This is a genomic window from Micromonospora sp. A3M-1-15 (assembly GCF_024213425.1).
In the GTDB taxonomy this organism is placed as follows: domain Bacteria; phylum Actinomycetota; class Actinomycetes; order Mycobacteriales; family Micromonosporaceae; genus Micromonospora; species Micromonospora chersina.
The window spans coordinates 1,315,865-1,373,535 of record NZ_JANAVK010000001.1; the positions used below are offsets into that span (position 1 = coordinate 1,315,865).

Annotated in this window: 38 protein-coding genes and 1 pseudogene (1 of these 39 cut by a window edge); 16 read left to right on the plus strand and 23 right to left on the minus strand. The window is 69.2% G+C overall.

Going from position 1 to position 57,671, the window contains the following annotated elements; all coding sequences use genetic code 11:
* Positions 1-36 precede the first annotated feature (36 nt).
* Positions 37-2,364 (minus strand): acylase, encoded by a 2,328-nt coding sequence (locus tag NLX85_RS06045; RefSeq protein ID WP_254332039.1) that lies wholly within the window; start codon positions 2,362-2,364, stop codon positions 37-39.
* Between the two features lie 173 nt (positions 2,365-2,537).
* The gene (locus NLX85_RS06050) at positions 2,538-2,702 is read right to left on the minus strand and encodes a hypothetical protein (protein ID WP_254332041.1); all 165 of its coding nucleotides are present in this window, start codon (positions 2,700-2,702) and stop codon (positions 2,538-2,540) included.
* Positions 2,703-2,816: 114 nt separating this feature from the next.
* Here NLX85_RS06050 and NLX85_RS06055 point away from each other — a divergent pair, with 114 nt between their 5' ends.
* The gene (locus NLX85_RS06055) at positions 2,817-3,434 is read left to right on the plus strand and encodes an IS607 family transposase (protein WP_254332043.1); all 618 of its coding nucleotides are present in this window, start codon (positions 2,817-2,819) and stop codon (positions 3,432-3,434) included.
* Positions 3,431-4,849 (plus strand): RNA-guided endonuclease TnpB family protein, encoded by a 1,419-nt coding sequence (locus NLX85_RS06060; RefSeq protein ID WP_254332045.1) that lies wholly within the window; start codon positions 3,431-3,433, stop codon positions 4,847-4,849. Before NLX85_RS06055 ends, NLX85_RS06060 begins: the two co-directional genes overlap by 4 nt.
* Here the strand turns inward: NLX85_RS06060 and NLX85_RS06065 are convergent.
* Both NLX85_RS06065 and NLX85_RS06070 read right to left on the minus strand, forming a co-directional pair.
* On the minus strand, positions 4,829-5,443 hold the full coding sequence (locus tag NLX85_RS06065) for a hypothetical protein (protein WP_254332047.1): 615 nt from the start codon (positions 5,441-5,443) through the stop codon (positions 4,829-4,831). The two genes, NLX85_RS06060 and NLX85_RS06065, sit on opposite strands and share 21 nt — an antisense overlap.
* A complete protein-coding gene (locus NLX85_RS06070) occupies positions 5,440-6,795 on the minus strand; it encodes a hypothetical protein (protein WP_254332049.1) in 1,356 nt (451 codons plus the stop codon). The genes NLX85_RS06065 and NLX85_RS06070 overlap by 4 nt, the downstream gene beginning before the upstream one ends.
* Positions 6,796-7,634: 839 nt before the next feature.
* Between NLX85_RS06070 and NLX85_RS06075 the strand changes: the two genes are divergently transcribed.
* Both NLX85_RS06075 and NLX85_RS06080 read left to right on the plus strand, forming a co-directional pair.
* Complete coding sequence (locus tag NLX85_RS06075) at positions 7,635-8,501, plus strand: DUF2637 domain-containing protein (protein WP_254332051.1); 867 nt, start codon at positions 7,635-7,637, stop codon at positions 8,499-8,501.
* Between the two features lie 453 nt (positions 8,502-8,954).
* Positions 8,955-9,893: a replication-relaxation family protein gene (locus NLX85_RS06080; RefSeq protein ID WP_254332053.1), complete on the plus strand. Its 939-nt coding sequence runs from the start codon at positions 8,955-8,957 to the stop codon at positions 9,891-9,893.
* 125 nt (positions 9,894-10,018) lie between these two features.
* Here NLX85_RS06080 and NLX85_RS06085 read toward each other — a convergent pair whose 3' ends face one another.
* The 3 genes from NLX85_RS06085 to NLX85_RS06095 are packed head-to-tail and all read right to left on the minus strand — an operon-like array spanning position 10,019 to position 11,645.
* Positions 10,019-10,279 carry a hypothetical protein gene (locus tag NLX85_RS06085; protein WP_254332055.1) on the minus strand — a complete coding sequence of 87 codons (261 nt, stop codon included), beginning with the start codon at positions 10,277-10,279 and terminating at the stop codon, positions 10,019-10,021.
* On the minus strand, positions 10,270-11,427 hold the full coding sequence (locus NLX85_RS06090; RefSeq protein ID WP_254332057.1) for an FAD-binding oxidoreductase: 1,158 nt from the start codon (positions 11,425-11,427) through the stop codon (positions 10,270-10,272). The genes NLX85_RS06085 and NLX85_RS06090 overlap by 10 nt, the downstream gene beginning before the upstream one ends.
* Positions 11,424-11,645, minus strand: coding sequence for a hypothetical protein (locus NLX85_RS06095; protein WP_254332059.1), 222 nt, complete (start codon positions 11,643-11,645; stop codon positions 11,424-11,426). Before NLX85_RS06095 ends, NLX85_RS06090 begins: the two co-directional genes overlap by 4 nt.
* Before the next feature lie 249 nt (positions 11,646-11,894).
* Between NLX85_RS06095 and NLX85_RS06100 the strand changes: the two genes are divergently transcribed.
* The 3 genes from NLX85_RS06100 (at position 11,895) to NLX85_RS06110 (ending at position 15,379) form a co-directional block, all read left to right on the plus strand.
* Positions 11,895-13,133 carry a helix-turn-helix domain-containing protein gene (locus NLX85_RS06100; protein ID WP_254332061.1) on the plus strand — a complete coding sequence of 413 codons (1,239 nt, stop codon included), beginning with the start codon at positions 11,895-11,897 and terminating at the stop codon, positions 13,131-13,133.
* The gene (locus NLX85_RS06105) at positions 13,130-13,642 is read left to right on the plus strand and encodes a flavoprotein (protein WP_254332063.1); all 513 of its coding nucleotides are present in this window, start codon (positions 13,130-13,132) and stop codon (positions 13,640-13,642) included. Before NLX85_RS06100 ends, NLX85_RS06105 begins: the two co-directional genes overlap by 4 nt.
* Positions 13,643-14,164: 522 nt before the next feature.
* A complete protein-coding gene (locus NLX85_RS06110; protein ID WP_254332065.1) occupies positions 14,165-15,379 on the plus strand; it encodes an IS110 family transposase in 1,215 nt (404 codons plus the stop codon).
* Positions 15,380-15,488: 109 nt separating this feature from the next.
* Here NLX85_RS06110 and NLX85_RS06115 read toward each other — a convergent pair whose 3' ends face one another.
* From NLX85_RS06115 to NLX85_RS06135, 5 genes are read right to left on the minus strand one after another with little or no spacing between them, the layout of a single operon-like run.
* Positions 15,489-16,013, minus strand: coding sequence for a very short patch repair endonuclease (locus tag NLX85_RS06115; RefSeq protein ID WP_254332067.1), 525 nt, complete (start codon positions 16,011-16,013; stop codon positions 15,489-15,491).
* A gap of 2 nt (positions 16,014-16,015) precedes the next feature.
* Entirely contained in the window at positions 16,016-20,896 is a 4,881-nt protein-coding gene (locus NLX85_RS06120) for a helicase HerA-like domain-containing protein (RefSeq protein ID WP_254332069.1), read from the minus strand.
* Positions 20,893-22,431, minus strand: a complete 1,539-nt coding sequence (locus NLX85_RS06125) for a hypothetical protein (RefSeq protein ID WP_254332071.1) — start codon at positions 22,429-22,431, stop codon at positions 20,893-20,895. The genes NLX85_RS06120 and NLX85_RS06125 overlap by 4 nt, the downstream gene beginning before the upstream one ends.
* Entirely contained in the window at positions 22,431-24,305 is a 1,875-nt protein-coding gene (locus NLX85_RS06130; RefSeq protein WP_254332073.1) for an ATP-binding protein, read from the minus strand. Before NLX85_RS06130 ends, NLX85_RS06125 begins: the two co-directional genes overlap by 1 nt.
* Positions 24,305-25,456 carry a DNA cytosine methyltransferase gene (locus tag NLX85_RS06135; protein WP_254332075.1) on the minus strand — a complete coding sequence of 384 codons (1,152 nt, stop codon included), beginning with the start codon at positions 25,454-25,456 and terminating at the stop codon, positions 24,305-24,307. The genes NLX85_RS06130 and NLX85_RS06135 overlap by 1 nt, the downstream gene beginning before the upstream one ends.
* Before the next feature lie 330 nt (positions 25,457-25,786).
* Here NLX85_RS06135 and NLX85_RS06140 point away from each other — a divergent pair, with 330 nt between their 5' ends.
* From NLX85_RS06140 to NLX85_RS06160, 5 genes are all read left to right on the plus strand, one after another.
* The gene (locus NLX85_RS06140; RefSeq protein ID WP_254332077.1) at positions 25,787-26,482 is read left to right on the plus strand and encodes a hypothetical protein; all 696 of its coding nucleotides are present in this window, start codon (positions 25,787-25,789) and stop codon (positions 26,480-26,482) included.
* Complete coding sequence (locus tag NLX85_RS06145; RefSeq protein WP_254332085.1) at positions 26,479-27,585, plus strand: ImmA/IrrE family metallo-endopeptidase; 1,107 nt, start codon at positions 26,479-26,481, stop codon at positions 27,583-27,585. Before NLX85_RS06140 ends, NLX85_RS06145 begins: the two co-directional genes overlap by 4 nt.
* An 876-nt stretch (positions 27,586-28,461) precedes the next feature.
* On the plus strand, positions 28,462-29,079 hold the full coding sequence (locus NLX85_RS06150) for a hypothetical protein (protein WP_254332087.1): 618 nt from the start codon (positions 28,462-28,464) through the stop codon (positions 29,077-29,079).
* Between the two features lie 137 nt (positions 29,080-29,216).
* On the plus strand, positions 29,217-30,449 hold the full coding sequence (locus NLX85_RS06155) for a hypothetical protein (RefSeq protein ID WP_254332089.1): 1,233 nt from the start codon (positions 29,217-29,219) through the stop codon (positions 30,447-30,449).
* Between the two features lie 195 nt (positions 30,450-30,644).
* The gene (locus NLX85_RS06160) at positions 30,645-31,826 is read left to right on the plus strand and encodes a toll/interleukin-1 receptor domain-containing protein (RefSeq protein WP_254332091.1); all 1,182 of its coding nucleotides are present in this window, start codon (positions 30,645-30,647) and stop codon (positions 31,824-31,826) included.
* Positions 31,827-31,855: 29 nt separating this feature from the next.
* On the opposite strand, the pseudogene NLX85_RS06165 reads toward NLX85_RS06160, so the two are convergent.
* Positions 31,856-32,045 (minus strand): annotated as a pseudogene (locus NLX85_RS06165) (kinase); the annotation flags it as partial.
* A 166-nt stretch (positions 32,046-32,211) separates the two neighbouring features.
* On the opposite strand from NLX85_RS06165, the gene NLX85_RS06170 reads away from it, so the two are divergent.
* Together NLX85_RS06170 and NLX85_RS06175 are read left to right on the plus strand one after the other, a co-directional pair.
* Positions 32,212-32,535: a hypothetical protein gene (locus tag NLX85_RS06170; RefSeq protein WP_254332092.1), complete on the plus strand. Its 324-nt coding sequence runs from the start codon at positions 32,212-32,214 to the stop codon at positions 32,533-32,535.
* Positions 32,532-34,202, plus strand: coding sequence for a protein kinase (locus tag NLX85_RS06175; RefSeq protein WP_254332099.1), 1,671 nt, complete (start codon positions 32,532-32,534; stop codon positions 34,200-34,202). The genes NLX85_RS06170 and NLX85_RS06175 overlap by 4 nt, the downstream gene beginning before the upstream one ends.
* Positions 34,203-34,476: 274 nt before the next feature.
* On the opposite strand, the gene NLX85_RS06180 is transcribed toward NLX85_RS06175, so the two are convergent.
* Positions 34,477-34,986 carry a hypothetical protein gene (locus NLX85_RS06180; RefSeq protein WP_254332101.1) on the minus strand — a complete coding sequence of 170 codons (510 nt, stop codon included), beginning with the start codon at positions 34,984-34,986 and terminating at the stop codon, positions 34,477-34,479.
* 720 nt (positions 34,987-35,706) lie between these two features.
* Here NLX85_RS06180 and NLX85_RS06185 point away from each other — a divergent pair.
* On the plus strand, positions 35,707-36,627 hold the full coding sequence (locus NLX85_RS06185) for an HNH endonuclease (protein WP_254332103.1): 921 nt from the start codon (positions 35,707-35,709) through the stop codon (positions 36,625-36,627).
* A 63-nt stretch (positions 36,628-36,690) separates the two neighbouring features.
* Here NLX85_RS06185 and NLX85_RS06190 read toward each other — a convergent pair whose 3' ends face one another.
* From NLX85_RS06190 to NLX85_RS06210, 5 genes are all read right to left on the minus strand, one after another.
* Complete coding sequence (locus tag NLX85_RS06190) at positions 36,691-39,132, minus strand: M14 family zinc carboxypeptidase (RefSeq protein ID WP_254332105.1); 2,442 nt, start codon at positions 39,130-39,132, stop codon at positions 36,691-36,693.
* Positions 39,133-39,365: 233 nt separating this feature from the next.
* Positions 39,366-40,256, minus strand: a complete 891-nt coding sequence (locus NLX85_RS06195; protein WP_254332107.1) for a hypothetical protein — start codon at positions 40,254-40,256, stop codon at positions 39,366-39,368.
* Positions 40,257-40,354: 98 nt separating this feature from the next.
* Positions 40,355-42,508 (minus strand): MMPL family transporter, encoded by a 2,154-nt coding sequence (locus NLX85_RS06200; protein WP_254332113.1) that lies wholly within the window; start codon positions 42,506-42,508, stop codon positions 40,355-40,357.
* 218 nt (positions 42,509-42,726) lie between these two features.
* Entirely contained in the window at positions 42,727-43,374 is a 648-nt protein-coding gene (locus NLX85_RS06205) for a hypothetical protein (RefSeq protein WP_254332115.1), read from the minus strand.
* Positions 43,375-43,418: 44 nt separating this feature from the next.
* Complete coding sequence (locus NLX85_RS06210; protein WP_254332117.1) at positions 43,419-44,600, minus strand: L-histidine N(alpha)-methyltransferase; 1,182 nt, start codon at positions 44,598-44,600, stop codon at positions 43,419-43,421.
* Positions 44,601-45,758: 1,158 nt separating this feature from the next.
* Between NLX85_RS06210 and NLX85_RS06215 the strand changes: the two genes are divergently transcribed.
* Positions 45,759-46,112 carry a nitroreductase/quinone reductase family protein gene (locus NLX85_RS06215; RefSeq protein ID WP_254332119.1) on the plus strand — a complete coding sequence of 118 codons (354 nt, stop codon included), beginning with the start codon at positions 45,759-45,761 and terminating at the stop codon, positions 46,110-46,112.
* Between the two features lie 134 nt (positions 46,113-46,246).
* Here the strand turns inward: NLX85_RS06215 and NLX85_RS06220 are convergent, their stop codons facing one another.
* The 4 genes from NLX85_RS06220 to NLX85_RS06235 form a co-directional block, all read right to left on the minus strand.
* The gene (locus NLX85_RS06220; protein WP_254332121.1) at positions 46,247-52,435 is read right to left on the minus strand and encodes a S8 family serine peptidase; all 6,189 of its coding nucleotides are present in this window, start codon (positions 52,433-52,435) and stop codon (positions 46,247-46,249) included.
* A 13-nt stretch (positions 52,436-52,448) separates the two neighbouring features.
* Positions 52,449-52,610, minus strand: a complete 162-nt coding sequence (locus NLX85_RS06225) for a hypothetical protein (protein WP_254332123.1) — start codon at positions 52,608-52,610, stop codon at positions 52,449-52,451.
* A gap of 80 nt (positions 52,611-52,690) precedes the next feature.
* Positions 52,691-55,645, minus strand: a complete 2,955-nt coding sequence (locus NLX85_RS06230) for a LuxR family transcriptional regulator (protein WP_254332129.1) — start codon at positions 55,643-55,645, stop codon at positions 52,691-52,693.
* Between the two features lie 111 nt (positions 55,646-55,756).
* Positions 55,757-57,671, minus strand: the 3' portion of a protein-coding gene (locus NLX85_RS06235; protein ID WP_254332131.1) for an FtsX-like permease family protein. It continues 332 nt past the right edge of the window; 1,915 of the gene's 2,247 nt are visible here — the last part of the coding sequence; the start codon falls outside the window, past its right edge; the stop codon is at positions 55,757-55,759.

Genomic DNA, 57,671 nt, shown 5'->3' on the forward strand with positions numbered 1-57,671 from the left:
CGCCGCGCCCTCGCGGGTGAAGCGGGTGCTGCCGGCCTACCGCTCCCCCACCCGGTACGTGACCAGGTTCGGGTCGGCCTTGAGCTGCCGCTCGGTGAACTTGATGGTGTCCCAGCCCTTGCCCGAGTAGAGGCGGGTCTGGTCGGCGTACCAGGGTGAGTTCGGGTTGGCCGACTGGGAGTAGGTGAGGATCTGCCGGCCCGACGGCCCGTTGCGGCCCAGTTCGACGGCCATCACGAACGACGAGCCGTGCTGCACCTTCGAGTAGCCGACGCCGGGCTGCAGCACCCCGATGATCATGTTGAAGACGCCGGCCTCCGCCCGCCCGCCGTGGATCGGGATGCGCTCGGCGCCGCGCGGCTCGGTCTGGATGTCGCCGAGGCGGGCGTCGAGCGGGATGCCGTTCAACTTGCGGATGGCATTGGCGAGGGCGGTGCGTACCCTCGGGTCGTCGACGGCGAGCCGGCTCGGCGTGGTGAGCGGGGCGGCCGGGTCGAACGGGTCGGCGAAGCGCAGGCCGCCGGCCAGGGCGAACTCGGTGAACAGGTGCGCGCCCCGGCTGTCGAGGTTGACCTTCAGGTCCCAGCCACGCAGGGCGGCGCAGGCCGCGGTCAGGTCGACGGTGGTGCCGTCGGAGGCGGTGGCCGTCGGCTGCGCCTCACAGACCCGGACCAGGTCGTCGCGGACCAACTCACCCCCGTACGCCCGGTCGCCGAACGTCACGTCCCAAAGCTTGCCGGTGGTGAAGCCCTTGCCGGGGAGCCCGTCGGTGCCGGCGATCCGCTGCTGCACCTGGTGCACGCCGAGCCGGGTCCGCAGGCTCCGCGGGGTCCGCTCGTCGCCGACGATGCGCGGGTAGCCCTCCAGCGGGCGGGCCGGATTGGCCAGCCAGTAGCTGTCGTTGGAGTTGGTCACGTAGTCGCTGCGGACCAGCGCGGGCAGGTTGCCCGGGCCGAGGATGCCGGGCACCGCGGCGTCCGGGTCCTGGCCCAGCTCGCAGGCGGAGCGGGATCCGTCGAGGACGGCCTGGCCGCTGCCGGCGTACAAGGGCTGGAAGGGCACCGGGATACAGGCGGCCGCGAGGGAGCCGGTGACCCGGGGCACGACGGAGTGGTCGGCGTAGAGGGCGTTGCCGTCGCGGTCGGCGGCGATGACGTTGACCCAGGGCAGGAACTGCCGCTGGTCCAGCACCGCCCGCAGCTCACCCACCGACCCGGCGCGTCCCATGGCGAGCCAGCCGTCGAGCGCGCGGTTGTTGGCTGCGTTGACGTCGGTGATCGCGTACGCGGCCTGCGCCGTCCAGTCGAAGGTGCCCGGCACCACGACGACGGGGCCGAAGTGGGTGTCGTAGAGGGTACGGCTGACCGGCCCGCCAGGGGTCTGGACGGTGACCGTGCGGGCGGTCATCTTCCGGGGCTGGCCGTCGTAGAGATAGCTGGTCGGGTCGCCGGGCACCAAAGCCAGCCGGTGCCAGACGAAGCGGCGGGCGGTGGAGACGGTGTGGCTCCAGGCGACCCGGCCGTTGTGGCCGATCTCAACGATCGGGTCGCCGACCAGGGCCGCGCCCTCCACGTCGTACCGGCCGGGCACCTTCAGGTGCATTCGGTAAAAGCGCTCGCCGCCGTCCCACGGGAAGTGCGGGTTGGCCAGCAGCATGCCGCCGCCGCTGGCGGTGGCGTCGCGGCCCAGACCGTACGCGTTGCTGCCCACCCCGGCCGGCGCGCCGTCACGGGCGTTGACGACCGCTTCGGCCTGCGGGGCGCTCGCGGTCCCGCCGGCACCGGGTGGCGCCGCGGCGACGATGCCGTCGGCGAGCGCTCCGGAACTGGCCCGGACCATCCGCGTCCAGTTCGCCCGCCACACGTCCAAGTCGGTGATCGGGCGTACCCAGTCCTTCCCCTTGCAGGCCGGGTCGGTGATCTTGCTCTTCGCGCTGCGGAGGTACGCGTTGTAGCCGGCGACGAAGCCGCGGATCTGGTCGCGTACCTCGTCGGAGGGTGCGTGGATGCCGTCGCGCGGGCCGGTGAGCCAGCGCTCGGCGGCGCGGGCGTCGATGGCCTTCTGCTGGAAGAGGTCGCTGGTGACGTTGCTGGTGGTCGCGCCGAACCAGCGGGATCGCTCGGCGCGGACGGTGACCATCTGCTCGGCGATCAGGCAGATGTTGTCCTCGGCCTGGGCGTAGCCGACGCCGTAGCCAAGGCTGGCGAAGTCGCGGGCGGTGACGTGCGGTACGCCGTACGAGGCGCGCTGGATCAGGGCGGAGTAGCCGTTGCCGTGGGCGGAGGCGGTGCCGCCGTTGATGGTGAGGCCGGCGGCGACCAGGACGGTGGCCGTCGCCGCGGCGGCAAGTGGGCGCGCCCTCATCGGGCGCTCCGGTGGTGGCGTGGACTGAACATTGGACGCCCTCCCCGAGTAGTGACTGTCCAGGTCCGATCGACGCTAGTAGTGAAAGTTGCTCAAGTCACCTGTCGATCACCGCTGACGATGCGGGGCGGTTGAATAAGCACCGTACGGGTCGCGGTCGTGGTACATCCGCGTCAGCGCGGTACGGACACCTGCTGCTCCGGGGTCGGCTTGCCGGCGCCCGGGAAGTGCACCTCGGTGTCGAAGGCGAGCACGCCGTAGTAACCGCCCGAGGTGTACCCGCTGAATCGGATCGTGTAGGCATCGCTGCCCGTCGTCGCGGTAACCGCGTGCGGCACCAGCCGACCGCAGGACGCGGTGTGCCCAGGCCCGTTCCCGCTCGGCGAGGTGGCGGTGAGGGAGCAGCTATTAGTGGTTGCTTTCCTTTCTAGAGCTATCCATAATCGACTGCCGTGGGTAGTGTTTATCGGATCGGCGAGTTCGCTAAGCGGGTGGGCCGCTCGGTGAGCACGGTGCGCCGGTGGGAGGCGGAGGGCCGGATCGGGGCCCGTCGTCTGCCGTCAGGGCAGCGGTATTTCGACGATTCGGATGTGCGCCGGGTGCTGCAGCCGGGCTTCGACGCCGACCGGCGGAAGGTCGTGGTGTACTGCCGGGTCTCGTCGCCGGAACAGAAAGTCGACTTGGCCTCGCAGGTGGCGGCGATGCAGCAGTTCTGCCTCGCTCGTGGTCTGGCGGTGGACGAGTGGATCAGCGAGGTCGGCGGCGGGATGGACCTTCGCCGTAAGAAGTTTCTGGCGTTGATGGATGCCGTCGATCGGGGTGAGGTTGGCACGCTGGTGGTGGCGCACAAGGACCGGTTGGCGCGGTTCGGGTTCGACTTGCTGGAGCATGTGGCGGCGCGTGGCGGCTGCGAGATCGTCGTGGCCAACCAGGAGTCCCTGTCCCCGCAGCAGGAGTTGGTCGAGGACCTCCTGGCCATCGTGCACACCTTCTCGGACCGGCTGGACGGTTTGCGCCGCTACGAGGAGGAGTTGAAGAGGGCGGACTTGACCATGGATGGTGACCGGTGAAGGTCACCCGGATCGCCTACTCGGCCCGACTGAACCCGGGCAAGTACGCCGCTTTGGTGGAGCAGGCCCGTCGGTTGGGTCGGGTGCGCAGCGAGGTGTGGCAGCGCTACGGCTCGATCAACGGTGTCGGGGCCGGGCTGCGGGACCGGCAGGTGCGTGACCGGTGGTTGGTTGACGGCACGCATGTGCAGTTCGCCGTGTTGGCGAATGCGTGGAAGGAAACCGTCCGCGACGCCATGGCCGACATCGCCGCGAACCTCGCGGCCGCCAAGGCCGACGTCCGGCGGGCGATCAACCGACGCACCAACGATCCGGCCGAGCGCAAGCGGATGTTCACCGCGCTGAAAGCCGACCAATGGGCCAGCGACCCGTTCCTGGCCCGGCAGATGCGCAAACATTGGAGGCGTGGCCGCAACCGCACGCACGATCAGATCGTGGTGCGCGCCGACAAGTACAACACCGCCGTCGATGGGCGGGGACGGTTGTGGCTGGCGGTTCCCGGTCTCGAGCCCCGCAAGATGGTCAAAATTCCGCTGTCCACGACGGTCGCCCCGACCGGGACGCTGCGCCTGATCCTGCGCGGCGGCCGAGCGGAGGTGCACTACCAGATCGACGCGGCGCAGATGCGCTCATCGCAGCGACCATGCGGCGAGGCGACGATCGGCGTGGACAAGGGCTACACCGAAGCCCTGACCGACTCCAACGGCCAGCCCCACGGTGAACAGCTCGGCGTGCTGCTCACCCGCGAGTCGGATCGGTTGAAGGAGCGTAACCGCCGTCGGGCGAAGCTGCGCTCAATCGCCAACAACGCCGCCCTGCGTGGGAACCACGCGAAAGCCCACCGGATCAAGGCCAACAACCTCGGCACGATCAAGCGGGACCGACAGGCCGCCCGACACCAGGCGCGGGTGCGCACGGAAATCTTCACCGCGGTGCACGAGGTCGTGGACAAGGCCGCCACCGTGATCGCCGAAGACCTGACCAAACGCTTCACCGGCCGCAAGAAGCTTCCTAAGAACATCAACCGGCGTCTCGCCGCGTGGACCAAAGGAGTCACCGCCGAGGCCCTCAAAAGTGTGTCGGAGCGCAGAGGTTCTGCGCTCGTACATGTCAACGCCGCCTACACCTCACAAACCTGTCACCGCTGCGGCCGGCTCGGCCGCCGCAGCGGGGACCGGTTTCACTGCACCTCGTGCGGGGTGGTGTGGCAGGCCGACGTGAACGCCGCGATCAACATCCTGCAGCGAGCCGGCGACCCCGACATCGCCCTGCACACCCCGTATCAGAAGGTGAAGCAGATCCTGCAGGACAGGACCGATCGCCACCGGACCAGACTGCCGGTCCAGGACTCCAGCCCAGCCACCGCCGGGCGGAGAGCGAATCATCCGAACCGCTCAACTATGAGCAACAAGTAGGAAGCAGTAGTCCTGTTCGCCGGCGTGGATGACCCGACAGGTGATGGTCAGGTTCAGCGGCTCGCGCGAGTCCGGGAGCCATCGGCCGCCGTCGAGGAAGAACGGCTCGACGAAGACGTACGGGTTGAGGAAGTTGCCGCCCGTGTCGTTCTTGCGCAGCCGTTGGGTGCAGAAGCGGAAATTTCCCTTCGTTTTGCCGCTGAGTGAGACGTACACCTGTTGGCCGGCCTGGAGTGTGCAGGTCTGCGACAGCAGGCTGTAGCCGCGGGGGAATTCCGGGGCGGGAGTGGCCTTGGCGGCCGGGGCCGGCGGCGGGGCGGCGGCCGAGCCGCCCTGCGCTGCCGCCGGTGTGCGCGGTTTCGGCGTGCGAGAGGCACTCGCGGCCAGGTTGCTCGGCGTTGGTGTCACCGCTGCACTTGTGGTCGCCGCAGCGGCACTCCCCGTCGCTGTGGCGGGGGGCGCCGGGGTGTCCCAGACCGCGCCGGCTTCGGCGGCACCGGGTCGGGTGCAGCCCGCAAGGCCGGTGGTGAGCAGCAGCAGCGCCAGTGCCCCGCGGCGGACGAGCGGACCGCGGCGCCGGATCGGTGCGCTCACCGCTGCAGCACAGCGGTTGCGTAGCCGTCGGGGTAGAACTGCCAGTAGTCGCGGTACCGGACCGTGAAGGTGGTGGTGCCGCGTGGCAGCGAGTAGGTGAGGGTGTACCTGCCGCTGGCGTCCAGCTTGCCGCGCCAGAACTCCCGCTCGGCCCCGCCGTTGGTCGAGGCGGTGATCCACCAGTAGTTGTCGTCGCCGATCGGCGAGCTCCAGGTCACGGTGAGCTGCGCAGTGCCCTTCTCCTTGCCTGTCCCGACCTGGGCGGTGACGGCCAGGTCGGTGACCGGCGGCCTCGGCGGGTGCGCCGGACCGAAGGAATGCAGCAGCTGAGTTTCCTGGTAGGGGTCGGTCGAGCTGACCGCCCAGGCCCGGGTGCCGTCCCGGTTGACCAGGAGCGTGCCCTCCCAGAGGCTGTCGCCGTTGCGGAAATCGACGGCGTACGTCGGGACCGTGCTGCCCCTGCCGTAGAGGTAGACGTCGGCGTCACCGGAAGCCGTCGAGGCGCGACCGATGGCGACGGTGGACCCATCCCCGGACCAGGCGGCGTCCTGCGGATAGACCCCGCTGGGATAGACGGTGGCGTCGGCGAGATCCGGCAGCCGGTACGAGTGGTGCTCGTACGGGTGGCCAACCGTCTCCACCACCTCGGTGCCGTCCGGGCTCACGGCGTAGTCGATCAGGTTGCTGCCGGTATTGTCCCGCCGGGCGACGATCGTCGGGCCGTCGCCGGAAACGTCGATGACGTACGTGGTGACGGGCGAATACCCGGTGTCGCCGGCGACGAGGAGACCGGGCGCGCCGGGGCTGGCGTCGATGATCGGGTGGTAGTTGGGGCCGGCGGTGTAGACCACCGGCGGGGTGCCGGGCGAGGACCAGATCAGCAGACCGCCGGAGCCGATGCCGGCGTCGATGAACCCGCCGACGACCTTCTCGCCGGCCGGTTCGACGGTGTACAGGTGGGCGCCGGGGGGCGCGGGGTAGCTGGCGATGATGGTGAGCGTGGCGGTGTCCAGCGCGATGATCCGGTTGAAGCCCTGGGCCGCGTACAGGATGCGCCCGTCGTCGCTGAGGACGAGGTCGGAGATGTCGGCGACGGCCGTGACCCGGTTCAGCAGCCGGCCGTCGAGGTCGGTCACCACCAGCGGCAGCGCGCCACCGACCCCCTGGGCGATGTAGAGGCGACCGCGCACCTCGTCGAGTTCGACCGCCCGCAGGTCGTCCACCGGCAGCTGGGTGCCCACGCTCTTCAGCACGGCCGTCTCGGCGGCGGCCGGCGCTGCCGTCAGTAGCTCCCCGGCGCTGAGCCCGATTGCCGTGAACATCCCGGACGCCAGCAGTTGACGACGCCGCATCACACCTCCCCGTGTCGGCCAGCCGCCGTAACGACGGCCAGACGAGACCCTAGTACCGGGCTCGCGGGGTTTGGAAGCAGCGGGATGACGTGATCTGGCGAAAGGACCAGGGCACCTGTCGCCGGTGTGCCGGCGGGTGCCCTGCCGGATTGCACTCCACCGGACTGGCCTCACGGCTCGTGACTGAGCTGCGCGGAAATCGGGGTTGACTCGGCGGGTGTTCCCGGGGCGTACTCGATATACGTTCCCGCACCGCCGGCTGGCGCGGTCGGCCAGAAAGAGGCCGCAGGCACTTTCAGGACGGCGTGCCGGCTGTTGCTGGCCATGGGGGACGTCGAGAGATGGGAGGTCCCACATGAAGGATCACTCGTCGGCAAGTTGAGCTGCACCACTGTGGCGCTTGCTGAGCGCTGCCGGTGGCGGAAGTTGCGAGCGCTTGTGGCTCAGCTTGGCCGCGCCGTGTCCGCTCGTTGATCTCAGCCTGCAGTACGGGTTGTGGCGGCACCTGCTGCTGGCTGCCTGCCCCTGCGCGGGGCCTGGATTGTTCGTTGGCTCGATCACAGTGAGGTATTGGCCGACCTCTGCACGCACAAGGGGTGCGCCTTGCCGGGCAACCCCCGGCAGGGGTCGCGCCCGCCCGCGAACTGGCCCTGTCTGAGTAGGCGCGACCTGGTCGCCATCCCCGTCGCCCTTGAATCCCTACAAACGAAGCTGGAGCACGAACATGATCTCGACCTTCATCAATGCAAATTGGCTGGCGGCTGCCTTCTCGGTTCGCCGGCCCAGGGTGACGCAATTCGAGGCTCTACCCGGACGACGTGTCGAAAGGTGGTGGGCCGTTGGCACCACTTGAGCAACGGCCGCCTGACCTGCCCAACGAGATGGGGTCGGGGCGGGAGCGGCTGGAGAACCGCATCCAGGTGCTGATCATGCTGTTGATCGGCGGTGCGGCCGGCGCAGCCTCGTTCCGTCACGTCCACGACGTCGCGGCGGCGCACGGCCAGCCGGGCTGGCTCGCCTGGGCCGACGCGGTGGTCCTGGAACTGGCCTCGATCGCCGCCGGTCTGGAACTGCGCCGCAACCGGCGCCTGGGAAAGAGCGTCGCGTTCCCGGCGACCGTGCTGACAGTGGCGGTGTTCCTGTCCCTGTCGGCCCAGGTCGTGGAGGCGGAAGCGTCGGTGATCGGCTGGGTCGCCGCCGCGTTGCCGGCGCTCGGCTTCCTGACGATGGTGAAGATCGCCCTCGGCCGCGCCGACCCCGCCCCACCCGACCAGACCGCCCGACCCACGCCGGGCGAGCCAGGACCGCCGCTGATCGTGGACGCCGCGGTCCCGGACACCCACGAGCCGGTCCCCGGACCGCCGCTGCCGGTCCCCACGCCCACTGTCCCGGTCCGGGACTGCACCACCGCGGTCCCGGCTACCGCGGACCAAGACCCGGCGATCCCGGACCGCCGCGACAGCGGCCCACCGGTCCGGCACCGCGGCCCGGAGATCAGCGCGCTGGTCCCGGCCGCCCGGACCGCCGCCCACACGCTCGCCACCCACGGGACACCCCTGTCCCGCAAGGAACTCGCCCGGCAACTGCGCGCTGACGGGCATCACCTGTCCAACGCCACCGCCTCAGCACTCGTGCGCGTCCTCCGCTCCGAGGCCACCCCACCGGCCCCGGCCACGCCGGACCTGTCACGTCAGGAGGCCGCGTGACAGAACCACAACCGGCGACATCTGACAGAGCACACCGCCCCGGTCAGACCAGCGCCTGTCAGGAAGCCCGCCTCCTGACAGAACCTGACCCGACCTGTCAGAGCGAACACCGCCCCGCCCGCCACGGCGCCCGCCGCCAGTGCACCTACTGCCCCTCCACCCGCACTCCGATCATTAAAGGAGCGACGAGCATTCTGACCCAGCTCAACGACCCCCAACAGCGCCACCAGCGCTGTCACCAACCCGCAACACCCGCCCTCTCACACCACGATTGCAGCGGTGTGATCGGCCATGCCGGTGTCGGTGTCGATCCCCGTTCCACCGTCCGCCTTGATACCGACCCCCAAACTGACCCCCGATACTCGCTGACAGCCCAGGTGAGGTCCGCTCTCACCGAGCCCGAGCGGTTCCAGACACACCCTCATGTGTGGGGTGTCCCCCCAGGGGCCGCCCATGCGTAAACCGCTACCCGCGCCGGATCCGCTGCTGCGCCTGCAGGCCAGCATCACCGCCCGCGACGACCGCCTCCTCGGCTGGCTCTACGACCACGGACTGCTGACCACCGACCAGATCGCCGCCGCCCTGTTCCCGTCCCTCGATTTCGCTCAACGCCGGCTGCGCCGCCTCACCGTCCTTCGCGCGGTGGACCGGTTCCGACCCAACAAACCCGACGGTGGCTCCTACCCGTACCACTACGTCCTGGACCAGCTCGGCTACAGCCACGTCCGCGCCCAACGCGGCCTCGGACCACCACGCCGGGACCAGGCCCGCCGCCGAAAACAATCCCTCACGTCCCGCCCGGACCTACCCCACCTGCTCGGCGGCAATCAGGTCTTCGTCGACCTGGCCGCCCACGCCCGCACCCACCCCGACAGCCGTCTGGACCGCTGGCAGCCCGCGTCCGCCTTCCACGAACCGGGCGTGTTCTACCGCAGAGGCGCGGACCCGCAGCTCATGGTCCACGGTCCGAGCGGCCTCCCCCGCCCGGACGGCGCCGGGGTGTGGACCGAGCAGGACCGCTCGGTGCCGTTCTTCCTCGAATACGACACCGGCCGCGAACGCCTCGACATCCTCACCGAGAAGATCGCCAAGTACGAACGCTTGTACGCGATGAGCACCTGGGCATGGCCGGTCCTGTTCCACCTACCGTCGGCGCGACGTGAGGCGAACCTGCACCACCGCCTCACCGGCACCACGCCACGAGCGTTCATCGCCACCACCACCGCCGACCTACGCGCCGCCACCGGCGCGAGCCCCGCCGAGCGGGTGTGGCACCTGGTTGGTCTCGGCGCCGGCCGTCGCTGCCTCGTCGACCTGCCCTACACCGACACCTGCCACGACCAGGAGTTCCCTACCCGCACAAAGGCCGGGCCGCACGGGCGAGCATCCTGATGGCCTTGACGGTGTGAGCAGCCCGGTTGAGCGGGCTGCTCACACCGTCTATTCCGTAGCGGCAGGTGCGGTAGGACCGGAAGCCGGGCTGGCACCTTCGACCAAGCGGCGAGCCAGCCGTGAGGTCACGGAGCTTGGTACGTCCGCTGCTCCGCCTGCCACGCCCGTAGCGCACACTTGATCCGCTGGTTCTCCGCCCGCACGTCGTCCCGCTCGCGAGTACGCCGCTGCAGCTCGAAGGCAAGGCGGTGCAGCAGGGCATCGACTTCGTCGACCTGGTAGCCGCGCCGCCCTCGTCGGGTCAACGGCAACGGCACCGTGGCGATCCGATCCGGGGTGAGCGGGCCGCGCAGGGCGTGCCGGCTGCGGTAGACGGTCACCGCCACGGGATCCGATCCGGCAGGTGGATCCGCTCGCCCGGCACCCCCGCCGCGAGCAGCCGCAACCGCGCGCCGGCCAGCATCAGCGGCGGACCGCACACGTAGACCTGCTGCTCACCGCGCAGATGGTCGACGGCGACGGTCAACGCGTCGCCCCGCTCCCCCGGCTCGGCCAGCGGATCATGAGAGAACGCCGGCACGACGGTCAGCCAATCGTGGGCCTGTTGAAGCTTGTCGAGGGTGATCGCGTCGTACAGGCCCGCCACGTCACGGCTTCCCGCGATCAGCGTCACCTGCCGGCCGTCCGGGGCGGCGGCGACCTGCTCGACGATCGCGCACAGCGGCGCCAGCCCGGTCCCGCCGGCGATCAGCAGCAGATTCCCGCCGTGCAGGCTCAGCCCCGTGTCCGCCGGCGGGCCGAGGTGAAGCAGCTCGCCGGGGCGGACCTGATGGACCAGGCTGGTGGAGACGGCGCCGCCGCGGACCACGCGGACGTGCAGCTCGACGGTGCCGTCCGGACGCGGCGCGTTCGCCGGGCACAGCCAGCGCCACCGGCCGGGCCGGCGCGGCGTGCAGACCGGCACCGCCTGGCCGGGCCGGTAGGGCAGCCGCCGCCACGGCCGTACGGTGAGGATCGCGACCCCGTCGCAGGCCAGGTCATGGTCGAGCACCTCGACCGGCCACCAGGCCGGGCCGTCCCCCGCTTGTGTGGCTGCCCGCTCGACTTCCTGCCAGGGCACGGTGGTCCGTAGCGCGTCGTCGATGACCGTCTGATGCTCTGATCGCAGGCCGAAGCGGCGGTACGCGCGGCCCAGGACGCTCAGCAGCGCCAGCTGCTCGGGTCGGGCCGGCCGGTCGGTGAGCCGGCGCAGGGCGGCCTCGATCAGCGGGGCGGCCCGCTCGGGCAGCAGGCCCGGGCAGAGGTCCTCGACCTCCTCCCAGAACGAGCGCCGCCGCAGGTAGCTCTCCGCGCGGCGGTGCTCGGCCTCCGACCAGCCGAGGTACGGCAGCTCGGTGTTGGTGGTCAACGCTCTTGCCACCTGCTCCGTCAGGCGGTCCCGGTCTACCCCGATCAGGTACGGGGACAGTTCCGCGTCTGCCGCGACGAGACTGAGCCAGCGGGCGACCGCCTCGGGTGTCTTCTGTTGCGTCACGCCGGCTCCCCGAGGTGCTCCTCCGTGAGGCGGGCGGCGTGGATCGTGACGTGCGCCCAGCGGGCCAGGCGGCACGGGTACGGGACGCGTTCGCTGTGGCGCAGCTGGCCCTGCGGCCACGGTTCGGGGGCGTGGACGCGGACCGCGTGGGCGGCGAGGGCCAGGTCCTCGTCGGTGACCGGGGTGAGCACGGGACTCTCGGCGAGTACGGCGGACATCGGTGGGCGCCTCCGGCGGTGGGGTGCGTGGAGTGGCGCCGGGGCGGGCGGGGACGGCCGCTGCCGTACGGGGGAACGACGCGGCCGGAGCCCAGCACCCGCCCCGGGCCTTGCGTCCAGCCTCAGGTTTCGCCTGAGCAGGAACTACAGCGCCAGAGAAGCCTCAGTGACGCAGAAATGAGGCGTCTGCCCACCCGCCCAATCGAAAGACGGTTACTACAGTGACAGCAGAATGGAGGGAGATCGGGCGTGGCCCTGAAGCGGCACCGGCTCTGCCAACGGCGCAAGGCACTCGGGTTCAGCCAGGAACGCCTGGCCGAACTTCTCGGCGTGGAACGGTCGACCGTGGTGCGCTGGGAGAACGCCGAGACGGATCCCCAGCCGTGGCATCGCGCCCGAATCGCCTCCGCGTTGGGGGTTACGCTCGAACAGCTCGACGACATGCTCGTAGACGTGTCGGTGGCGGCACACCGAGGGCAGGCCATGGGAGATGACGCTCGTAGGCGCGCTGCCGGTGCCGCTCGGCCCGAGTTGCTGAGCGGCCTCCGCTCCTTTCTCACCAGCTACCTGACGGCGTCTGATGTGCCGACGCCGCCGCTTGTCGAGGTACGGCGGGGCGTTGGCCGGGTACACAACCTCTACCAGAGGGCGAGCTACACGTCGGCCGCTCGTTTGCTGCCGGACGTGCTCAGCCAGGCCACAGCCCTGACTGGCCACGCCAGCGGGCTGCATCGCAGCAGCGCCTTTCGACTGCTCGCTGCCGCCTACATCGCGGCATCGAAGCTGGCAGCCAAGGTCGGTGACGGTGACACCGCCCTGCTGACCGCCGATCGGGCTTCCACCGCCGCCCGCTTGGCGGACGACCAGGCATTGACAGCCGTGGCCGCCTATCAGGCGGCATGCGGGCTCATGCGGCTGCCCGGGAGAGCCGGCGACGCCAAACGGATTGTGCTCACCAGCGTTAACCGCCTCGGTGCCGTTGATGACCCGGACCTGCTGTCCGCGCAGGGCGCATTGTTGCTGCTGGCTGCCGTGATGGCGGCTGGGCAGGGAAGCTCAAAGGAAGCGGGCCAGTTCCTCGCGCAGGCCGGAGACCTGGCGGCGCTGCTCGGCTCAGATCGCAACCGGCTGTGGACAGGGTTTGGTCCGACGAATGTCGTCATCCACGCGGTCTCCGCTGCGGTTCGAGCCGGCAATGCGGACCAGGCGCTGGAGATCGGGTCGCGGCTCGACACGTCGCGGTTGCCAGCGGTGCTGGTCGGTCGACGGGCCCAGGTACACGTCGACTTGGCGGCAGCGGCGTTCATCTCCTCCGGCGATCGATCAGCCTCCCTGCTGCACCTTCTTGAGGCAGAGCGGGTGGGCGCCGAGGTGGTTTACGCCAACGTGCAGGCGCGAGCGCTGCTGCTGGACCTGCTGGCCAAGGAACGGCGGGCGCCTACGCCAGGGCTGCGGCCCCTGGCGGAGCGGGCTGGACTGTTGGCATGACTCAACGGGGTGTGCTGGCTCTGGTGGCCTGTGCCGCTCCTCCGGTGCTGCGGATCGGTGAGCTGATTGAACTGCTGCTCGCAGACGGGTGGGCCGTCTGCGTGACCGCTACGCCGACAGCGGCCACCTGGATTGATCGGGAGGCCTTGGCGCGCCAGACGGGGTATCCGGTACGGGTGGAGTGGCGGATTCCGGGTGAGCCGGAGCCGCACCCGCCGGCGGATGTCATTGCTGTGGTGCCGGCGACGTTCAACGTGATCAATAAGTGGGCGCTGGGGATCAACGACACGCCCGCGCTCGGCATCCTCAACGAGGCACTCGGCACCGGCATCCCGGTGTACGCCTTTCCGAACGTCAAGGCTCAGCTAGCCGCTCATCCGGGCTACGACCGACACCTGAAACAACTTGAGAAGGCAGGCGTCCGGGCAATGTCAATGACGAGCGAGCCCAACTGGCAAATCGTCGGCGACCGACTCCACGCGTCCACTCGACTCGGGCCTTCAGTGTGATCAGAATCACGCCGGATCGTCGTCGAAATGACGAATGCTTCAGCCTGTCGGCGAGAGTGCCCACCGTGGGTGTATGGACTTCTAATTTAGGAAATCCTGTTGGCGCATCAACGACCAGGCACCTGAACCGCGGGGACGCCAGCCTTTAGGATACCGATGCTCTATCCCCTGAGCTACGAGGACGCGAGGCCCGGTCCAGCGACCTGGGGGTTCGCCTCAGGTGCAGGAAGTGGCCCTGTCAACGCCGCCTGAATCCTGACCATCGTGTTCCGCCCTGGCCCGGAACCACGTGGTCAGTTTTCCCTACCTTGTTGATCGTCCGGCCTGTCGTACTGTCCGGGCAGCCGGGAGCACCGGGGCATGGCTTTCAGTTTTCTGCCGTTGATGGCTTCGCTTGATTGGCCACCCCGGCGCTCCACGACGTCTTGACCGCTGATTGAGATCTGCGACATCGATCGCTGCGTAGGGAATGGACGGCGAGCGCGTCGACGGCATCCCGATCACGAGCAGGGAGAGGGCTGGATGCAGCAGGTCGAGCAAGCATGGGTTGGGATCGACGCCGGCAAGGGCCACCACCACCTGGTGGTCATCGACAGCGAAGGGCACCGGCTGCTGTCGCGCCGGGTGTCCAACGATGAACCCGAGATCGCCGCGGTGATCACCGCGGTCCTCGCCCGAGCGGAGGAGGTGACCTGGGCCATCGACCTGGCCGACGGCCCGGCCGCTCTTGCCATCACGCTCCTGCTCGAGCGCGGCCAGCGGGTCCTCTACCTGCCAGGCGTGGCGGTCAACCGTATCGCCGGTGCCTACCGCGGCGAGGGCAAGACCGACGCCAAGGACGCCGCAGTCATCGCTGACCAGGCCCGCATGCGCCGTGACCTGCGTGAGCTGCACCTTGACGACACAATGCTCGCTGAACTTCGCATGCTTACCGCGCACCGCGCCGACCTTGCGGCCGATCGCACCCGCACCATCAACCGGCTACGAGTACGGCTGCTCGGCATCTTCCCCGCCTTGGAGCGCGCACTCGACTTCACCAATCGCGGACCGCTCGTGCTCATCAGCCAGTTCCAGACTCCCGCCGCCCTGATGGCAACCGGGCGAGAGGAACTGGAGCGCTGGCTCCGCGAGCGCAAAGTCCGCCACGCCGACAAGCTCGCCACCGCAGCGATACACGCCGCTGAAGCTCAGCAGGTCAGCGTTCCCGGTGAGGCGATGGCCGGAGAACTCGTCGGCCGGCTTGCGGCCAACGTCATCGACCTCGACCGGCAGCTCACTGAGCTGGACAAGCTCATCGCTGACCGATTCCACCGCCACCACCACGCCAAGGTGATCACCAGCATGGTCGGCATCGGTGACCTCCTCGGCGCGGAGCTCCTCGCCACCACCGGCGGCAGCCTGGACGGATTCGCCTCCGCTGACCATCTCGCCGGCTACGCCGGACTGGCACCCACACCACGCGACTCCGGTCGACGCGTCGGCAACCTGCACCGTCCGAAGCGCTATAACCGCCAGCTTCAACGCGTCTTCTACACGTCAGCCCTCATCAGCATCCAGCGCAGCCCTGCCTCAAAAGCCTTCTACGAGCGCAAACGAGCTCATGGCAAACGCCACGGCCAAGCCGTCCTTGCCCTCGCCCGGCGCCGCGTGAACGTGCTCTGGGCGATGCTGCGCGACGACCGACCCTACGAAGAAGGACACCCCCGAACGCCCTCGCCGCTTGACAAACAGCATTGAGAATCAGGCGTAGCCGACAGGCCCACGTTCACCCACGTTCCCCGCACCCCCGTTCTCCCAACCAGACCGATGCAACGCACACATATGGCCCTTGCCGGTGGATGCCGAACTACGACGGGGTTGCGGCATCGTCGTGGGCTGCCGACCCGATTCCGTGGCTGCGTCGGTGCTGCACGATTCTGGCGATCCGTTCGGCGGCTTCGTGGGGGTCCTCGTGCTCCCAGACGCGGATGACGAGCCATCCGTCGCGTGTCAGCAGCTCGTCGGTGGAGGCGTCGCGGGCCTGGTTTCGTGCGATCTTGTCCGACCAGTACGTGGTGTTGGCCCTGGTCTCTCTGCTTCCGTGCTGGGGGCATCCGTGCCAGAAGCAGCCGTCGATGAAGACGGCGACACGGGCGGGGCCGAAAACTATGTCGGCTCGGCGACGGAGGGCCCTCGTAGGCGCGACGTCGACTCGGTAACGCAGTCCAGCAGCATGCAGCAGGCGTCGTACCGCGAGTTCGGGCTGGGTGTCGCGGGTCTGCTGCCGCTGCATACGGCCGCGCACACCGGGGCTGCTCGCCCAGGAGGTGGTGGTGGCGTCGCTCCTCGGTGTCCGGCGGGCGCTGGCGGGGCGCCCGTGGTGCTGCTTCATAGTCAGCCGGTGGTTTCCTCACTGGGCAGCCCGAGTTCCTGCCGGTCTCGGTACGCCTGGGCCATGCGCAGGAGGCGAGGCCGGGTTCCGCCGAAGCTGACCAGCGCCTCTCCCTTGCCCAGAGTGCGGATCTGCTCCGCGAGGCGGGAGTCCGCCGGGTTGAGCTTGCGGGCTGCTACGGCTGCCACTGTCGCATCCGGCAGGCGGAAGCACACCTTCGTCTGGGCGTTGGTTGCCACGACGTCGGGCAGGTCGCCCGGCTGCTGGGTGGCGAGGATGACCCCCAGACCCTTCGAACGGCCTTCCCGAATCATGGTGTCGACAGCCTTGAAGGCCGCGACCCGGTGGGCCTCGTCAACGACGACGACATAGCGCACCGAGTTCGGCACGGGCGGCAGGGACTGCACTCTGAGGAGCAGCGCGGAGAGGATGAACCCGGCCGCCAGAACTGTCGTCTGGCCGTTGCCAGGGATTCGGCTCAGGCCGAAGACGACGTTCTGGTCGATGACTTCCCCGAGTGGGGGGCCGTCCCGGAACAGCTCGTTGTGGGTCAGGTCCCCGATGACCCCGGCCAGGTCGGCGTCGAGTTCGTCGTCCAAGAGCTTGAGCGTGGGCCAGCGGCCTTCGGAGCGCCCGACCGCGTACGCGCTACGCAGCGCCTTCTCAAGCTTCGCGCGCTGCCGCACTCCGATGCGGGTGAACGTCTTCGTGGCGACTTCGACGGTGTCGCGCAGTTCGATGACGGCGGTGTTGACGGCACGGTCGGTGAAGTCGTCGAGCGCCAAGGGGTTGTACGGCGCCCCGTCGTTCCAGAGATCGAGGAACTTCGCACCTGCCAGCTGCGGGAAGTCTGTCTCGTCGCTGTAGTCGTTCTTGAAGTCGGCGATGCCGAACTTGCTGCCGCTGTGGCGGGCGAGCTGGGCCAGCAGGCTCATAGTGAACTGGGTCTTGCCCATGCCCGAGCTGCCCCAGACCTCCACATGGCCGTTCTGGAGGACGCCCTGTTCGGGGCCGGCCGGGTGCCAGCGCACTTCCTCGCCAGTGGAGGCGTCCCAGCCCAGGATAGGGGCTTGGAAAGGCCCCGCTCTCTCCGTTACCGCGCTTGCGCTGCCCGTCTGCTGTTGCGAATCGGTCGGGGCTGGCTGCATGGAAGCCTGCTCCTGCTCGTGCTTCGGCGTCGCGACATGGGCGGTAGCGACCCTTGGAGCGGAGGTTTCCTCCCGACGGGGCTCCTGAGTGCTTGGCGCCTCGCGGGCGGCGTCGGCTGCCTGTTCCGTGCGGAGGGCCGGCTTGGCTTCCGGGCGGCGACGGGTCCGGCCGCCCTTGAGCGGCGGCCTGTCGGCTTCTACTGTCCGCAGGTCCGTAATGCGCACTTCAGTGGCCCGCTGCAGCAGCGCCTCGGTGAGTTTGATGCTATGCAGGACCACGGGCACGATGTCGCCTGCTACCTGTTGCGGGTAGTACCTGTCGAACACGTCGACCTTGGGGCCGAACACCAGCCCTACGCCGGCCCACTCGAGGGTGCCGGTTCCGGTCCGGAATTCCTCTAGGGCTGCCAGCTCCCTGGCGTCGAGGCGGAAGCGGGATTCGCGGGCCACTGAGTATGCCGCTTCGGCGATGCGGTTGAGCCACAGCCTGCTGTGGATCGACTCCGGCACGGGGTAGGCGGCCCACTGTGTGGCAGCGAGGGTCTGATTGAGCTGGTCCAGGGCGCCGGCTGCCGCATCTGTCTCGTCGCTGCGCCTGGCTTTCACCTCGATGGCCGCCACGTGGACACCGCCTTCGGCGGGGTCGAGCGCGATCGCGAGTAGGTCCGCGCGGCGGCTCGGGAACCAGTGTCGGTACTCGTCGAGGCTGACGAGCAGGACACGGCACCCGGGCGGAAGCGGCCAAGGAGTGGTGGTCGTTGCCAGCAGCGAGAACGCCACGACGTGCCCGACAAGCTCGTTGATGCCGGTGCCGCTGGTGGCGGCCTCGAGCGCAAGGATGCCGTAGCCCTGGCTCGCGACCCGGCGGAGGTCGGCGCCCACGCTGAGCGCCACGTCGCGGTCAGAGACGATTTCTGCCGTCCGCAGACTCCGCCCGATGGCCCGGTCCGCAGGCCCTCCCGACTTCTGGCTCAACACTAGCGACAGGGGACTGTCGCCGCCGAGGCGGCGCTCCTGGTGGAGGATGGCGATCCGGTCGGCGCCAAGGGCCTGTTCCAGGCTGTCGCGGGTTGCGTACCGGTCGAGCGTCGCTACCCACAGCGCGAGTTCGTGCACCTGCCGGAGCTGCTCGGCGATGTCCATGGCCCCGGTGCGCACCTCCGGCACCGGGATCTTGTCGCCGTCCGCCGGCCAGGCGTCCTCCACCGCCGTCTGCAGCTTTAGCCAGGTGATGCCCGCGCTCGTCGCCGCCGGGGGCATTAGCAGCATCCGCCGGTCCTTCTGGGGCCGCTGGAAGGTTCTCGGCGCGAAGAGGACCTCAGAGTCCTGGCGTGGCGGCACCACCTCAGGGAACTCGATCTGGAGACGGTTGCCACCGTCGCTAATGCCGGTCACCAGGGCAAGGTGCACGGCCGGGCTTCCTGAGCCGGGCTGCTGCAGGACCTCGCGGGCGCGGTCGAGGCTGTCGAGGTAGCGCAGTTCGAGGACGTCCCGGCTGTCGCGCAGCTCCTCGTCGGCGCGGGCCAGCGTCCGCCAGTGCGGCTTGTCGCTCGCCTCCTGTCCGACACAGAACACCTCGATCTTGGCGATGGTGCCCCGGCCGGTGCGGCGGCCGATCAGCTTGACCGCCTGCGAGACGAGCAGGTCCGCCGCGCCGGGGCCGTATGCCAGGCACCGCAGGTGCCCAGCTGCCTCGGGCTGCAGAGTCAGCAGGCGCACGATGACAGAGGTCAGCGCCGCGCCGGCGTAGCCGCTCTCGTCACGCGTGTCCGCGCCACCGTAGAGGCTCCAGAGGCGCCCCTCGGAGGTGGGCAGCAGCGCTCTGTCCCGCAGGCGGACGCGGATGTGGGCGGGGTGGTGGGAGGCGGTGGTGCGGGCGATGCTCGCGGCCGTGGCGGTTACCGGCTTGTCGCCGGAGGCGTCAGGTGCTTCCTGCAGCAGCGACCACAGTGCCTCGAGGTACTGGCTGAGCCACTCGGCCTTCATGGGCGCGAAGCCGGTGAGGGCCACCGAGTGGTTCAAGCCGGTGATGGCGCCGGCGAGCGAGAGGGCTTCGGCGGCAGCCGGTCCGCCGTGCGTTGCTTCGGCGTTGCAGACCGCATTCCAGCTCGCTGCCCAGCGTCGCAGATGCTGCGGCGTGAGGCCTTCTCTCAGTGACAGGCGGGCGAGGTCATAGAGTTCCTGCGCGAGCGGCTTGAGCTGGCTCGGGGCTGGCACAGCGCTCGCTGGGGCGTCGCCGCAGAACGACGACAGGGTCGGCTCTTGTGGCGTGGCGAGGGCCAGCGTCGGGTGCTCGGCGAAGAGCAGGGCAGCTCTGAGCAGAGCGGCGTCGTCGAGGTCGGGTCGCCAGTCCACCTGGACGGTGCTGCCGTCCGCGCCGTGGAGCCGCAGCTGCATCAGCGCGAGTTCGCCAGACGGGAGGTCAGCGTCGTGGAACGATTCGACCGCTGTGTCGTTGTCGGCGGGCTGCAAGAGGAGTCCGTCAACGTCGACGCCCCTGCTCTCGAGTTGGTGCATCAGCGCGCCCAGCCGCAGCCGCGCGCAGCCCAGTGTGATGCGACGTACGGCGCCGCTGCGGTTGACCCGACCGGCGCCCGAGGGGGGCTTCGGGTTCAGGACCTGGATCCGCTTGAGAGGGCCACCGAGCTGCTGAACCGCCTTAATCAGCGCGTACTCGGGGCACGACGGGTTACTCCCGCTGACAGCCTTGTCGCGCAGCAGCTTCTCCAACTTGACCCGAGTCGTCTTGTCGAAGATTCCGCGGGCCTGCGCGTCGTCGAGGTCGAGGAGTTCCCGGGCTGCCTCCCGCTGCTGGGCGGCGTGGCGGAGATCCTCCGCTCGGGACTGGTACTGGGGCCACGGTAGGTCGGCGACCTGTCCTCCCCCGTGGGTGCGCTGGTAGTCCCGCAGAGCCCTCAGCGCGGTGTCAGCCAAGTCCTGGGTGCGCTGCTCGAGAATCTCGCGCGCCTCGTCGAACTGCAGCCGGTGCAGCAGCTGCTCGCTACCCGACTGCAGCAGAGTCATCACGCTCGAGGCGGCGGCCTTGGCGCCCGCCGGGTCGTCCCGCAGTCCGGGCCGGCGACCGAGGACAGACTCGGCCCGCCTACGGATCTCGGCGTAAGCGGTGGGCCGCAGGACGTCGTCGCTCGTGCGCCGGGCGGCCAGGGCAAGGTTGTCGCCGATGCGGTCGGCGTCGACTCGGTCGCCGGTGGCCGTGTCGGCGAAAGCTCCCAGGGCCGGAAGGCAGGCCAGGGGGTCGTCGCCGGCAGCGACCCGATCGAAGTACGCGGCGACCTGCGCTGCACTCGGCTTGTGGGCGATGCCGGCCCGCGTGATCGCATCACGCACCGCCCGCACCGGCCCGTCAAGGCTCGCTGCAGGCTGTTGGCGGGCGAGCCTGACCAGCCCCTCGGGAGAGTCCAGCAAGACTCCGGGGGCGACGTTCTCGAAGAGGTTAAGGCCGCTGCGGTCGGGAACCTGCAGGCCTTCGCACAGGACCAGCACGATCCCCTGCCGATACCGGTTGCGCAGCCCTGTCCCGGAGCCGTCCAGCGCGTGCGCGCCGAACCGGTGGGGAGTATCGGAAACCACGGCCAGTGGCGGGAGTTCGTCGGTCCACGCCGCCACCATGCCCAAGGCCAGACTCGACGGGACACCCTCCACCAGCACAAACTTGGAGCCGCCGCTCATGTTCTTGATGTGTTCGGCGAGTGCTCCGCCCAGCCGATGGCTCACTTGCCCCACCTCTGTGCGCGTTCGCCGACCACGGTGGTGCGGTCGGACAGGCTCAGGGCCAGTCCTGCCTCACTCATGAGCTGCTCAGCCCTGCGCGCGTTGCGTTCAAGGCCCGCGCCGTCGACCTGGCCTCGCAGGCTGGTCGACGCCGCCGACTCCTGGTTGATCACGAGTCCCCACTCCTGCCGGATGGCGGCAAAGAATTCGTTGCTTGGCATCGGCATCCGGCTCGACAGCGCTCCCACCAGGGCAGCCAGCAGGTCAGGCGTGGCCGTCAGGTAGCGGTAGCGCGTGCCGGCGATCAGGCCGACGGACTCCAGCAGGACGCGGAATCCGTCCTCTGCGCGGCCGTAGTTCGCGTTCTCCACCGACGTGCGCGCCAGTCTGAGGAACTCCTCGTCCGGGCTGTCCGCTGTCAGCTGCGTGAGCTGGTGCGAGACACTGTCCGCGCGATTCTCGACCAACCGGCTGCGCTTCTCGAACTCCTCGTCCCATGCAACGGTCTTCTCTCCTACCAGCTCCCGCATCCGCCGCGCCAGGGTCGAGATCGTTGCCTCGTTCAGGCGGATCCGCGCCCTGCGGTAGGACTCCTCCGACCGCTGCCTGACCCGGTCCTGTGCCCGCGGCCCCCGGCCAAAACTGAGGAGGAGGAACCGGTCCTCCTCTGGAGTTGAGGTCGTCTCCCAGGCCACCCTGAGGGCATGCACGGCGAGGTCGAGGGCGAGGATCGTCCGCAGCTGCCAGAGCTTGGCAGGACCGCTGGCACCTCCCTGGCACATCACCCCTTCGGCATGGCGGCAGATGCTCGCGGCGAGCGGTTGAAGGAGCTTGTCCCTGCCGCGCTCCCACGCCTCCTTCTCGTCTTCTTCGACATCAGGCGGACTGGTGTACGTCGCGTCCGTCGGGAGCGCTGACTCGAGCCGCTCGCTGATTTCAGCCAGCGGGCTCGGGCCGGTCAGCGCCTCCTTGATTGCCTCGACTGCCCGGGCGCCCAGCGCTGCGGACTCCGGGTCGCCGGGATCCAACAGCAGCCGCGCGAGAGTGATGCCGCTGCCGCGCATGTACACCTTCCGGACGGTCCAGTCGGCCCGGCTCGGGCTGGCCTTGCGGGCGTCGTACCACAGCAGCGACTCGTGGAAGGGCCGCAGCAGCCACGCCCCGGGCTGGCCCCGCTGCGTGTCGGGGTCGACGAGGCCCTGCAGGGCGTTCTGGGCGAGGGTCAGGTTGGCGCTGTTGCGCACCTCGGAGCCCTTGGCGAGCAGGTCGCCGTAGAGCTGAGGCGTCATATTGTCCTCGCCGGCCCGCCCCTCGCGTCCGCCGAGGAAATTGGTGGCTAGGGCGAGGCTGCGCAGCGCGAACCGCTGCCGCTTCGGGCTCTGGATCGGCGCGCCGGCTGCGGGAGCCCGGTACCCGTTCTGCGCCAGGGTGAGCAGCGTCTCCGCGCACAGCTGCGGAGCCCGCTCGTCGCGGTCTGGGTCCAAGCCGAACAGGACCTGCGCGACCTGGCCGGGGGCCAGACGCCGTTTGGGAGCCACTACACCCTCCGAGAAGTCGCGAAGTGCGGCAGGTTGACCTTGACGAGAGCCGGCGGGTTCGAGTCGGGGTCTGCCACCCGGATGCCGTCGCCCGCGGCCTCGGCCGACGCGAGCCGGCTGTAGAAGCCGCGCAGGTCGTTCATCTCGGCTACGCCCTGGCCGACCGGCCCCTGGAAGTCCGCAGCCTCCCGGATGGCCTCGTACATTCGCGGGCGGATGCGCAGCGACAGCTCGGCCCGGCCGTCCACGGCCAGTTCCACGTCCACGTGGTCCACGTCGAGCAGCTGTTCCACGAGGCCGCGGTCTGGCACACGCACGGAGAGCCGGTCCAGCGGCACGAGCCCGTAGACCAGGGATGGCCTGGCGGGCCGGAAGGATCCCGGGTCTCGGGCGAACAAGCAGGCCGGGTCCGGCACGACCAGTCCCTCCGTCGGGCTGGAAAAGCCGGTGACGAGGAAGTTCAGGCCCCTCACCAGCCCGGCGACCTCGATGACTACGTCCTCGCCACCGGCGGCCTTCTCCGCCAACTCCACGAGGTCTGCCACGTACCGGTAGCCCAGCAGGCGCCGCGATGCGACGTCCGGGCCGCCGAGTGCCGCGCTGGCCTCGAAGTACAGGCGCTGCCGCCATAGGACCTGGGCGGGGGCGTTGCTGTCGCCGTCGCCCGCGACCAGGGCGTCCAGCCCGTCGTCGACCTTCGTCGGGTCTTCGCTCGTGCTTACAATCTCACCCAGGTGCTGGAAGGTCATCGTGCCCTGCTTGGTGCGGACCCGGTCCAGCGGAGATCGGCTTCCGGCCAGCGCCAGGCTCCCGTCTGCGCCGTCCTCGGCGACCGCCGGGTCGCCCGCAAGCAGGCGCACCTCGTCAGGTGCCCCTGTCGTGTCCCTGAGCCAACCGTCGATCTCAAGGTCGCTGACGTGGCCCAGCAGGGCGGTTCGCATCCCCGCCATGAGCGGCGACCGCTCGATGGCGTCGGGCTGCAGCCCGCCGCCCACGACCCTGGTGAAGTAACCGCTGGTGGCAGTGAACGCAGATCTATCGAGGTCGCGCGTGGCCGCCTTGACCTTCGGGCACCCGTGTTCGCCGACGACCGCCCACGCCAGGACCGAAAGGACTTCGCGGATCGTCGGGACCGCTTCGCCCGCGCCGAGCCGCACGAGGGTTCGCAGCTGGCGGCGCACATCGGGGTCCCTGAGCGCCTCGGCGTTGCTACGCATCGGACAGCCGCCCAGGCTGAAGGGACAGCCCGCGCAGCCGGTCCACAGCTCTTCCCTGGTCAGAAAGTCCAGCAGGGCGTCCCATAGGCCAGGCGCGGTGGGCCGCTGGCGGTTGACGTTAACGACCACCAGTCCCCCGACCTGGGCGGCTCCGCTGCGCAGCGCCTCCTCCAGTGCGTCGGCGAAGTCGCTGTGGTTGAGGACGTCGAGTGCGTCCCGGAGCACGCCCTCGTTGGCGCAGACCAGGTACTGCCCGGACCCTGCGGCCACGCCGTCGAGAACCGCCTGGAGCGCAGACCGGCGCGCGTCGTCGTCCGAGAGGCCCGAAAGGTCCTTAACTACCCACCTATCGGGGGCGACCTCGCAGGGCTCATCGCTGGCCGGCAGCTCTCCGCCGACCCTTTGACAGTAGGACTCGGCCACCGCGGTCTTTCCCGTCCCGGCGTTGCCCGTGAGCACGATGGCCCCGGGCTCACCTCTGCCAGCCCACGCCGTGACGTGGCTCGCCAGCCTGGTGGGAACGTCCTCGCCGAGTGCGTCGCTGAGGGACTGAAAGTGTTCACGGTAGGCGCCGGCCTGGTCAGCGCTGAAGATGGACAACGACCTCAGGGCGGCGACGGCGGGCAGTTCGTCCGACAGGTCTTCTGGAGCAGTCACTAGCCGGCTGCCTTCCTCTCGGCTCGGCGCACAGTCTTCGCGGTCGTGCCGGCGTGCCGGCGTGCGGCGGTGAGCTCTGCTGCCTTCCGTGGCGGCACGCCAGCGGCGAGCAGCACCTGCGTCAGGGCGCCAACAATCTCTTTCGCGGCGGGCGGGGGGACCGCGTTGCCAATCTGCCGGCGCACGCGAGCGTACGCCGAAGCCCGGTTGCGCACTGTCCCGTACTCGAAGACGAAGTCGTCAGGGAAACCCTGCAGCCTGGCCTTCTCCCGGTTGCTCAGTCGCCGGGGCTCGACGTGGTGGTAGCCGTGCGTGCCGCCGCCACCACCGGCGATCATCGTGTAGGCCGGCTTGTTCGGATCCAACCTCCGGTACACGTGGCTGATCAGTCCCTTAACCGCCGAGGGGTGGCCCGCCGGGATGACCCCATAGTTGGCTCCCGGCGGGATGAGCTCAAGCCGCTTGACGACCTCGGGCCCGTCCAAGCCCCGCTCGTGGTTCGGGGCATCGTCGGGGATCGGGTCTTGATCCAGCGCATCCGCGACAGTGCGGTGGCGCCCCGCGAAAGGTTCCGGGATCATCGGTGGCCGCACCTTCAGGTCACGACGCACGCCGACGACGATCAGGCGCTCGCGGTTCTGCGGAACGCCGAGGTCAGCCATGTCGACGATCTGAGCCGACAGGTCGTAGCGGACTCCGCGGACCTCACGCGGGCCGCTGACGAAGCTGGACGGCGACCGCAGCGCGTGGCGGACGAGAGTCCACGCCGCCCCGTGGTTGGCAGACAGAAGACCTGGGACGTTCTCCAACACGAAGGCCGCCGGCCGCAGTGCGTCCAGGAAGCGCGCGACGTGCCGGAACAGGTTGCCCCGTGCGGTCTTCAGCCCGTCGTGGTTCCACAGCGTCGAGTAGTCCTGGCACGGCGGGCCCGCGAGCAGGATGTCGCACGGCACGTCCGGAACCTCGAGCTCGGCGATGTCCTGGGCGACGATGTGCCGCCCGATGTTGCGCCGGTACGTCTCGACAGCCCAGGGCTCGATGTCGTTGGCCCAGACGACGCCGACCCGCTTGGTCTGCTCCGCCCCCAAGTCCATCCCGCCGCAGCCAGAAAACATCGAAACTGCCGCGTAGCGGCCTGTCGGGAATGCCATCAGGACCCGCCCCCCGGCACCCGGGAACCTGCGCGACGAGCAGCCACAAGAAGATGATCAACTTCGCGCGGCGCTGCCGCGCGTCGCGGGGTGGTCCTGAGCATGGGTGCACGATATCGGCAGGCACCGACAAGTGACAGGGCGACCCGCGCACCGCGCTGAGAGCCGGCGGCCGATGCGATTGGAACGATCGCCGGCCGGAGTCCAGCGTCCGAAGACGCGAACGACAAGCACCCCAGATTGCGTGCAGCTTGAACTCCGACGACGGACCCGGCGCTCCCGCACTTGAATTCTTCAACATCAACAGGTGAAGCTGGTATGTTTTCGCGCGTGGATCATCTGGGCGAAGCCGTCGCGACCCTCGACCAGGGCGGCGTCCTCACACCCCTCGCCGACCTGGTCCGGCAGGTGTACCGGCGGGCAGCCGACCGGCACGAGCCGGAACTGGGCGACGACGCCATGAGCTTCGGAACCACGGTATGGCGCAACCTGACAAACCTGGGAGCTGCGCAGTTCGCCGGGCTGCCCGGCGTGGACGCCCGGATCGAGGACAACTCGTTGGAGATCCTCTGCGCGGGCTACATCGTGCGCCTCTACTCCCTCCAGGGCGGCACCGGCGCGAGCGTCGAGTCGATCCGCTGGGAAGGCAGCGAAGCGCGGCTCGGCGGTGCCGTGGAGAACAGCCGAAGTGGCCAACTTGCACTCGACGACGAAGAGCAGTTCCCCGAGGCGTTCACCGGTGTGGTTCCGCGACGGCGCCACGTCCGCGTCGCGCACGCGGGCGACCTCGACACCGGCGAAGCGGTCGCCTACCTCGGCCTGCCACGGGACAACCGCGATGGTGGGTCGCCCTGGTTCGAGGTGCAGCTCTGGATCGGTCAACCAGCTCACCCGGTGCTGACGGCGAGCGGCAGCCCTGCAGCCCCGGGTCCTGTCCTGCCCGGCGAGGTGCCGATCCCGGAGCTCGACGTCCTGGTCCGGTCGAAGCGACGCGGTGACGGCGTGCCACTGTCAGCGCTGGCGTGACGGCCACCCGCGGGAGGGCAGAAGCACCGGCGCTGGCAGCGGTAGCGTTCCAGCCGCATGCACTGACACTCGCGCGGCGGTGGCGACGCATCCGCAAGAAGGAACTGGCCCACCAAGTCGGTGTGACCGCCACCGCAGTAAGCCAGTACGAGCTGGGGCAGTCCCGGCCGTCGCCCGCCACGCTGGCCCGCCTAGCCCTCGCCCTCGCCGTCCCGGTTCAGTTCTTTGCCGCCGGCATACCTGCTCCAGCCACAGCCGGGCACCCGCACTTCCGCAGCCTGCGCATTACCACCCAGGCCGAACGGGACCAAGCCCTCGCCTTCGGCGAAATCGCTTGGCGCGTCGTTGTCGCCATCGAGCAGCACCTAGAGCTGCCGGCGCTGCGCCTGCCGTCAATCGATTTGCCAGAGGACGTCTCCAACAACGACATCGAGGCGGCAGCGGTTGTCGCGCGCCACGCCTTCGGCCTAGGCGACGAGCCCGTGCCTCACATGGTCCGCCTGCTCGAGGCCGCCGGCGTCGTCGTGCTCACCCTGCCGGACGTCTCGGAACGGGTAGATGCCTTCTCCCACTGGTACGGGACCAGGCCGTTCGTGTTCATCAGCCCGCGCAAGAACGACAAGGCGCGCTCTCGGATGGACGCCGCACACGAGCTGGCCCACCTGCTGCTGCACCACGACGCCGAACCCGGCAGCCAGATCCTCGAGCGGGAGGCTACCGCCTTCGGCTCGCATTTCCTCGCGCCGAGCACCCGGCTCCGCGACGAACTGCCCACCCGGCTCGACTTCGACCAGCTGCAGCAGGTCAAACGCCGCTGGGGCCTCTCGCTCAAAGCACTTGTCTACCGAGGCCACGCCATGGGCGTTTACAGCGACTACACATATCGGCGGGCCATGAACATGCTCGCCGAGTGGGGCTACCCGGAGCCAGCGGACCTGGGCCCTCGCGAACAGCCCTCCCTACTAGGCAAAGCAGCCGAACTCCTCGCTGAACACCAGCACACCGTTGCGTCCGTCGCACAGCAGGCCGGCATGTCGGCCGACCTGCTCGGCGTCGTAGTCGCCGCGGGCTCGCAGACTGCCCCGCGAGTCACTATCGAGTAATAGCCCAGTACGCAGCCGTCCGGACTGCCGCGGTAGCTCAAGCCTCAGCCGGAACCTGGCGGTGCACCAACTCGGGAGCCGACCTCGGTGCATGATGGAGAAGCCGTAGCCCAGCACCACTCATCGTCTTCCGTCCCGCCACCTGTTGCCGCACTTCCTGTCGGCGGTCCGGCGTAACGTGACCTTAGTCGCGGCCCCGGCCGGTTCCGGGGCGAGGAAGGAAGTGGTCGGATCATGGGTGCGGCTCCTGACCTGATTCCGTTGGCCAAGGGCGTGGTCATCTTTGGTGGCGAAAACGCGTACTCCTGGTACCGCAACCAAGCTCATCAAGGTGGGGCTGTACTCATGGGCAGCCAGCGAGTACCGGCGGTAAAGGTCTCCGGCCGGTGGATGATCTCCAGAGCAGACGTTGCACAGGCCGTTGGCGCCGTCCGACGCGCGAGCGCTGAGATCACCCAGCGGACCGCCGGCTACGAAGCCGGCATTTTGCACGAAGGGCTGGTCGAGCTAACTGGAGGTCGCCACTATACCGTCCGCGGATCGTTTCATCTGCTGACAGTCCCGCAGCCGATGGCTCCGGCGGACAGTTGGTGGATCTGCAACTACTGTCGCCGGCCGGCGACGACTGAGCATGATCTGGACAGGGAATGCCACCGTTGTCGGGACTGGAGCCCGTGCTCGAATGACTGCACCCTGGCGCGCGTCTCCTGCCCCTCGTGTGAGACATCTCTGACCTTCGGCCGGGATGACGGTCGCTGAGGGTGGGTGGCGGCCTCCACCAGCATCGCGTGGCGCCCGGGCTGTTGCTACCAGCAATAGCCTGTCGTACCTTCGCCGTACCTTCGCGCCATAAACTCCGGATTCCATGCGACGTGGGTGCCGTTCACGGCGGACCGCACGCTGGAGACGGCAGCGGCAATCGCCATGGAGTGGGCGGAAAGGGCTGCCGTCGCTCATCAGCGGCCTGCGGTGCTAGTGACTGACCGTATCGGGGAGTACCACGGCCATGACCTGTTCGAGCGGTACCGCAGGGGTCGGCATGTCTCGCCGAGGTCGAACCGCCTCAACTTCCGGCCAGGTGCGGTGGTCGCGCATGCGCCGTCGCCCACAGCGCTTCACCTTGTGATGCGTCTGGCTGACGGCGCGGCTGTCGCCGTCGTAGAGCATCCGGAGCCGTGGCGGCTGTCCGGGTGGGCCCGGGCGCTCGGTGCACGGGACCTGTTCACGGGAGAGAACGCGCCCGCTCTCCACCCGAAGCTGGTCAAGTTCCTGGACGCGCTGAACTTCTACGGCAACAACGGGTACAGCCGTGGGCACGGACGCGACGGCGCTCAGCGGGTCCTGGCCGACCTGCGCGCCGAAGGGCTGCTGGAAGATCCCGATCTGATCATTAGCGCCCTCGCCGCCCGAGGCGTGCCGGTCGAGCTCCTGAAGACGGTTGCCACGATGGCCGGCACGACGGCGACGCTACAGCCCGTTCGACACGTACGGTAGGAGCGGCTGACCTTGCCGATGGACACGAGAGCCGCGCAGCGGGCCTTCCACTAGATGGCGGGCCGTAGGCCCCCGCGGATCCAGCAGTCGTATCCGGCAGGCCACTGGATTAATTGGGAGCGGTCGGTGGAGGAAAGATGGCGCTCACGCATCACCCGCTGAGGGATCCGATCGGACGCAACGCCACGGACTACGCGGCGCGTCTGCAAGTCGCCCTCACCCGTGCCCGTGAGGTGTCCGATGAGATGCTCGCCCGGACACCGGTAGACGCCCTGGTCGAGGCCATCGTTGAGGAATGCGCCGCCTCCCCGGTCGTAGTCGATCATGCGGGACTGTGGATCGAGACACCTGAGCTATCGCGTGGCAATGGGGGTGAGGGCGAGGAGCCGTCAGTCCAGTTGAAGCTGTGCGTGGCGGTCGAGGGCGCGTCCAGCGCACTGGGATCCCGGAATGTCTTCTCTGGCGGGCAAATGCAGGGAGACGAGCCGGGCACGTGGTACCTAGTGGCGGGCGAAGGTACCAACGAGCAAATCGCTGACGCGATGGCCGACACCGAGAAACTCCGCGCGTACATCGATGATTTCCAGGCCAAGGTGCGTGACGCGGCAACCGTCGCCAACGCAGAGATTGAGCGGCACCGAGCTGAGATGCGTGCGCAGCTGATGGCCACCGTGGGCGCCCGTGCTCGCAGAGTGCAGGCCGTTCTCGCAGCGACAGACGCGCTGGGCATCCCGCTCGCACCTAGGTCGGCAGAACAACGTATTCCACTCCAGCCGCGCCGGCTCACCGTCGCACAACTTGACGCTGCTGTCGCCGCCGGGTTTCAGGAGTGGCACCTCGCCGAGCAGATCGCGGAGGACATCACCACCACAATCATGTCCTTCACCGCCGCGCTTGAGCGTCTTATCCGTTCTGCCAGCAAGCTGCTCGGCGAGGATGAGGAGACCATCCGTGACTTCCTTCTGTTCATCCTCAACGCGAACTATCAGGGGGCAGCCACCGGGGAGACCTTTCTCGGCCGAGGCAAGACCGACATTCTGCTGCGGTGGCGAGACCGAGACGCCTTCATCGGCGAGTGCAAGATCTGGCACGGCCCAGCCAAGTTCGTCGAAGCTGTCGATCAACTCCTCGGCTACACCATCTGGCGTGACACCCGAGTCGCGTTGGTGCTGTTCATCCGTAACCGAATGGACACCAGCGCCGTGATCGACAGCGCCGCAGCCTGCCTGGCCAAGCACTCCAAGCTTCTTCAGGCCATTACACCCGCGGAGCCAACCCGCCGTCGTGACTACCTCCTCCACGCGCACGGGGATCGCCAACGCGTGATCAGGCTCTCGCTGCTACCTGTCGTCCTCCCCCAACCGAGCTGACCCATCGAGGCGGAGAGCACTCGGGGCCGATGACGCCGGTGCCACTATGTCCCACGGCCGGGCATCGCCTTCGTCGCCGTCTGCCGAGTCCCCACCGCGCGGCTCAGAGCCGAGCAGCAGACTCTGGGAGCAGGAATGGCCCATCGCGGCGGTCCACGACGGGGCGATGTCGCCGCCTGTACCTATCCTGGCCAGGTGGACGTTGTAGCGAAAGACTTCTTCATCTCGTATACGGCCGCTGACAAGGCGTGGGCCAGCTGGATCGCCTACATCCTCGAGGCGGACGGCTTCGCCGTGACGATTCAGGAGTGGGACTTCAGGCCGGGCAGCAACTTCGCCGTTGAGATGGACAAGGCCCTGAAGCAGTGTCCCCGGATGATCGCTGTGCTCTCCCCGGCGTACCTGAAGGCGCCCTTCCCAGCATCGGAGTGGGCAGCCGTCTTCGCCAGCGACCCGGAGGGCGCGAAGAACGCCCTCGTGCCGATCATGGTGCAGGAGTGCCAGCCGACAGGGCTGCTCAGTCAGGTGGTGCAGATTCGCATTCACGGACTCGACGAGGCCGCTGCGCGGAAGCAGATTCTCGAAGGCGTCCGCCGCGAGCGGAACAAGCCCTCCACACCCCCGCCGTTCCCCGGTACCTCGGCGGCGTCCACTGATTCGCCCGCTCAGGCTGTGCCATATCCGACAGCCAGCGCCGCCGCGCCGGCCAGCCCATCGCGGCTGCGCTGGCAGAGCCCGGCCCCGCCGGTCAGCGTCTCCTGGCGCAGCGACCTCGACCAACGTGCGCAGGACCGCAGGTTAGGCGCCGCAGCCGTCGAGGTGCACCTGGTCTTCACCGCCGACGACGCGCGACTGCAGGTGAGCGAGCTGGCCGCCCTCGCCGACCTGCTGCCCGACCATGGCCGACAGCACGGCGTATTCACCCGGCTGGAAGCCCTGCACGCGCACGCCGACTCCACCGTCGCCCGGGCGACGAGCAGCGGTCGGGACAACGAGAAAGGGCTCGTGGTCACCCGATCCGGGCAACGGTCAGCATGGGCCCCGTTGCCCCGAGGTCAAATGGGCGCAGTGCTCGACCGGGCCGACCTGACCAAGCAACTCACTGGCATGCTCAACACGCTGACGGCGCTGAATCTACCTCACGGCGACCTCGTCGTACCCGCCATCGGGCTCGACCCCGCCACCATGATCTCCTATGGCAGGGTCAACGTGCCGAGCAACACCGCCACCTACGGGTTCGGGCAGGCAGACCACATCCACGTCTCCCCGGACGAAGCCATCGACTACGGCAGCGTCATCGCCCGCCCCGCCGACGTGGCCGCTGAACTCGTCGCACGGCTCATCGCCGACCACCGGGCCGCCACGGGCCTACGCTGACAATCGTCAGGACACGTCCAGATGGAGGACAGCGTCCTGCCGCGGTGGCCGTCGCGCAATGACATGAGCATCCGCCGGTACCGGGCGGCGTGCATGATCCCTTCGAGGATCACGTTGCCGTGGTCGAGGGCCATGCGGACCGTCTGTTCGATGAGGGCCGGGCGCGAGCCCACCGGGCTTGTCCCCGTCCCGCCGAAGAGATCCACGTAGATAGTCTCGGGGTTACCAACCATGACAGATCTCCGTGGCGGCTCGGCTCTGCACTTTCTCAATACGTCGGGACCGCCTTCTTGACGTCATCGTGCCTGACGGGCTGGCGCGCGGACGCCACTATGGTGCTGCTGACCGCAGAGGATGGGATGGTTCCGGGTTGACTATCTACCGGGTGACGCTCGACGGATCGACGCATGACCTTCGGCGACTTGCGCAGTGGCTGCGGGAGAAAGACGAGATCCGGACGACTGCGAAGATCGCGGTCGTGCCCGTGCAGCCGGCGCCGGGGACTATGGGCGCCACCGAGGTCATCGAACTGGTGGTCAACATCGGGTTCTCATCGGCGAATCTCGCGCTGGCAATCGCGGCCTGGCGGCGCAGCCGGGCACAGGCGCCGGTGGTGCGGATCGAGGTCGGCGAGCGGACCGTGGTCATCGACGTCACCGATCCGGCCGAGGTGACGCGGGCGATCAAGTCGGCTACAGCGGACGAGTGACCGCAGTGACCCTGCCGAGCCCGAGCGGATCGCGAGCGTGCCTGATCGGGACCGCCGGGTATGTGCATCTCGACCCGCTGCCAGCCGTTCGGAACAACGTCCAGGCGCTCGCCGATCACCTCGCCGCGTCGGACGGCTGGCAGCTTCCCCGGGAGAACATCCTGCCGGTGGTCGACCCCGGGCAGGTGGCCCACCTGGTCGAGCCGGTCCGCCGGGCAGCCGCCGAGGCTACTGATACCCTGCTCGTCTACTACAGCGGGCATGGCCATCTGGACGACCAGATGCAATTCTCGCTGTCGCTGACCGGGTCACGTCACAACGAGCCATGGACATGCGTGCCGTTCACCTGGATCAAGACGCTGCTGGCCGACACGCGGGCCACCCGCCGGGTAGTGATTCTGGACAGTTGCTTCAGCGGCAAGGCACACGGCCTGATGGCGGGCGCAGCTGACGCGGTCCGCCTGCAGGCGGCCACAGCGGGCGCGGTTGTCCTCAGTTCGGCGAGCGAGGACGGCCCGGCGCTTGCCCCACCGGGCGAGCGGTACACCGCCTTCACCGGAGAACTACTCGACTTGCTCACCAGCGGCGTCGCCGGCGGCCCCAAGGTGATCACCGTGGATCTCGCCCACGCCTACGTCAAGTCGGCGCTCGCCGCCAGAGGCCGCCCCCTGCCAGAACGCACCGGTACGGATACGTCCGGGGCGCTCGGCCTGGCTCGCAATCCGCTCCACCGGCCAGAAGCCTCGGTACAGGCCCGGCTTCCCCGCGGCGCCCGCCTGGTCGCGCTGGCGGAACGCCTGAACCTCCCGATGGAGCCGGGGACGCTCGCCCGGCCGAGCGTCGGCGCCCCTGACACCTCCCGGTCTCGTTACGAGATGCTCGACAAGAAGGTCGGGATGGGCGGTATGGGCACGGTATCTCTGGCCTGGGACCACTTCCTGAGGCGAACGGTCGCGTGCAAGACACCACACGACGGCTTACACCTGGAGACCGCGTTCTGGGCGGAGGTTCGTGCCGTAGCCGCACTCAACCACCCGAACATCGCCGCCATCTACGACGTAGTGGAACAGGGCGGAAGGCGGTTCTTCGTGATGGAGTACGTGCCAGGCCAGCCGCTGTCCGAGCTGACTGGGCACGGCGAGGTCGAGCCGGACGACGCCGCGGAGATCATGTGCGAGACGCTGGCGGCCCTAGAGCACGCGCACCGTGCCGGGGTGATCCACTGCGACGTCAAACCCGCCAACATCATGCTGACGCCCGAAGGCTCGATAAAGATTCTTGACTTCGGGATCTCGTTTTTGGTTAACGAAACCTCTGCGCACCCGCTCTGGGAAGAAGGGAAGATCATCGGCACACCCGCGTTTCTGGCCCCGGAGATGATCACCGGCTCGGTGCCCAGTGTGGCGGCCGACATCTACGCCGCCGGTGTCAGCTTCTTCCTGTTTCTCACCGGGGAGCATCCGTTCCCGCACACGAACATTCATAAGTTGTTCATCGCGGCCACGAAAGAGCCGGTACGGGTGCCGAGCTCGGTGCGGGCCGACGTTCCCGCAGCCTACGACAAGATCGTGGAGCGAGCCATGGCCAAGGACCCGGCCGGCCGCTTTCCGACGGCGGCCGACATGCGCGCGGCCATAGCAGAAGTCCTCTACGGCGCCCCTCCGTGACCACCCGTCCGGCAGAGCCGCAGGTCCGGCTCGGACCCTGCTGGTCCTCACCCCGGTGCAATGGTCTCCGGTCGACTCGAACAGCATCGACGATCTCGACGTGGCCCGCCACGGCGGGATGCGGTCGCTGTTCACCAGCGTGTATGCCCCGTCGACGCTGGGCTCGTTCCTGTGCGCATCTCCGGGCCCCGTCGCGTGGCAGCGACCAGGGCGCGGGACGAACTGGTGGTGGTGAGGCGCAGCTAATACTTTCGTCCAGCCAACTTTGGAAGCTCTACTTCTCCGACAGCTGCTTGGCCAGCCTGTTGGCGGACGCCGCGAACTGGCGAGCCTCCTGCCCCAACGTTGGGTCGACCTTCTGCACATGAGCCCACGATGGCGACTCGATGATGACGTACAGTTCTCGGTTGTCGATGTTCTTGGTCTTTGCGTTTCCTACGACAAATGCTCCAGCACCGAAGGTAAAGGCGCCGGCTACGGCTTTCGATGCGAGGTTGCGGCCCCGCACAGCCGTAATACTTCCGGCACTTTCGACCGAAACAACCGTGTCTGATGTCAGTGGCCTAAGGTCGAAACTGCCGTCGGCCTTCTGCACAGACACACGAGGAGGATCGGAAAACAAGACGGCCGACTGGCCAACGCGCGCCTCGATCGCCCCCACTCGCCGAAGCTCTTCCTCATTACCCTGCTTTTTCTTACCGTCTTGGATGCCTTTGTTGATTGCCGCCACGAAGAACAAGACAACGAGTGCAAGGCACATGAACGTCGTGAACGAGTCGCTCATTCGCATCCTTCTAACAGAGACACCAGGTGGAGTGTGGCTGCGGAGAGCTACGTCCGTAACCAGGAAGACGTTCGGCGTCTGAACGCCCGGTTACCGTGATCCCAGGAACGCAGACACTAGTCGATCAAGGCCGACGCTGACCTCCCCTGCACGTCTGACAGTTGAGGCAGTTTCGAAGAGCGCGGGCAGCAAGTAGCCGATCAAGGCGACCCTGACGTGCGGCGTCGGACAGACCTCCGCCTGCTTGGCACCCTCGCTCGTCGCTGCCCGCGTCATGCCTGGATAACGCATGCGTAGACGAGCTCGACGCCGTCGTATCTCACAGTGGCGCGGGGAGCCAAGAACAGCAGCGGTAGTAGCCCGATACGTCGGTGGAAGCCGGTACAGGGCCGGCACTGATGTCAAGAATCCGACAGTTGCAGCGGGGGTACGCCCGTCCAACCGACTGCGGCTTAACGCGAAGGCTCTTTACATATAGGGTGATGGCTCGAAGCCCACTTGGTCGACTCCTACTGATCCAGGTGAGGCTGATTGGTCACAAAGACTGGCCGACGAGCACGCCCGGGCAAGGGCTCTGTCGAGATGTGTGCAGGGGTTGAGGGGCTGATGCCGTCAGAGCGGGATTACTTGGACCTCACCAAAGCCCAGGCGATGAGTCAGTGGCAGGGCATCCTGGTTCGCGAGTCGAGACCTGGAGGCAGGCAGGTCCCCTTCACCCCGTTGGAGACGCTGCTCTGCCTCGCCGCGAGCCTCGTCTTTGATCGTCGGAAGTATGGCGGCTCCACGAGCCATCTCGCCGGGGAACCGGTTCCGACGCTTGCAAGGCTCTTCAAGCGTCCTAATGGCAGCATCATTGCCAAGATGTCCAACCTGGACGGCAGCCTCGCCCATGGCGCCAAGCATGAGGTCCACGTCGCCGCACAGTTACTCGGCTCCCCCGCCCAGCTCGATGCTAGCTACCGCCTGATTCTCGATAGCGCAAGGATGGCGGGAATCGGGCCGGACGAGCTGCCGGATTTCCTTGGCCTTGAGGATGACGACGAGCTCGTGCTCCTGGGCCAGGAGGAGCTACTGCAGTCGGACCTTGAGGTGGCTGTCCAAGCGCAGGTCGCCCGGTGGGCCGAGAAGTTTCCGGACATCGCCGAACCGGTGACGGAGCGCCTCCTTACCGCCGCCGCCCGGGTTGGGCAACACCGGTTCGCCCGGAACGTGCTGCAGAACAACGGCCACCGCTGCACATTCTGTGGGTTGGGAGTAAGGGCCGGCGGGCTCAGGGCCCAGCGAATGCTCGTCGCAAGCCACATCAAGCCTTGGCGCGTAAGCAATTCAGGCGAGCGGCTCGACCCGAGGAACGGGATTGCGGCCTGCCCCACCCACGATGTCGCCTTCGACACAGGTCTCTTGACCATCGACCATGACCTCCGCATCCACGTTCGCCCTGAGGTGCAGGAGGCTGCGGAGGACGACACAGCTGTGCGGTCGTCCTTTGGACGCCCGCCCCTGGCCCAGCACCTACTACTGCCGCAGAATGCGATCCCGCCTGGAGTCCGGTACCTGGACTGGCACTACGAGCACGTGTACCGGCGGGTGGGTGGTGCCCGTCCCCCCTCGTTTACCCCGGAATGCCCACTTGTGGCATGACCTTGCGCCCTGGTGGCCGCCGACTCGTGGTCGGCGGCCACCAGTGATCAAGCGGTGAATCGCCTACTGGGCGCTTACCCTCTGCTTGTTGTAGTTGCTGCCCTCACCGTCCGGCTTGTAGTTGCTCTCCACATTGCCGGCGATGTCGATCGAGAACCAGTTGACCGTGGTGTCGCTGTTCACCGTGATGTTCTGGACGCCCTCGCGCATGCCGGCCAGGGCCAGCTTGGCCGAGTCATACGTCGGCCGACTCCCGTCGAGCGTGTAGTAGACGTTCGCCGGCTCACTGGTGCTGAAGGTAAAGGCCGTGGCACCGGCCTCCTGCTTGACGATCTTCAGCTGAGTCTTCGGCTGGATCTTGTCCGTCGCGTACGCCCGGGCCACCTCAAGAATCGCGATGTTGCCGTTGGCGAACTCCATCGCCTCCTCATGCCCCTCGACGAACGGCGGCTGGAAGCCGACCGCGCTGAACCGCCCGGTCGCCGGGTTGTAGATGTCCGCGCCGACCTCGAAGTCCCAGCCGATGATGCCCCGGTTGTACCAGTGCTCGTCGGCGCTGTTGCCGGCCGCCGAGTAGAGCACGTCTGTCACCGGCCCGGTGCGGCCCGGCCAGATCGCGGTGCCCCGGTATTCCTGCACCCGGGAGAGGATGTAGTCGGATGAGGTCCAGAAGTACGCCTCGGTGCCCTGGTCCACCCGCGGCAGCACCTCCCGCCCCTCGGCCTTGTACGCCCCCGGCGGCCACATGAAGTACCCGCCGTAGGAGTGGGTGTTCATCGAGAGCTTGATGTTCGGGAAGGTGTCGACCAGCCAGACCTCGTTGCGCGCCTCCGGCTCGGACAGCTCGCTCGGCCCGGCGAACGTGTCGCTGACGCAGTTGGTCGCCGACGCGCCGACGTAGCCGTCGAAGACGGAACCGACCGAGAAGTTCCGGTTGACGTCCACGCCCCACGCGTTGCGGCGACCCGGGTCCGCGTTGGACGCCGGGCAGTAGTTGGTCATGTTCCGCCGCTGCATGTTGTAGTCGTACATGCTGTAGTGCGCGCCGTCGGGGTTGACGACCGGCAGGATGAAGATGTCCAGGTCGTCGACGATCTTGCGGGTGTCCGGGTCCTTGGCGTAGTTGCGTAGCAGCCGCTCGGCGGACTCCACGCAGACCAGTGGGGTCACCCACTCCCGGGCGTGCTCCTGGCAGTAGAGGAAGACGCCGACCTTCGAGCCGTCGCGGTGCTTGCCGATGCGCAGCACCTTCATCTGGAACGGCTCGCGGGACACGCTGGCCGGCGCCTTCAGGTTGTCGGTCAGCTGGGTCACCGGAGCGGCGGCCATCACGCCGGTGCCGGCGTTGCCCCGGTACGTGCTGGCGGTGACCAGCTTGGCCGCGTCGGCGTTGCCGTTGACGGCAGCGACGACCTGCGCCGCCGTGCTGGTGATCGCGCCGGAGCCGTCGGTGGCCAGGCGCACCGTGACGGCCTTGCCGGAGACGCTCACCGTCAGCGGGGCGTTCGCCGTGCCCGGATCGACCAGCGCCATGGTGATGTCGTTGCCACCCTCGGAGCCGTACGCCGTCGAGGTGACGTAGAGGGTGCTCGCGGCGGCGGTGCCGAACTGCGCCTGCGCCTGGCGCCGGTAGCCGTTCGTCTTGTACGGCAGGTCGATCAGCTCGGTCAGCTTCGGGAACTCCGCGGCCAGGCCGGTGAACCGGGCGGTGACCTCGGTCGGGTCCATGTAGTGGTCGACGAAGTCCGACACGTACGGGTGCTTGCCGGGGTCCTTGCGCGGGCTGCCCAGCCATTTCGCGATGTCGACCGTGGCCGAGCCGCCCTTGTTGCTGGTGATGGTGGCCTTCACCGGTGCGGCGGTGATGGGGACCGGGTTGCTGAACCGGTGGTACATGTACTGGCCGGCGTCGGTGAACCGCGACATGGTGGCGGTGCCGCCGGAGCTGATCTCCGTGCCGGGCCCGCTGTCCCAGCTCGCCGTCAGCACCGTCGTGGAGTCGGTGCCGGCGCTCGACTTCACCTCGATGTTGAGGAAGAGCTGGTTGTCGAGGCTGGTGAACCATTCGGCCCGCAGCACGGTCAGGGTGTCGGTGCTGGCCGTGGCCGCCGTCGCGGCGCGGATGGCGGCGGAGCGTTCGGCCATGTTCTGCGCGTAGTCGCTCTGGTCGGAGATGGCGTCCTGGACGTCGAAGCCCTTGTCGCGCAGTGCCTGGCTCTCCTGCGGGCTGAGGATGGCGTGCACCTCGATGCCGTTGTCGACGGGCTTGACGTACTCGGCGAGGTCGACGCCGAGTTGGTTGAGGCGGTCGATGCCCGACTTGTCGGCGACGACGATGCGCATCAGGCCGACGCCGTTCTGTTCGCCGGTCGACGAGCGGTCAGGGGCCACGGCGTTGTCCGTGGTCGGGCTGGCGAGGCCGGGTGCGCTGACGGCGAGCGCCAGCGGCAGGGCGAGCAGGGCGAGGAATCGGCGCGGTCCGTTGGATCTTTCTGTACTCCTCATGAGAGTCCTTCCGGCGAGCGATCCAGAAGGCCGCGCAGTCGAGGAGTCGGGGTAGGTCACCCCGGCTGCCGCAGCTACACACAGCGTCGTCGCCGTCTCACCATCAGTCAAGATCTATGGTGACCCGCGCCCGCCCGGATTTCGTCCACGCCGGGAGCGGTCCGTCGGCCAGCACGTGAACAAAGTTCACCGCTGGACGGGGCGTCCGGCGCCGAGCCGGGACAGCTTGACGGTCAGCCGGTGATGGTCACCTCCACCGGCAGGCCCTGCGTCACCTCCAGGACTGCCCGCTCCACCAGTGGTCGCGACAGCTTGAGGGTGGCGCTGCGCTGCGCTCCGATGGCCAGGCATACCTCGTCCTTGGCGTGCCGGTACTCGATGACGATCACGACGACCGCCAGGTCCGACTCGACCGCTTCGGCGCTGTAGTCGACCCCGCAGGGCTTGCTGCTGGGGGCGGGCGCGCCGGTGAAGGTGACGGTCAGTTCGTTGCTCGCGGTCGTGGTGGTCGCTGACTCGATCGCCAGCCCCTCGTGTGGGTGATCGGCGTCCCAGGGTGGTGGGGTCACCCGGACGATGGTCGAGGGATCCACCGCCACTCGCGCCAGCCGCACGGTCGTTCCATCGAGGGTGTATTCCCACGCAGGGGCGGTCGCCGGGCCGCGGGTGGTCGGGACCGTCATCGTGGTCAGGCGAGCCCCGGTGAGCTTGAGCGGCGCGCAGCCGGAGCACACACCCGTCCCCGAGTCGCGCAGCTGCGCCAACGCCCCGTCCGCCGAGATCAATGGCACATCCCAGCGAGTGCCGTTGGCCCAGACGATGGTGCCGGCCGGCTTCCGAGCCGCGGGCATCGTCGAGGCGGCCTCGACCCGGCCGGCCGACAGGGCCTCCTTGTAGGACCCGTTCGCCGGCTCCCAGTCGCCGAGTTGGCGGGTTAGTTCGCCCACCGGCACGAAGGGCGCACCTCCCGCGGCGCGAACCGCCTGGTCGTACCGGGTCAGGGCGCCGCCTGCCTGCTGGCGCAGCCCGTCGAGCGGGTCGACGGCTGGGCTGTTCCCGGCGGACCCACAACCGCCGACCAGGGCAGCGACCGTGATCCACGGCAGGACCCGATGCCGACGCATCCTCGCTGCCTCCATCTCCTTGAGACGCCCGCACGCCGGCCCGGGTTGCACCTCACCGGCGTACGGGCGCCGGCTCGATGGGAAACACCGGCCGGCCGCTAGGCGTTCGCCACGCTCGCGGGCTCCGGAGGGGCCTGCGGCCCACTGACCCGCCGCTCGTCCCCGTGCCCCGGCCACCACGCCTTGTGCCCGATCAGCGCCGTCAACGCCGGCACGAGGAACATCGACATGACGAACGCCGACAGCACGATCCCGATCGCCACCGCGAACCCCATCTGCTGCAGGAACGAGATCGGCGCCAGCATCAACACCCCGAAGGTCCCGGCCAGGATGAGGCCCGCTGCGGCAACAGTCGGCCCCGCATGCTCCACGCCGATGGCGGCAGCCTGGTGCGGCTCGTTCCCCTCCCGGGCCTCCTCCCGCAGCCGGGCGATCATCAGGATGTTGTAGTCCGTCCCGATCGCCACCACGAAGAGATAAAGGATGATCGGCAACTGGAAGGTCACCCCAGGCTTGCCCTGGAGCCCCTGGAACAGGTAGACCGTCGCTCCCAGCGTCGCGGCGAAGTTGAGCAGCACCGCGATCACCAGGTAGATCGGCGCGACGAGGCTGCGCAGGAGCAGCGCGAGGATGAGCGCGATCAGCGCCGCCGCCACCGGCAGGATCACCGACAGGTCGCGGTTGTTCGCCGAGTTGATGTCCGCGAAGATCGCCGTGGTCCCGCCGACCAGCGCCTTGGTGCCGGGCGGGGCCGCCTCGTGCACGGCGTCGCGCAGGTCGTCCCGGACAAGGGTGATCGCCTCGTTGGAGACGGGGTTCTCGTTGAGCAGCAGGTTCACCCGGGCCACGCTCAGGTCGCTGCTCCGCTCCGGTGGCTGCGCCTGGCCCACTCCCGGGGCCTTCGCCGCGGCCGCCGCGAAGTCGTTGATCTGCTGCTCGGTCAGCGGCGTCCCGTTGCCGGTGGTCAGGTAGACCTCGGTGGGGGCCAGGGCGCCGGCGGCGAACCCGCGCTGGAGGTCCTTGGCGGCCTTCGCCGACTCGGTGTCCTGGGGGAAGCCGGCGCTGAAGTCGTAGTCGGCCTTGTAGCCGAGCACGCCCGCGGCGAGCGCGACCAGCAGGGCGCCGGAGGCCGCCGCGGCGAGCGCCGGCCGGCGTCCGACGGCGGCGCCGAGGCGCCGCGACAGGGTGGCCTTGGGGGTACGCTGCCACGCCTTGGACGGCCAGAAGACGTACCGGCCGAGCAGGGAGACGACCGCCGGGATGAGGGTGAGCGAGGTGATCAGCATGACGGCGACGGCGATGGCGAGCGCCGGGCCGAGCGAGCCGAAGAAGCCCAGGGAGGCGAGGAGCAGCACGAGGAACGCGACGATGACGGCTCCGGCGGCCGAGGTGATGACCTCGCCGACCCGCTGGACGGAGACGATCATCGCGGTGCGCTTGTCGTCGCCGGCGCGCAGCCGTTCGCGGTAGCGGAAGAGCAGGAACAGGATGTAGTCGGTGCCGATGCCGAACAGCACGATCAGCATGATCGTCTGCAGGTCCTGGCTGACGTTCAGGTCGAACGCCTTGCCGGCGGCGGCGACGAGCCCGGTCGTGATGGTCAGGACGACGCTGACGACCACGACGGGCAGCAGCGCGGCGATGGGGCTGCGGAAGATGATCAGGATCAGTCCGATGATCAGGATGATCGTGGCGACGCCGACGACGGCGAAGGCCTTGTTGAAGGTGTCCTCGTTGTCGACGAAGCTCGCCACGTCGCCGGCCACGCCCGCGGTCAACCCGCTGCCGGCCAGGTCCGGGCCGATGGCCGACCGCAGATCGCGTACGGAGTCGAGCAGCGCCGGGTCGTCCGGGGTGGTGGCGTCGAGCCCGACGTTGACCACCTGCACCGACTTGTCCGGCGCGACGGCCTGCGGGCCGGTCTGGTAGCCGGACGTGGCCGGGATGTTCCTGGCCTTGAGCGCCTGGGCGAACTGCCCGACCCGCGCCTCGTCGGCCGGCGTGAGCGGCTTGCCGTCCGCGCGCTTGACCACGATGGTGGCCGTGGCGGTGGCCTGCTGGGGGAACGCCTTCTGCCCGAGTTCGGTGGCCTGCACCGACTCGTACGAGTGCGGCAGGAAGCTCTCCTGGTCGGCGGAGGTGATGTCGCTCAGCGACGGCGTGGTGAGGATGATGGCGAGGGCGGCGAGCACCCAGCCGCCGATCACCCACCACGCCTTGCCGACGACGAATCTGCCCAGCCGCTCGAACATGGTTGCCCCCGTGTGTCCGGCTCTTCTGACGTCCGGGCCGGAGCACTGTCGCGCGCCCGCCCGTCACCATGACGGCAGCCCTTCGCTACCCGCGGTGAATCGTACCGCCGGCCGCCAATCCTTTTCGGACGCCTCGCGGCTTGGTCGCGCGGGCGGACGCACCACGGCGTGGACCGGCGGACGGACGCCCCACGGCGTGGGCCCCGCGGGCGGACGCCTCAGGGCGTGGACCGGCGGACACGCGCCTGTCTCGGGCCGCCGGCCTCCGCGACGTCGCGCCGCTTGAGCCCGGCCGCCGCGAGTGGCGACGTGGCCAGCAGGGCGGTGAGGTGTTCCTGCATCCGTTCCAGTGGCCCGTCGGCGCTGTGCAGTCCCTGGTGAAGGTCGCGGAGCACCTCGTCGGATCCGTTGGTGAAGGCCAGGATCTCGGCGAGGGAGAGCTGGTGGTTGAAGATCTCCGCCTCGTTCCGCCAGTCGTGCAGCATGCCGACGAGCGTTTCGTCGCGCCGGGGGGAAAGCACGGCCGAGGACAGCGCGGCGTTCACCGCCGACAGGCTCAGGCGGGGGTAGACCTGTCGGCGAGCCGGCTGCGTGGTGTCCACGGCGAACGGCGGTGAGGCCAGGATCCTCCCGTTGTCCCGCAACTCCTCGCCGATGGCCTGGAGGGCCTCCGCGCGCCGCTCGCGGCCTGCCGCCCAGCGTTCGGCGACGATGCCGGTGATGCCGCCGAGCAGGCCCAGGACCTGCACCGTCGGCTCGAAACTCGACGTGCCGGATGACCGGGTCCACCAGACGGCACTGACGACGAAGGCCACCGTCAGGCTGCCGGCGGTGACCAGCATGATCCAGGTGCGTGGTGCCGTCACCCAGGACGGCAGGGTTGCCGGGCGTGGCCGCCGCGGTCCGTTTGTCATTTGCCGGGGCGGCGGAACACGTCCCGGGCGGCCGTGTCGGGACCGGCGCCGGCGTCGCTGCTGGACAGCAGCATGAGGTCCATGCCGAACCGCCGGACCCGCTCGTACGCCTGGAACTGCGTGAAGGCCTCGCTCTCCACGAAGAGGCCGGCCTTGGCCAGCGCGGCGGCCAGGGCCTTGAGCTGGTATTTCCGGGTGATGAGGAGGCGGATGGTGTCGCCGCTCGGGAAGTGGACCTCGCTGCGGTTCGGCAGCACGATCTTCAGGTCCTCGGCCGAGCGGTTGCAGTAGATCACCTTGATGACCAGCGACCGGCCCTCGTCGACGACCCCTTCGAAGCGGACGTAGTTCATGTTCACCGAGAGGTCGGTGTTCTGGCGCAGGGCGCTGATGACGAACTCGCGGAACACCCAGCTGGTCTCGTACTCTCGGGCCGCCTGCTGCGCCATTCTCTCGTCGAGGTGGGACGCGGTGGCCACCTCCACCAGGAGCCGGTCCTGGGGGCGCAGCATTTGCTTGCTGAGCCGCTCGACCAGGTCGACGTCCTCGTCGAAGTTGGCCATCGTGTTGCCGAGCAGAGAAAACAGCACGGGCTCGTCACCCATGAGCCGGTCACGCAGTTCGTTCAGCTCCGCCACGTTCTCTTCGACCGAGAAGTCGAGTTGCACCGGCAGCAGTTGATTCCGGAACTGTCGGAAGAACGGCAGGGACTTTATCGGCTTGAGCCCGAGGCGCAGCATCTCCGCGCTCATGTCGACGGGCACGTAATACATTTCCGGGTTCTGCGGCTGGAGATCGGCCAGCACCACAGCGTCCTTCTCCCCGGTGCCGGGGCCGAGGCTGATGTAGTGGTAGGGCCGGCCGTTGTGCCGGGAGTGCAGGCTCCGCCAGCGCCGGCTGAAGGTCTCGATCCCGTCTCTCATGACGGGATAGTTGGGGTCGGTGCAGGCCCGCTGCCAGTTGACCGCCGGCTCGATCCCCCAGTACGAGTAGCCGGAGACGATCCGCTTCTCGTCCCCTGTGGACGAGAAGGGCCGCTGCAGCTCGGCTGCCAGCTCGTTGAGCTTTCGGGACTGGTCCTCCCCCACGAGGCACAGCGACCAGGAGAACTCGGTTTCCGAAATGACTTTCTCGAGTCGGCGCAGCAGCTTCAACTGCTCCCTGGCCTGCTGCTCCATGTTGTGCCATCTCCCGGGGGTGAGGTCCGACCGTCCCCATGTTCCGCTCGCCAACCTTAACAGCGGCAAAGTCGTCGAAGGTACCCACGTCGATGTGGCCCAGGGCCGGCGACACCGGACCCTTTAGTGGCAATTGCGCTATGCGGAAGCCGACCACACCAGGGAGTACGCAGTCAGCCTGCGGCCGGCCGATAGGCGTACACGGGCGCTTTCCTGCCGGCGCGCTCCGGACATCTGCCGCCCGGGCCGCCCACCATGCCGACCCTGCCGTCCGGGCACACGGTCACGTAACCCCGGCCCGCCCAGAACCCGGGCACGCAGACGAACCAGCGGCAGACATCGGGAGCCGGCTCGTGGACCAGCACACCGCCGCAGTAGTTGTAGCCGTAGGGGTTCTCGGGCGCCCCACACCGCTCGGGGGCTGTCGGCGGCGGCACGCCGGGAGAGCCGCTAGGACCGGGTGCCGGGTCGACGGGTCCCGGCGTCGGGGCGGGCTGAGGAGCACCGGAGCCGACCGGACCGCGAGTCGGTCCGCCGCTGCCGGCATCGGGAGCCGCCCGCCGGGCAGCGGTCGGGCGGGGCGCCGGGCGACCCGAACGTTCGCCAGCGGCGTCGGGGGCCCTCGTGCGGGAAGCAGTCGTGCCGGGCGCCGAGGGAGCCGCGCCCTCGCCAGGGACATCGGGGTCCGCGGTGCGGGAAGCGGTCGGCCCGGGGCCCGAAGGAGCGGCGCTCGGCCCTGTCGCACCGGGCAGGAGGCCCGGGGTGACCGGTGCGCCGCCACCGAAGGTGCCCTCGGGGCCCGCCCGGTCGGCAGTCATGGCGTACGCGGACAGGGCGGTGAGCGCGACGGCGGCCGCCAGTATCGCGAGGCGGCGCGGTGCCGGCGTGGCGACCGCCGGCGCCGAGGGCCGCGACCGCCGGTCGGCGACCGTCACGGGAGCGGCATCCCGCGGTGTCGAGGCGGCATGGCGCGGGGTGTAATCCCGTCGCCCAGCCCCGGACATCGCCCACATCCTCCTCTTCGGACCTGCATCGCTCACTCCTCGCGTACCCAGGAAGGCGGTCTTGCACGCACCCGTACCGGTGACAAGCTCGCGGAATCGGCGGCGGCCCGGCGCGGGGGCCCCTAGCCTGACGGGGAGGCGTAAGGGGGGCATCGTGGCGAACGCGGTCTGGGACGCGCTGGACGGCGTCCGCGAGGTCGAGATCACCGTGACCGGCCGGAGGACCGGCCGGCAGATCACCCACCCCGTGTGGTTCGTCCTGGACGAGGACAGCGTGTTCCTGGTGCCGGTGACCGGCTCGGACAGCCAGTGGTACAAGAACGTCCGGCAGACCCCGATGATCGAGGTGTCGGCGAACGGGACCGCGTTGAGTTCGAGCGCCACCCCGATCACCGAGGCCGACCGGGTCGACCACGTGGTGGAGCTGTTCAAGGCCAAGTACGGCGCCGACACGGTGGAGCGCTCCTACCCGAAGCACGACGTGGCGGTCCAGGTCCCGCTGGGGTAGCCGGCCTCGTCAAAACACGTCCTGGGTGCGCGAGTACGGGCCACAGCGGCGAACCCGGTAGGCGCGGTCAGAGCCTCCCCGGCGATCCTTTCCGAGGAGGCTCTGACCACTGCTGGCGGACCGGTTCGGCTATCTCACAGGCGCGGGTCCTCCTGGACCTTCAGGGCGTTGAGGATCGGGTCCCGCTCGCCGGTCTCGCCGCGGAGCTCGATCTTCAGATCGCCACCGGCGTGCTCGACGGTGATCGTGTTCATGTCCGCGGTCAGCGCACCCATCTTCGCCTGCACGTCGTGGTCGTGGAGCACGGCCTTGCCGTCGACCAGAACATCGAAGGTACGCATGCCGGCCTTGACCTTCTCGATCTCCGCGAAGTCGAGGCCGATCCGGTACGTCCCGGCGGGCGCGTTCTTGAACACGTAGGTGAACGTCTCGCCGGTCCGCTGGGTGCGGAACAGGTTGTCGTCCTCCGTGCCGCCGATGTCGGCCTTGGTGGCACGCGTCGTGCCGCCGACGTAGCCCCACGGCCGCGAGCTGAGCTCCTGGTCGGGCGACCAGACGAAGCCGTCGGTGCCGACGTGCCCGGATCCGCCCGCGTCGACGCCTTGCCAGTAGGCCGAGGTCGCCAGGCGGACCGGCTTGAGCTGGGCCTCGCCCTTGCCGGCGTTCGACGCCACGAGCACGTCCCCGACGAGCACGCCGGGCTCGACGCCGGCGTTGTCGGCCGTCGCCGTGACCGTGGTGGACTCGCCGACCGCGAGCTTCACCGTGCCGGTTGCGGCCGCGCCCGTGAGGGTCAGCCACGGAAGGTCGGCGGCCTCGTGCCCGCCGTCGCTGGTGCGCTTCTGCTCGCTGAGCCGCACCTCGAGCGGGGCGGAGCCGGTGTTCGTTACGGTCACGTCGGCCGTCGCCTTCTGGCCCTTGTCGAGGAGCCAGTCGAGGTCACCTCCGGTGACGGTGGCGATGCCCGTGGTCAACGCCGTGTCGACCACCTCGGCCTGATCCTTCCTGGCGATGGTCACGGGGTGGCTGGCGGTGACGTAGTTCGGCGCCGACACCTCCACGGTGTTCTCGCCGACCAGCGCCTGAGCCTTCCACCGGCCCTTCGCGTCGGCCGTGATGACCCGCTCACCGTTCGGCCCCTTGAGCGTGACGATCGCGCCCTCGATCGGCTTGCCGTCGTTCTTGTCGGTGACGGTGCCCTCGATCGTGCCCGCGGCCGGGAGGGTGTACTCCAGCCCCAGGCCGGCCTTCAGGATGGGCTGGTTGAAGGAGTACTGGCCCGCGGGGTTGCGCGTCAGGCTCTCCAGGCCGACCGTCGCCGACGACCCCCGGGTGAGGGGGTTGTCGCCGCCGACGCCGTCGCCGTACCCGATCTGGATGCGGCCGTCCGCGATCAGTGTGACCGAGAAGCTCACGCGAGCCGTCTGGTCGTTGTAGAAGGTGACGTTGCGCCACTCGATGACCTCAGCGGCCAGGCCGTCCACCTCGGTTCTGCCGAAGTAGATGCCCGCCTCGTCGTCGACGACCAGGTCGTCCCAGAGCGGATAGATCGCGTCGAACGCGTATGGCGACGGCAGCTCCGTGTTGTTCCCCACGGCGCTGGCCTGGTCGAAGATCAGCTGGCCGTTCGTCGTCACGCACACGCCGTCCCAGGCCGTGTCGTAGAACGGGAACAGGAAGCTGGAGTCGAACCACAGCACGCCGCAGACGTCGTCGCCGTGCCACCCGGACTCCTCCGTACCCTGGCGGTAGAGCCCGTCGGTCACCTTCATCGAGTACGAGCGACCGGCGGGGGCCACCGGCACGGGGCCCGGCTCCGGCTGTTCGGGCTGGGGCTCCGGCTCCGCGGTGTCTGCGCGCGGGTCGAGCGTCACACGCAGCGCGGCGATGGTCGGGGCCCGTAGGCCCTTCGAGCCCCGCAGCTCCACGGTCAGCGGACCGCCTTCGTGCTTCACGACGGCGGTGCGCCAGTCGGCGGCGTTCGGCCCCACGACCGCGGCCGCGTCGTACGCGTAGTCCGTCAGCGTTCCGTTCACGAGGACGTCGAACACCCGCTTGCCCTTGGCCACGTTTTCGATCTCGGCGAACCCGAGGTCGATCGCGTAGGTGCCCTTGGGCGCGTCGGGGAAGCGGTAGAACAGCTGCTTGTCCGGCGTGGTGCGCTGCGACTGGAACAGGGCGTCGTCCGTCGTGCCTTCGATCCCGGCCCGCGTGGAGGCGACCTTCGTCTTCCCCTCGTAGCCCCACGCTTCCTTGCTGGCGGCCTGGTCGCCGGACCAGGTGTAGCCGGAGCCGTCGGTGAACTTCGAGCCGCCGGCGTTGACGCCGACCTGGTACTTCGTGGTCGTGAGCGTCACCGGGACGTAGGTCTTGGACTGGCGTCCGGTGTCGGACCTCACCACGATGTTCGCGCCGAGGACTCCGGGCTTGGCGTCCTTCGAGGAGAGTGAGACCGTGACGGTCGTCGACTGACCCGGGGCGAGGGTGCCGCCGGTCGAGGACAGCGACAGCCACGGCAGGTCGGTGAGCAGGTCGTCCTCGACGTCGACCAGCACGACGTCATCGGCGACCTGGTCGGCCGCCCACAGCGCGCCGGTCGAGTCGGTTTCGAGGCCACCGCCCTGCGTCGCCTTCTGGCCCGGGAACCACCACGCGTTGACCAGCGAGCAGTCGTCGGGGTCGACCTGCAGCAGGCGGGTGGGCCTGTTGAAGGTGAGGTCGGTGTACCAGATGGTGTCGGACGCCTGGTTGTAGGCCAGGCCCATCACCTCGGGCAGCGGCGGCGCGCAGAACGACAGCAGCGCACCGGCGTTGTCGTGTGACGTGCCGGCGACGGTGCCGATCATGCCGTTCGCCCGGCCGCCGACGTAGAACACGTCCTCCGCCGGGTTGTAGGCGAGTCCGGTCAGCTGCAGCGTGGACCAGTCACCCTTGATCTGCCGGGTCTCCTTGCCGGTCTCCCGGTCGAAGCAGTGGATGTAGCTGGCCGGGCTGTCCTCCATCTGGCACATGTCACCGGTCCTGGTGTCGAGCGCCATGTCGAACGCCCGGTACGCGGGGTTCCACGACGCGTCGAAGACCTTGCCGGTCGGCTTACCGGTCACCGTGTAGGCGGTGTTGGTCCGCTCGATGTAGTCGTGGACCCAGACGTCACCGTCGTAGCCGATGCCGGAGGGCTCCTTCTCCGCGATGGTGCCCGGGATCTCGATGCGGGTGATGACGTCGCCGCCGGAGGTCGTACCAACCTTGGCGGCCGCCTGTGCTTCCGCGGCGCTGGACGTCGCCGCCTTGCCGTCGGCGTTCGACGGCTTCATGCCGCTCGCACCGGCCTTCCAGGCGGTGAGGTCGATCGTGCTGGCCGCACCCGTCCCGGTACGCGCGGTGGCGCCGGTGGCGTCAAGCTCGGGGTGGCGCGCGGCCTCGCCCAGGTCGTACGTGAGCGGGGCGGAGCCGGTGTTGGTCAGCGTCAGCGAGCCCACACCGTTCTGGTCGGTGCCCATCACGGCGTCGAGGCCGCTCGCCTTCAGACCGGCGACGCCCGTGGTGAGGCGCGCGTCGACAGTCGCCTTCGCGTAGAGCTTGTCGAGGGTGAAGTCGTACGACCCCGTCACGTAGTTCGGCGCCTCGACCGTCATCGTGTAGTCGGCGACCGGCAGCTGCCGGTGCACGATGCCCGTCGCGTTGGTCGTGACGCTCTCGACGAGGCCGTCCTTGTCGGTGAACGAGACCTTGGCCCCGGACACCGGCAGTCCGTCGTTCTTGTCGACGACGGTGGCGTCGAGGTAGCCCCAGTCCGGAAGGTCGTAGGTGACGATCATCCCGTCGTGGAGCACCGGGACGTTGTCGGAGAACCGGATGCCGTCCACGCCGGCCCAGCCCTGGATGCCGGTGACGGCGCGGGCGCCGCCGGTCACCGGGTCGTCGGTCCCGATGCCGTCGCCGTACCCGAAGATCACCTTGCCCGAGCGGGTGAGCGCGGCCGAGAAGCTGACCGGCTCCGTGTACTCGGACCGGATCGGATAGGCCCAGATCTTGGCGTTGCGGAACTCGACGACGAACGCGTCCTCGCCGTCGACCTTGGTGGCCGACGTGAAGACTCCCCCGCCCGGGGCGAACTCGACGGGGGACGTGACCCAGAACGGGAAGACGCCCGCACCGCCGCTGCCGGGTCCGGTGGAGGTGTCCGGGGAGATCACGCCGCGCAGGCTGATGCCGAGGGTGTCGTGGCTGCCGTTGTAGAGCGCGACCGGGAACGGCAGCTTCACCGTCGCCCACACGCCGCTGGTGAACGCGACCGGGTCGGTGCCGCGCAGGTACTCGCCTTCGGAGACCGCGCAGCTGTAGCCGCCCTTGTCGACGACGCGCCCGACCGGGATCTCCAGCGACGTGTTCTCGGTGCCGACGGTCAGCGGGAGGGACGTCGGCGAGAGGCAGGCGTTGGGCGTGACGGCGAGCCCGTACTGGCCCTCCGGCACACCGGCGATCGTGAACGCGCCGTTGGCGTCCGTACGTACCGGCTTCAGCGGCGTGTCCTTGACGGAGACGTCGGCGTTCGGTACCGGCTGCTTCTTGTCGTCGACGACCTTGCCGCTGATGTCGTGGCGCGCGGCGGCCGTGAGCGGCAGCTTGACGGAGGTGTCCTGGCCGAGGGAGATCGTGACGTTGGCGGTCGCGGTCAGGTAGCCGAAGACCTTGGTGCTGATCTGGTAGTCACCGGCCGGGAGGTTGATCTTGAACTGGCCGTCCTTGTCGGTGCCGATGGACCGGCTGAACGGTCCGCTGATCGTCACGTCGGCGGCGGGTACCGGGGCGCCGTCGGCGGTGACGACACCCGTGAGGGTGCCGCCCTGCCGGGGCGCGAGCTCGAGCAGGCGGACGAGGTCGAGCCGGCCTTCGCCGTACTTGTTGTTGACGTCGGCGGTGCCGCCGCACTCGGTGTCGTCGACGTCGACGGCCGAGTCGGCGAGCAGGCGGCGGGTCTGCTCAACCTGCCCGATGAGGGTCGGGTCGTAGCTCCACAGGTCGGCGACGGCGCCGGCGACGTGGGGAGCCGCCATCGACGTACCGGCCATCTCGACGTAACTGTTGTTCGGGTAGGACGAACGGACGGCGACGCCCGGAGCGGAGATCTCGGGCTTGATCCGGCCACCCTCACCCTCACCCTTGCGGGAAAACGACGCGAGCGTGCCGTCCGAGTCGTACGCGCCTACGGAGTAGGCACTCTCGGCGGAGCCGGGCGAGGAGACGGTGTCGCAGGCCGCGTACGGGCTGGTGTTGCCCGATGACCAGACGCTGAAGATGCCCGTGGCGCTCCAGGCCTCGTCGATGGCCTGGAAGAAGTCGTCGAAGTTGTGTTCGAGGGTCTGACCCCACGAGTTGTTGATGACGTGGGGGCGCTTGGACGGGTCAGGGTTGTTCCCGTTGACGTCGGTCGGGGCGAGCAGCCACCAGCCGGACTTGAGCAGCGACTCGACGCCGCTGCTGTCGCAGCAGCCGTTTGTCGCGATCCACTGCGCGTCCGGGGCGACGCCGATGTGCTCGGTGCCGTCGTCGCCGACCATGGTGCCCATCGTGTGGGTACCGTGTCCGTTGTCGTCGCACGGCGCGCCCGTGCACGTGCCCCGGGTGGCCATCCAGTTGTAGTTGTGGTCGACGGTGCCGTCGGGCTTCGCGCCGCGGTACTGGTGCATCAGGGCGGGGTGGTCGAATTGGACGCCCGAGTCGAGGTTGGACACGGTGATGCCCGCACCGGTGGCGCCCATGGCCCACGCCTGGGGGGCGTGGATGGCGTCCAGACCCCACGTGACGGTGCCTGCCTCAGCGGCGGCCTTCGGGGCGGCGGGGCGGGCGGCCTTGTCGGCCGGCGTCTTCTCGTCCACGGGCTCAACCAGCGCGACCTGCGGCGCCGCGTGGATCTCGGCGACCTGCCCGACCGAGGCGACATCGAGCGCGAGCTTCTGCGTGCCGCCCTTGACGAGCACGGCGTTGACGAGCGGGTAGGACGTGTACTTCACGCCCGCCGCGTCGAGCTCGGCGGCGACGGACGCCGCGGAGCTCTTCGCTGCCGCTTTCAGCGCGTCGTAGACGAACTGACCGCGGGCGGTCCAGTTCGCGATCTTCTTGGCGGGGGCGAGATCGGCCTTGGTGTCGAACGTGATCCAGAAGTCGGAAGCCGGCTGCGTGCGGAAGCGATCCTTCAGGTTCGACGCGATCTTGTTGGCGGCCGCGCCGGGATCAGGCTCGGCGGCGGACGCCGGTGTTGGCTGGATCATGCTCAGGCCGACCGCTACGGCCAGCGAAGCCGCGAGGGCTTTGAGTCTCATGTGGGGTCCTTCCCTACAGGGGCTGGTAGGGGTCGTGGCTCTCGTGGTCGTCGGCACCGTCGGCGTCCTGGGCGTCGGAGGCGCCGCGGGCGCTGACGCGCGGCTCGCGCGACAGCTCGAGAGGTGGCTGGTGCTCGCTGGCGGAGTCGTCACGCGCGACAGGTCGCTCAGCCATGCATTGGCCTACGGCTATGGATCATGCAGTCATGCTCGACGGACGAGTGACCGCTCGCTATCCAGCAGATACGTCAATTTTCACGACGCGTCGCCGAGGGAGTCCTCTTCTGCGAACACTCCGGCCTCCACCGCCTTGACCGCGAGCGCGGTCCGGGAGGTCACCTTCAACTTGCGCATCGCCGCACGTAGCTGTTGATCCACCGTCGCCGGCGACTTGGCCAGGATCCGGCTGATCTCCCGGTTCGTCTTGCCGCCGACAACGAGTTGGACCACGTCGAGCTCGCGAGGTGAGAGCTGATCGCCGTACCCTCGTCGGCCGCCGCGCCACAGTCGCGGGACCTCGGCGCCGTGTTCGCGAAGCCGCTGTGCGACACGGTCCGCATCGCCGCGGGCACCGAGCCTGAACAGTTGCTCGTACTGCGCGGCGAGCAGCTCTCGGCCTTGCTCGATCTGGCCGTGCGCGATGAGCGCCTCGGCTTGACGCTCGCGGGCGAGCATGGCGTCGTAGGGGCGCGGCAACGTGCTCCAGGCACGCGCCGCCCGACCGTAGGCCGTCGCCGCGCGGGCATGGTCTCCGGCTGCCGCGAGCAGCAGGGCGCGGCATACGGTGAGCGCGGCGCGAGGCGCAGGCGCCGTGCGGCCCCGCAGTCCTCTGGCGAACTGGCCGCCCAGGCGGGTTGCGGCCGTCAGGTCGCCCGCCGCGAGGTGCGCCTCGATCCGGGCGGGGACGAGGTCCGTCGCCCAGACCCAGATGTCTTTCTTCCGGACGGTGTCGATCGGCTCGTCCGTGATCTGCAGCGCCCGGCCGCTGCTTCCGTCCGTCAGCCACAGTCTGGCCAGCGCAGCGGCGGCCTCCATCGTGTCGTCGGCTGCGCCGAGACGGGCAGACTCCTCGAGGACCAGCCGGAACTGCTCCTCCGCGGCGCGCCGCCGTCCGGCTGCGGCTGCCAACCGGGCCGCGAGGCGAATGCTGCCGAGGTAGTGCGCCGGTCGGTCTCGATCGGCATCGGCGAGTGCGGCGCTTCGCTCCGCGAGACCCTCCCACCCGCCGGTGAACCACGCCAGGTTGGCCTGTTCGAGTCGGACGTTGTGCTGCAACCGGGACGCCTGCTCGGCCTCGGCAAGGCGCATGGCCACGGCGAGGTGATTTTCCGCGTCGGCGTACCGACCCCAGATCAGCGCGCCGGTCCCGACATTCGCGTGGATGCGGGCCACATCGAGACGCTCCGCCGAGGTCGCGCCGTCGACGGGCAGGTCAGCGACGACGTCCCAGGCCTCCTCTTCGCCGAGCATGAGCAACGCGGCGGCTCGGTTGCCGGCCAGGTTCAACCGCTCCGCCGGCGAATCGAATTCGGCGGCGAGCTCGGCGGCGCGATCCAGCCAACGCCGGTGGGTCGACGCCGGCCACGGCCCCGCATAGGCCCATCCCAGATAGGTCATCGCCCGAGCCGCCTCGACCGGGTCATGGTCGAGGTTGGCCACCGCCTGCTCCAGCTCGCCGAGTGCGGCCTGCGCCTCACCCCCGGTGATCAGGAGTCGACCCAGGGGGTTGCGGATCTCGGCCTGCTGGCGGGCGGACAGATCGGGGGTATCCAGGACCGAGCGCAAGGTGCGGATCACGCGGTGGTGGACCTCGTCGACCGGTTCACGACGGCCCAGTGCGGCAACTCCGGCGATGCGCGCGACTCGTGCCCGATCCGCCGGCGGCAACACAGCCCACGACAACAGATCGACCAGCAGGTCGACTGCCTTGGTGTGGTCACCCGAGGCCATGGCCAGCTCGGCACCCTGCTCGGCGTACCGCGCCCAGGACCGCGTCTCGCCCGCCTCACGGAAGTGGTGGGCAAGGCGTGCGACAGGCGGCGGATGGATGTCCTCCAAGGCGCGGCCGGCCAGCAGATGGAAGTGTCTGCGGTCGGTCAACGGGATCGCTTCGTAGACAGCCGTGGCGGCCAGCACGTGGCGGAATCGCCACCGGCCGCGGTCGTCTCCGTCCAGGACGCCGGCGTCGGCAGCCTCCGCGACAGCGTCCCGACACGCAGTTGGTGACAGACCGGCGGTCATCGCGATCGTGGCCAGCGACGACCGTTCAGCCAACGTGGCCGCGGCTCGCAGCACCTGCTGTGCCGTCGGCGACAGACGGCCCACCCGCTCCCGGGTGGAGTCGCGCACCGTTGGCGGCACCTGCAGCTCGCGCAGCTTCAGCCGGACCCACTGCCCGTCGCGAAAGACGAGATCGGCACGGTCGCACATGAGGCGAACCGACTCCTCCAGCGCCAGCGGAACGCCGCCGGTCCGCTCGTGCATGAACGTCGCGAACTCCTGCGATACCGGGTTGCCGTCCAGCATCGACGACACCAGCGCTGCCGTGTCGTCGGGTCGCATCGGCCCCAGGGCGATCCTCAGCTGGGTCACGCCAGCCGGCAACCGGGACGTCAGCCGCAGCAACAGCGATCCGACGTCCACCTCCTCCGGCCGATAGGAGATCACCAGGCTTGGCCCGTCCGACTGCTGGCGGGAGGTGACGAACAGCAGGAACTCCAAGGTCACCTCGTCGGCCCAGTGCGCGTCCTCCAGCACGAGAACGTCGACACGCAGAGCCCGCAGCAGCTCGTCCAGGGCGCGGAACAGGCGATGCCGTGCCGCCTTCGCATCGCCCAGGGGCGGCAGTGCGGGCGGCAGGTCCGAGGACCATTCAGGGAACAGGGGCCGTAACGCACCCGCGAGCTCGGTGAGCGGCGGTCGCGACGCCGGGCGGTCGATCCCACGGAACGCGTCGACGATCGGCCCCAACGTCAGCGACTCGCGAAGCGGCGGGCACACCGAGACCAAAGCCCTGCGCTGGTCCGGCCCGGCCAACCACTCCCGCAGCAGTCGGCTCTTCCCGATCCCCGCCTCGCCCTCCACCAGCACGATCGCCGGTGGCCGGGCCAGGGCGCTCCGAAGCGCCGTCATCTCCCGATCACGACCCACGAAGTGCGGCGTGGAAACCGTCGGTGACGTCCGTTCGTCCTCGGGCGAGGGGTCGAGCATGCGTGATGATCTCTCTTTTCGCTGCTCGGGCACAAGTACCATCGCGGCGCGATCCACGTACTGCTCGAAGCGGAGGGCCGGGCTGCCTCGCCCGGCCCTCCCCGACCGAACTCACTCGTTGCGGGCGGTCTCCGGGCCGGTGATCCGGCGCAGCAGCGGCAACGTCGAGGCGACGATCCCCAGCGATGCCGCCAGCCCACCGGCGACCATCAGGTAGAACGAGCCGTCCGGCGCCAGCAGCGTGTAGCCCAGCTGCGCCCGCAGGAACAGGTGCGCCGCCAGGAAACCCATCCCGGTCGCCACCGCCGCGACGGCCAGCAGCGGCACCACCGTCTCCAGCGCCACCACCCGCCGCAGCGTGCGCAGCTGCACGCCGCTGAGCCGCAGCATGCTGAACGGCCGCTTCCGGTCGGTCAGCCCGCCGGCCACGCTCACCGCCAGGCTGCACCCGGCGATCGGCAGGCTGGCCAGCATGACCACGTTGGCCAGCTGCTGGAACTGCACCATCAGCCGGGCGGAGTCCGCCTCCCACTCGGCGGTGCTGGACGGGAAGCGCACCGTCGGAAACGCGTTGATCAGCATGGTCCGGGCCTGCTCGAACGCGGCGCGGTCGGCGGTGTTGACGACCACCGACCGGATCGGTTGCCGCTCGACCTGCGCCGGGTCCATGTGGGCGTCGGCCCAGACGTAGCGGTCGTTGGTCAGGTCCCGCGCGCGCTCGCCGATGAGGTCGTCGGCCACGGCCGCGACCCGCGCGCCGGCGGGGCAGGTGCCGAACACCGCCAGGCGGTCCAGCTCGGCGCACGTGATGATGCCCGGCCACCACCATCGATAGGCGGGATTGTCCGTCCCATTCACCTCGAGCGGGGGCGGTGTGTCGACGGGGTTGGCGCGGACCAGGGTCACGCTGCGTACCCCCGGGATCGTCGCGAGTCCGGCCGGGATCTGGTCCGCGGTCGGTGCGGGGCCCTCCTCGGGCTCGAACCACGTCGACAGGGAGGTGGCGGCCACCGAGTCGGTGCGCGGCTCGCCCCGGTTCGCCACGTAGGTGGTGATGATGCCGGTGGCGACGCTGGTCACGAAGAGCGCCACGATCAGCCCGCTGACCGACCGGAAGGCCGCCCGGGGATTGTCCGCGAGGCGCCGGCCGGCGATGAGGGTGGCCGGCCGGCTGGCCCGTCCGGCCAGCAGGCGGGCGCCGAGCATGGTCAGCCACGGCCCGGCCAGCAGCAGCCCGGTCAGGATCAGGAGAAACCCCGAGAGGTACGCGGTGAGCTGGCCGTTGGTGGTGGGGGGACGCCGGCCGATGAAGTACGTCAGCTCGACGAGCCCGGCGACCAGCGGGATCAGCCGCCAGGCGCGCGGCGGTTTCGGGGTGACCCGGCGCGCGACGCCCAGCGGGGAGATCTGCACCCGGCGCAGCGCCAGCCAGGACGCCACGACGGCGCCGAGCGGGATGCCGAGCGCCACGGCCAGGACATCGCCGATGGCGAGTGACAGGTCGGCGGCGAAGAAGCGCTCGCCGGTGAACGGTATCGCGGCGAGCCCCGGGCGGAGCGCGAGGAACAGGCCGAACCCCACGGCCGTGCCGACTGCGGCCGCGAGCACGGATTCGACGGCGGAGATGACGGAGATCTGCCGGGGCGTGGCGCCGATCAGCCGCATGGCGGCGAAGCGCTGCTCTCGGCGGGTCGCGGCCAGCCGGGTGGCGGTGCCGATGAAGATGAGCACCGGGAAGAGCAGCGCGACCGCGACGATGGAGAGCACGAGGGCCATGCCGTCGTGGTTGATGCCGACGTAGCAGCCCCTGGCGCAGCTGCTCGGCGAGGTGGTCATGATCTGCGTGGCCTTGCGCGCCCCCAGGTGCTCCAGGTCGGTGGGCGTCCGGCCGATGACGATCAGCAGCGAGTCGGGGGACGGCAGCGCCACCCGTCCGATGGTGCCGACCTCATGGCCGGGGAACCGGTCGCCGAGCTGCGCGGCCGGCGTGGTCCGCAGCAACTCGCCGAGGGCGGGCGAGACGTAG

Excerpts from the sequence above, each read along its gene's own strand:
- NLX85_RS06070 (WP_254332049.1), bottom strand. The coding sequence starts at position 6,795 with ATGCGGCGTCGTCAACTGCTGGCGTCCGGGATGTTCACGGCAATCGGG.
- NLX85_RS06230 (WP_254332129.1), bottom strand. The coding sequence starts at position 55,645 with ATGCTCGACCCCTCGCCCGAGGACGAACGGACGTCACCGACGGTTTCC.
- NLX85_RS06190 (WP_254332105.1), bottom strand. The coding sequence starts at position 39,132 with ATGAGGAGTACAGAAAGATCCAACGGACCGCGCCGATTCCTCGCCCTG.
- NLX85_RS06095 (WP_254332059.1), bottom strand. The coding sequence starts at position 11,645 with ATGTCCGCCGTACTCGCCGAGAGTCCCGTGCTCACCCCGGTCACCGAC.
- NLX85_RS06110 (WP_254332065.1), top strand. The coding sequence starts at position 14,165 with ATGCAGCAGGTCGAGCAAGCATGGGTTGGGATCGACGCCGGCAAGGGC.
- NLX85_RS06180 (WP_254332101.1), bottom strand. The coding sequence starts at position 34,986 with ATGAGCGACTCGTTCACGACGTTCATGTGCCTTGCACTCGTTGTCTTG.
- NLX85_RS06135 (WP_254332075.1), bottom strand. The coding sequence starts at position 25,456 with ATGGCATTCCCGACAGGCCGCTACGCGGCAGTTTCGATGTTTTCTGGC.
- NLX85_RS06200 (WP_254332113.1), bottom strand. The coding sequence starts at position 42,508 with ATGTTCGAGCGGCTGGGCAGATTCGTCGTCGGCAAGGCGTGGTGGGTG.
- NLX85_RS06045 (WP_254332039.1), bottom strand. The coding sequence starts at position 2,364 with ATGAGGGCGCGCCCACTTGCCGCCGCGGCGACGGCCACCGTCCTGGTC.
- NLX85_RS06210 (WP_254332117.1), bottom strand. The coding sequence starts at position 44,600 with ATGGAGCAGCAGGCCAGGGAGCAGTTGAAGCTGCTGCGCCGACTCGAG.
- NLX85_RS06195 (WP_254332107.1), bottom strand. The coding sequence starts at position 40,256 with ATGCGTCGGCATCGGGTCCTGCCGTGGATCACGGTCGCTGCCCTGGTC.
- NLX85_RS06155 (WP_254332089.1), top strand. The coding sequence starts at position 29,217 with ATGGCGCTCACGCATCACCCGCTGAGGGATCCGATCGGACGCAACGCC.
- NLX85_RS06225 (WP_254332123.1), bottom strand. The coding sequence starts at position 52,610 with ATGGCTGAGCGACCTGTCGCGCGTGACGACTCCGCCAGCGAGCACCAG.
- NLX85_RS06080 (WP_254332053.1), top strand. The coding sequence starts at position 8,955 with ATGCGTAAACCGCTACCCGCGCCGGATCCGCTGCTGCGCCTGCAGGCC.
- NLX85_RS06220 (WP_254332121.1), bottom strand. The coding sequence starts at position 52,435 with ATGAGACTCAAAGCCCTCGCGGCTTCGCTGGCCGTAGCGGTCGGCCTG.
- NLX85_RS06105 (WP_254332063.1), top strand. The coding sequence starts at position 13,130 with ATGACTCAACGGGGTGTGCTGGCTCTGGTGGCCTGTGCCGCTCCTCCG.
- NLX85_RS06115 (WP_254332067.1), bottom strand. The coding sequence starts at position 16,013 with ATGAAGCAGCACCACGGGCGCCCCGCCAGCGCCCGCCGGACACCGAGG.